This window comes from Burkholderia sp. E168m15 (assembly GCF_016586105.1).
Lineage (GTDB): Bacteria > Pseudomonadota > Gammaproteobacteria > Burkholderiales > Burkholderiaceae > Burkholderia > Burkholderia orbicola.
This window is the reverse complement of record NZ_BCPO01000193.1, coordinates 1-42,227: the sequence shown is the minus strand read 5'-3', so window position 1 is coordinate 42,227 and position 42,227 is coordinate 1. Positions and strand designations below refer to the sequence as shown.

36 protein-coding genes are annotated in these 42,227 nt (G+C 68.6%); 24 read left to right on the top strand and 12 right to left on the bottom strand.

Annotated elements, in window-relative coordinates:
• On the bottom strand, nucleotides 1–2,386 hold a 2,386-nt coding region (locus tag JMF86_RS30795), incomplete at its 3' end, for an ESPR-type extended signal peptide-containing protein (protein ID WP_269189822.1).
• Between the two features lie 149 nt (nucleotides 2,387–2,535).
• Between JMF86_RS30795 and JMF86_RS30790 the strand changes: the two genes are divergently transcribed.
• The 3 genes from JMF86_RS30790 to JMF86_RS30780 all read left to right on the top strand — a co-directional run bounded on the left by JMF86_RS30790 (nucleotide 2,536) and on the right by JMF86_RS30780 (nucleotide 7,023).
• Nucleotides 2,536–2,904, top strand: a complete 369-nt coding sequence (locus JMF86_RS30790) for a hypothetical protein (RefSeq protein ID WP_227745891.1) — start codon at nucleotides 2,536–2,538, stop codon at nucleotides 2,902–2,904.
• A gap of 950 nt (nucleotides 2,905–3,854) precedes the next feature.
• Nucleotides 3,855–4,688 (top strand): response regulator, encoded by an 834-nt coding sequence (locus JMF86_RS30785; RefSeq protein ID WP_054928622.1) that lies wholly within the window; start codon nucleotides 3,855–3,857, stop codon nucleotides 4,686–4,688.
• A complete protein-coding gene (locus JMF86_RS30780) occupies nucleotides 4,681–7,023 on the top strand; it encodes a sensor histidine kinase (protein WP_054928621.1) in 2,343 nt (780 codons plus the stop codon). The genes JMF86_RS30785 and JMF86_RS30780 overlap by 8 nt, the downstream gene beginning before the upstream one ends.
• A 40-nt stretch (nucleotides 7,024–7,063) precedes the next feature.
• On the opposite strand, the gene JMF86_RS30775 is transcribed toward JMF86_RS30780, so the two are convergent.
• The 7 genes from JMF86_RS30775 to JMF86_RS30745 all read right to left on the bottom strand — a co-directional run bounded on the left by JMF86_RS30775 (nucleotide 7,064) and on the right by JMF86_RS30745 (nucleotide 13,820).
• The gene (locus JMF86_RS30775) at nucleotides 7,064–7,351 is read right to left on the bottom strand and encodes a hypothetical protein (RefSeq protein ID WP_054928620.1); all 288 of its coding nucleotides are present in this window, start codon (nucleotides 7,349–7,351) and stop codon (nucleotides 7,064–7,066) included.
• A gap of 33 nt (nucleotides 7,352–7,384) precedes the next feature.
• Nucleotides 7,385–8,473: a galactofuranose ABC transporter, permease protein YjfF gene (yjfF, locus tag JMF86_RS30770; RefSeq protein WP_054928619.1), complete on the bottom strand. Its 1,089-nt coding sequence runs from the start codon at nucleotides 8,471–8,473 to the stop codon at nucleotides 7,385–7,387.
• Complete coding sequence (locus JMF86_RS30765; RefSeq protein WP_054928618.1) at nucleotides 8,470–9,513, bottom strand: ABC transporter permease; 1,044 nt, start codon at nucleotides 9,511–9,513, stop codon at nucleotides 8,470–8,472. Before JMF86_RS30765 ends, yjfF begins: the two co-directional genes overlap by 4 nt.
• Nucleotides 9,510–11,024 carry a sugar ABC transporter ATP-binding protein gene (locus JMF86_RS30760; RefSeq protein WP_054928617.1) on the bottom strand — a complete coding sequence of 505 codons (1,515 nt, stop codon included), beginning with the start codon at nucleotides 11,022–11,024 and terminating at the stop codon, nucleotides 9,510–9,512. The genes JMF86_RS30765 and JMF86_RS30760 overlap by 4 nt, the downstream gene beginning before the upstream one ends.
• A 60-nt stretch (nucleotides 11,025–11,084) precedes the next feature.
• Nucleotides 11,085–12,047 (bottom strand): ABC transporter substrate-binding protein, encoded by a 963-nt coding sequence (locus JMF86_RS30755; RefSeq protein ID WP_006481192.1) that lies wholly within the window; start codon nucleotides 12,045–12,047, stop codon nucleotides 11,085–11,087.
• Nucleotides 12,048–12,328: 281 nt separating this feature from the next.
• Nucleotides 12,329–13,180, bottom strand: a complete 852-nt coding sequence (locus tag JMF86_RS30750; RefSeq protein WP_054928616.1) for a pirin family protein — start codon at nucleotides 13,178–13,180, stop codon at nucleotides 12,329–12,331.
• 34 nt (nucleotides 13,181–13,214) lie between these two features.
• The gene (locus JMF86_RS30745; protein ID WP_054928615.1) at nucleotides 13,215–13,820 is read right to left on the bottom strand and encodes an FMN-dependent NADH-azoreductase; all 606 of its coding nucleotides are present in this window, start codon (nucleotides 13,818–13,820) and stop codon (nucleotides 13,215–13,217) included.
• Nucleotides 13,821–13,938: 118 nt separating this feature from the next.
• Between JMF86_RS30745 and JMF86_RS30740 the strand changes: the two genes are divergently transcribed.
• The 3 genes from JMF86_RS30740 to proP all read left to right on the top strand — a co-directional run bounded on the left by JMF86_RS30740 (nucleotide 13,939) and on the right by proP (nucleotide 17,869).
• Nucleotides 13,939–14,862 (top strand): LysR family transcriptional regulator, encoded by a 924-nt coding sequence (locus JMF86_RS30740; RefSeq protein ID WP_054928614.1) that lies wholly within the window; start codon nucleotides 13,939–13,941, stop codon nucleotides 14,860–14,862.
• A gap of 229 nt (nucleotides 14,863–15,091) precedes the next feature.
• Nucleotides 15,092–16,120 carry a DNA topoisomerase IB gene (locus tag JMF86_RS30735; protein WP_012336997.1) on the top strand — a complete coding sequence of 343 codons (1,029 nt, stop codon included), beginning with the start codon at nucleotides 15,092–15,094 and terminating at the stop codon, nucleotides 16,118–16,120.
• Between the two features lie 279 nt (nucleotides 16,121–16,399).
• On the top strand, nucleotides 16,400–17,869 hold the full coding sequence (proP, locus tag JMF86_RS30730) for a glycine betaine/L-proline transporter ProP (RefSeq protein ID WP_011549182.1): 1,470 nt from the start codon (nucleotides 16,400–16,402) through the stop codon (nucleotides 17,867–17,869).
• 46 nt (nucleotides 17,870–17,915) lie between these two features.
• On the opposite strand, the gene JMF86_RS30725 is transcribed toward proP, so the two are convergent.
• From JMF86_RS30725 to JMF86_RS30710, 4 genes are all read right to left on the bottom strand, one after another.
• Nucleotides 17,916–18,740 carry an alpha/beta fold hydrolase gene (locus JMF86_RS30725; protein WP_054928613.1) on the bottom strand — a complete coding sequence of 275 codons (825 nt, stop codon included), beginning with the start codon at nucleotides 18,738–18,740 and terminating at the stop codon, nucleotides 17,916–17,918.
• A gap of 146 nt (nucleotides 18,741–18,886) precedes the next feature.
• Nucleotides 18,887–19,879 carry a LysR substrate-binding domain-containing protein gene (locus JMF86_RS30720; protein WP_006481185.1) on the bottom strand — a complete coding sequence of 331 codons (993 nt, stop codon included), beginning with the start codon at nucleotides 19,877–19,879 and terminating at the stop codon, nucleotides 18,887–18,889.
• Between the two features lie 619 nt (nucleotides 19,880–20,498).
• Entirely contained in the window at nucleotides 20,499–21,359 is an 861-nt protein-coding gene (locus tag JMF86_RS30715) for a ferritin-like domain-containing protein (protein ID WP_201317260.1), read from the bottom strand.
• A gap of 29 nt (nucleotides 21,360–21,388) precedes the next feature.
• Complete coding sequence (locus JMF86_RS30710; protein WP_054928612.1) at nucleotides 21,389–22,336, bottom strand: fatty acid desaturase; 948 nt, start codon at nucleotides 22,334–22,336, stop codon at nucleotides 21,389–21,391.
• A 420-nt stretch (nucleotides 22,337–22,756) separates the two neighbouring features.
• On the opposite strand from JMF86_RS30710, the gene JMF86_RS30705 reads away from it, so the two are divergent.
• Genes JMF86_RS30705 through JMF86_RS30620 form a run of 18 tightly spaced genes read left to right on the top strand, consistent with a single transcriptional unit; the run spans nucleotide 22,757 to nucleotide 42,114 of the window.
• Nucleotides 22,757–24,520: a fatty acyl-AMP ligase gene (locus JMF86_RS30705; RefSeq protein WP_226292103.1), complete on the top strand. Its 1,764-nt coding sequence runs from the start codon at nucleotides 22,757–22,759 to the stop codon at nucleotides 24,518–24,520.
• Nucleotides 24,517–25,227, top strand: a complete 711-nt coding sequence (locus JMF86_RS30700; RefSeq protein WP_054928611.1) for an ABC transporter ATP-binding protein — start codon at nucleotides 24,517–24,519, stop codon at nucleotides 25,225–25,227. The genes JMF86_RS30705 and JMF86_RS30700 overlap by 4 nt, the downstream gene beginning before the upstream one ends.
• Nucleotides 25,199–26,416 carry an ABC transporter permease gene (locus JMF86_RS30695; RefSeq protein WP_054928610.1) on the top strand — a complete coding sequence of 406 codons (1,218 nt, stop codon included), beginning with the start codon at nucleotides 25,199–25,201 and terminating at the stop codon, nucleotides 26,414–26,416. The genes JMF86_RS30700 and JMF86_RS30695 overlap by 29 nt, the downstream gene beginning before the upstream one ends.
• A complete protein-coding gene (locus JMF86_RS30690; protein ID WP_054928609.1) occupies nucleotides 26,413–27,165 on the top strand; it encodes an outer membrane lipoprotein-sorting protein in 753 nt (250 codons plus the stop codon). Before JMF86_RS30695 ends, JMF86_RS30690 begins: the two co-directional genes overlap by 4 nt.
• Nucleotides 27,155–28,483, top strand: a complete 1,329-nt coding sequence (locus tag JMF86_RS30685) for a hypothetical protein (RefSeq protein ID WP_054928608.1) — start codon at nucleotides 27,155–27,157, stop codon at nucleotides 28,481–28,483. The genes JMF86_RS30690 and JMF86_RS30685 overlap by 11 nt, the downstream gene beginning before the upstream one ends.
• A 13-nt stretch (nucleotides 28,484–28,496) precedes the next feature.
• The gene (locus tag JMF86_RS30680) at nucleotides 28,497–29,582 is read left to right on the top strand and encodes a hypothetical protein (RefSeq protein WP_054928607.1); all 1,086 of its coding nucleotides are present in this window, start codon (nucleotides 28,497–28,499) and stop codon (nucleotides 29,580–29,582) included.
• Between the two features lie 58 nt (nucleotides 29,583–29,640).
• Nucleotides 29,641–29,895 (top strand): acyl carrier protein, encoded by a 255-nt coding sequence (locus JMF86_RS30675; protein WP_006481176.1) that lies wholly within the window; start codon nucleotides 29,641–29,643, stop codon nucleotides 29,893–29,895.
• A gap of 7 nt (nucleotides 29,896–29,902) precedes the next feature.
• Entirely contained in the window at nucleotides 29,903–30,778 is an 876-nt protein-coding gene (locus JMF86_RS30670) for a hypothetical protein (RefSeq protein ID WP_054928606.1), read from the top strand.
• A 1-nt stretch (nucleotide 30,779) separates the two neighbouring features.
• Nucleotides 30,780–31,409: a hypothetical protein gene (locus JMF86_RS30665; RefSeq protein WP_054928605.1), complete on the top strand. Its 630-nt coding sequence runs from the start codon at nucleotides 30,780–30,782 to the stop codon at nucleotides 31,407–31,409.
• Nucleotide 31,410: 1 nt separating this feature from the next.
• Nucleotides 31,411–32,394: a ferritin-like domain-containing protein gene (locus JMF86_RS30660; protein WP_034176080.1), complete on the top strand. Its 984-nt coding sequence runs from the start codon at nucleotides 31,411–31,413 to the stop codon at nucleotides 32,392–32,394.
• Between the two features lie 3 nt (nucleotides 32,395–32,397).
• Nucleotides 32,398–33,381, top strand: coding sequence for a 3-oxoacyl-ACP synthase (locus JMF86_RS30655; protein WP_012337010.1), 984 nt, complete (start codon nucleotides 32,398–32,400; stop codon nucleotides 33,379–33,381).
• Nucleotides 33,371–34,546, top strand: a complete 1,176-nt coding sequence (locus tag JMF86_RS30650; protein WP_054928604.1) for a PLP-dependent decarboxylase — start codon at nucleotides 33,371–33,373, stop codon at nucleotides 34,544–34,546. Before JMF86_RS30655 ends, JMF86_RS30650 begins: the two co-directional genes overlap by 11 nt.
• Before the next feature lie 16 nt (nucleotides 34,547–34,562).
• Entirely contained in the window at nucleotides 34,563–36,152 is a 1,590-nt protein-coding gene (locus JMF86_RS30645; RefSeq protein ID WP_054928603.1) for an acyl-CoA ligase (AMP-forming), exosortase A system-associated, read from the top strand.
• A complete protein-coding gene (locus JMF86_RS30640) occupies nucleotides 36,149–37,243 on the top strand; it encodes a hypothetical protein (protein WP_011549199.1) in 1,095 nt (364 codons plus the stop codon). Before JMF86_RS30645 ends, JMF86_RS30640 begins: the two co-directional genes overlap by 4 nt.
• Nucleotides 37,243–39,093: an acyl-CoA dehydrogenase gene (locus JMF86_RS30635; RefSeq protein WP_054928602.1), complete on the top strand. Its 1,851-nt coding sequence runs from the start codon at nucleotides 37,243–37,245 to the stop codon at nucleotides 39,091–39,093. Before JMF86_RS30640 ends, JMF86_RS30635 begins: the two co-directional genes overlap by 1 nt.
• A 1-nt stretch (nucleotide 39,094) precedes the next feature.
• A complete protein-coding gene (locus tag JMF86_RS30630) occupies nucleotides 39,095–40,345 on the top strand; it encodes a citrate/2-methylcitrate synthase (RefSeq protein ID WP_054928601.1) in 1,251 nt (416 codons plus the stop codon).
• Between the two features lie 29 nt (nucleotides 40,346–40,374).
• On the top strand, nucleotides 40,375–41,037 hold the full coding sequence (locus JMF86_RS30625; protein ID WP_054928600.1) for a class I SAM-dependent methyltransferase: 663 nt from the start codon (nucleotides 40,375–40,377) through the stop codon (nucleotides 41,035–41,037).
• A gap of 3 nt (nucleotides 41,038–41,040) precedes the next feature.
• Entirely contained in the window at nucleotides 41,041–42,114 is a 1,074-nt protein-coding gene (locus JMF86_RS30620) for a TauD/TfdA family dioxygenase (protein ID WP_124548446.1), read from the top strand.
• Nucleotides 42,115–42,227 lie beyond the last annotated feature (113 nt).

Below are 42,227 nucleotides of genomic sequence, written 5' to 3'. Positions count from 1 at the left end.
TGGACAGCGACGTGACCGAGCTGTTGGTCGAACTCAGGCCGGTCGACAGCGAGCTGATGCCCGTCGAGGTCGACGTGGACAACGACGTCACCGAGCTGTTGGTCGAACTCAAGCCCGTGGACAACGAGCCGACGACCGTCGACGTCGACGTGGACAGCGAGGTCACCGCACTGTTGGTCGAGCTCAGGCCGGTGGACAGCGAACCGATACCCGTCGACGTCGAGGTGGACAACGACGTGATCGAACTATTGGCCGACGACAGCCCCGTCGATGTGGACGTCGACAGCGACGTCACCGTGCTGTCGGTCGAACTCAACCCGGTCGACAACGAGCCGATGCCCGTCGAGGTCGAAGTGGACAACGACGCGATCGAACTATTGGCCGACGACAGCCCCGTCGATGTGGACGTCGACAGCGACGTCACCGCACTGTCGGTCGAACTCAGGCCGGTCGACAACGAGCTGATGCCGGTCGACGTCGACGTGGATAGCGATGTCACCGCGCTATTGGTCGAGCTCAGCCCCGTCGACAGCGAACTGATCCCGGTCGACGTCGAAGTCGACAACGACGTCACCGCGCTATTGGTCGAACTCAGCCCGGTCGACAGCGACGAAACCCCGGTCGACAGCGACGTGATGCTCGACGCCGTCGACGTCGACAATGAATCGAGCGCCGTATTCGTCGCGGCGAGTTGCGACCCGTTGATCGCGTCCGTACTCGACGAACTGATCCGCCCGGCCGCGACGTTGGTGATCTGGCGCTCGCTGCCCGCCTTACCGACACTGACGACGCTCGCCGGGTTGATACCGTTGAAGTTGTACGTGACGCCGCCGATGACCGCGCTGGCCGTCGGATTCGGCGCGGCCGTCGTCGATCCCGAGCCGAGCGCGACATCGTTTGCGTTGTTGGCCACGGCCGCCGCGCCGAACGCGACGGCGCCCGCCGCCGCTGCCGTCGACGTATTGCCGAGCGCCAGGGAACCCGTGCCCTGCGCGTTGTTGGTGTTGCCGATCGCTACCGCGCCGTCGCCGTTCGCGGTGTTGTTCGACCCCATCGTGACCGCGCCGGTGCCGATCGCGGTGCTCGGATCGCCGATCGCTACCGCGCCGTTGCCGCTCACCGTCTGGCCATAGCCCAGCGCGACGGCGCCGATACCGCCCAGCACCTTCGAGCCGTAACCGCCCGCGACCGAACCCGCGCCTGCCGCCGCGGCAACCGAGTTGGAATCGCCGATCGCCACGGTCGACGTCGCCGCCGCTACGCTGTTGATACCGACCGCCGTCGCATTCGTGGCCGATGCCGTCGCACCGGGCCCCAGCGCGCTGGAGGACACGCCGGTCGCCAGCGATAGATTGCCGAGCGCGGTCGCGAACTGCTGGGTCGCGGTCGACTGCACGCCCATCGCGATCGAACTGACGCCCGACGCATTGGCGTTCAGGCCGAAGGCCAGCGCCTGATCGGCGCCGGCATTCGTGTTCGAGCCCATCGCGATCGAACTCGTGCCGAGCGACTGCGTGCCCGACCCGGGCACGCCCGCGGTGCCGCCCCAGCCGATCGCGATCGACGCGGTGCCCTTCGCCCCGCTGTTCACCCCCATCGCCACGCCGGAATTCCCGGTCGTCAGCGCACCGCTGCCGACGGCCACGCCGGCCGCGCCCGAACTGGTCGACTGGTTGCCGAGCGCGACGGAACCCGTGTTCGTGGCATGCGACGCATAGCCGAGCGAGACGCTCTGCGCGCCCGCCGCGCTGGCACCGAGCCCCATCGCCGCCGCGTACTGGCCGGACGCCAGCGCGTTGTTGCCCAGCCCGACGGCGGAAACACCGGTCGCCGCCGCGCCGCTGCCCATCGCGACCGCGCCGCTTTGGGTCGCGCTCGACAGGTTGCCGATCGCGACCGAATAGTCGCCGGAACCGATCGCCTGCACACCGAGCGCCGAACTGTTGACGCCGGTCGCCTGCGAGTTGATGCCGACGGACGTCGAACCATCGCCCATCGCATGTGCGCCCGGGCCGAGCGCCGTGGCCGACAAACCCTGCGCCGTCGACAGGTTGCCGACCGCGGTGGAATTCTGCTGCGCGGCAGTCGAACCGAGGCCGATCGAGATCGCCGTCGTGCCGCCCGACGCGGTACCGCCATCCTGCGCGTATTGCGCATGCGCACTCGCATGGAACAACCCGAGACAAGCGGTCGCCGTCAGCACGGCCAGCCTCAACACCGAAGGCGCCGATGGTATGTCCGCGTGCGTCGCGGCTTCTCCGTGCGCTGCGCATTCCGGCGCGCGCGTCGACGACGCAACACGCTTGCCGCGTGCGCGGTCAAGCTCCGAAGCCGCAACCCAGGCCCCCAGTGCTTCGTTCCAGATCGACTTGAACGACTTGTTCATCTTGTGTTCCCTCGGTTCTCAAGTGCTGGATGACGCAACAGCGAACGCGGCGTCAGGCGAAGCGCGGACCCGCTCCGTTTTCGCCTGCCTCGCGCCGCCCGTCTCTCACTTCGCATTACTAATAAACACTACGAACAGCGTTGCCCGGCATGCTCGACCCACATCGCGAGTGCACGACCGACCGCCGCGCATGCCCGTTCGGCACGATGCGCGACGGCGAAAAAGCCGGCTATCGATTCACGGAAGTCGACATCGCCGGCCCGGCGGCGGCATGGCGCACGACGCGTCGCCATGCCGCACGCGCGCACGCCATCATTCCCGCCGAAGGACGACGTCGAATCTCATCGGAAAAGCGTCGCTCGGACGCTGGACGAACGGATGCCGGCCCGCATCGCGGGCGGCCCGTCATGTTTCATTCAGGCGGCGAAAGGCGCCATGTGGTCCCCGGATCTGAAGCATGCGCCGCCGGATCGCTGACGCTGACAGCCGGCGCCGGATCGATCGACCCGACGCCCTGACCTGCCACGCTTGTCGTATTCATATTTTTCGTATCCGCCTGATTCGATAGAGCACCGCGCGCGGCGCCCGGATCGATCAAACCACCCCGGCAGCCCACGCAAAGTCGCTCACCCCTTTCCGTTCGGCGCGCGACCGGTTTTTTCCGGAAATCCGGAAAAAACCGGCCTCTCGCCGCACGGCCCCGGCATCGAATTAATCGATCGAATTGACTTGACGATTTCTTCTCGCTCGATGCCCTGCCCTCAGCCCCATCCCGTCATTTCGCGATTCATCTTGTATATCGAACCTCGCCGCGAATCATGACGATTGCATTACCCTCGTGCCCGTTATCCTTTTGTTACTTCCATCCCATGATCCGGGAATTACATCGCTCAATGTGACATTGAATATCGACTGCCATGAAAGCGACGGCAACAGCAATTTTGGCGGCAACCGGAGCCGGCAAAAGAACCGATTCCAGCCGTGCCGGGGCTAGTTTGCAGGTATTCTCCCAAGCAAACCTTTTCCGCAGCGGAAAAACCCTTTTCCGGAGCGGACGACAGTTACATTCATACACATTTGCAGGAATCCGGATTTTATAGAAATGGAAATAGCCAAGCGGCATCGATGAAAGACTTAATCTTCATGACAATGAATTAGCAGATTCCATTTACGCCGCACCATCTAACGCTCGACACCTCGCGCATGAATTCATCATCCGGGCCATTCAAATTTCAAAAACCCCTCAACCGGAAATAAAGACCGGAATTTTATTAATCGATTCGGCACAATTTTCCGAAGCATCGACACTCCCGCCGCGCATCCGCCATGCCCCTGCGACAAGCCCACACGCGCCGCACGGAATCCTCACAATCGACGCTGTTGTCGACATATAATTTTTCGCAACAATCGTCCAGATTGCGATGCCGCCGACCTGACAGGCCCACTCCCTTCCAACGCGTTCGCAACCATGTCATCCCGCTTGCCCAGTTCGGCGTCGCCACGCACCACGCCGGATCTCGCTGGCGCCCATATCCTGATCGTCGACGACCGCCCGAACGACCTGCGGCTCCTGACCGAAATCCTGCGCACCGCGCGGTGCCGGATCAGCGTCGCGTTCGACGGGCTGCAGGCCTATCACCGCGCGCAGGCCATCGCGCCCGACCTGATCCTGATGGACGTCCGCATGCCGCGCATGGACGGTTTCGCCGCGAGCCGGCTGCTGGCGTCCACACCGTCGACGCAATCCATTCCGGTGATCATCCTGACGGCCGCCGGCGATCTCGAGGATCGCATCGCGGGGCTCGAAACGGGTGCGATCGACTACATCGTCAAGCCGTTCGAACCGGCGGAAGTCATCGCGCGAATCCGCAATCACCTGAAGCGCACGCGGCGCAGCCAGCCGTTCGCACACCTGCCCGATTTGCCCGACAATCCCGACGCCGCCCTCGTGCGCGCGGCGAGCGAGGTACTGCTGCGCGACCTGCGCCATCCGCCGGCGCTCGAGGATCTCGCGAAGCAGGTCGGCACGCACGAAAAGCGGCTGTCGCGCGTGTTCCGCGATCATCTCGGCCAGACCGTATTCGAATACCTGCGCGATACGCGGCTGCGCGCCGCGATGCACTTCCTGTCGGAAACGTCGATGGGCATCGGCGACATCGCCGAGGAAATCGGCTTTTCCACGCCCGGCAATTTCGCGACGGCATTCCGCGAACGCTTCGGCATCACGCCGTCCAACTGGCGGCGCCAGCGCCACGCGGTCGACGCGCCGGCCGCGCCGGGGGGGCACCACGGCGATGCGTAGGCACGACGCGGCATGGACGGCGGGATGTCGCGTGTTGCTCCTGCTGCTGGCGGCGCTGGCGGTCACGTGCGCGGCGGCCCGTGCCGCAACGGCGCCGAATCCCGCGCAACTCGAAGCGGTATCGGTTTTGGAGGACGCCGGCACGACGCTATCGGCCGACGAGGTCGCCGCGCGGTTCGCCGATCCGTCGCGTCACGCAGCCATCCCGGCCCGCACCGCGTTCAACGTGACGTTCTCGCGCTCGGCGTGGTGGGTCCGCGCGACGCTGATCAACCGCGACAGCGAGACGCGCCCGCTGGTGCTCGCGATTCGCGATGCGCGCGTCGACCAGGCCGATTTCTATGTCGGCCGGAACGGCCAGTGGATGCTCGATCGCAGCTTCCCGACCGATCGCGGCGACGCGCTCGATGCGCCGTCGCGCTACCCGACCCTCGACGTCTCGCTGCGCGCGGGCGAACAGCTGCCCGTGCTGATCCGCATCACGTCGCGCAAGGAAATGCGGCTCGCGCCGGTCGCGTTCACCCGCGACGGGTGGATCGCGCAGGAATTGCACGCGTCGATGTGGAACTTCGGGTTCTTCGGCGGGCTGCTCGCCCTCGTCTGGTGCGCGCTGCTGATCGGCTTTTTCTCGCGCAGCGGCGTATTCCACGTGCTGGCCGCGCTGACCCTGAACACCGCGCTGTTCGAAGCCGCGTATCGCGGCTATCTCGCGATGGCCCTGTCGCCCGCCGCGCGCGAGTGGTCGACGCGCGGCGAAACGATCTTCGCGTACCTGTCGGTCGCGTGCTTCATCGTCTTCATCCTGATGGTCGCGCACCGCGAGAAGGCCAGGATGCCGATGCGCGCGGTGTACGTGGTGTTTCTCGTGCTCGAATGCGTGGGGATCGCCGGCGCGGCGTTCGGCGATCTGGCGACCTTCGCGTGGTTCTGCCTGTGGCTGAACACCGTGCTCGCGATCGTCAACATCAGCCTCGCGCTGATGCTCGTGATCCGGCGCACGCCGACGGGCCGCGTGATGCTGATCGCGGTCGCGTTCGCGACGTTCAACATGCTGATCCGCATGCTCGACGGCCGCGATGCGCTGCCGCCCTTGCTGTCATGGATCCGGTCCGACGTCTTTCCGAACCCGGTCATCGCGATCATCGGGCTCGCGACGCACCTGCTGGTGCTGGCCGCGTGGATTCACCACGTGGGCCGGCAGCGCACCGAGGCACGCAAGCGGCTCGAACACTGGCAGCTCACCGAACAGGACCGGCTGCGCGACGAGGTCGCGCGGCGCACGGTGGCGCTCAACGACGCGTTGCAGCAGTCGAAGACGCACATGCAGCAGAAGATCGAGACGCTCGGCTATGTCAGCCACGACCTGCGCGCGCCGCTGTCGACGATCAACGGCTATGCGAAGCTGCTGCTGGAAGGCGCGACGCGCGGCCAAGCGCGGCTGATCCGGTCGATCGACCGCAGCATCCGCTACCAGCTCGCGCTGATCGACGAATTGCTCGCGTTCACGAAGGCCGAACTCCAGCCGCTCGGCGTCGCGCCCGACCGCACCGACCTGCCCGGGCTGCTGGACGACATCGGCCACTACGCGGTCGCGCTGTGCGCGCAGCAGGACAACCGGTTCGTCTACCGGCCGGTCACGGCGCTGCCGCGCACGGTGCTGATCGACGGCATCCGGCTGCAACAGGTATTGCTGAACCTGCTGTCCAACGCATCGAAATTCACGCGCAACGGTACGGTCACACTGTCGATCCACGCGTCGCGCGAAGGCGATGCATGGCGCCTGCTGTTCGAGGTCGCCGATACGGGCATCGGCATCGACATCACCACGACCACCGATATCTTCCGCGCGTACCAGCAGGTGCAGGCTGTGAACGGCGGCACCGGGCTCGGCCTGTTCATCGCGCAGCGCATCGTCACCGCGATGGGCGGCGAGCTGGCCGTCGCGAGCCAGCCGGGCGTCGGCACGACGTTCTCGTTCGCGGTCGTCGCGCCGGCCCTCGGCCATGCGCTCGCACCGGCGTCGGGGCTCGTCCGGCAGTTTCATCCCGCCGACGAAGCGGAGCCGGCACACGCGGCGCCGGCGATGCGCAGCCCGCCCGCCGACGCGCTCGCCGAGCTGATCGCGCTCGCCGGCGAAGGCCGGCTGACCGATATCGAGGAATGGCTCGGCCAGTACGTGGACAAGCCGGGCCATGCGCCGTTCGTGCAGGAAATGCGCGAGCACCTCGATGCGCTGGACCTGCACGCGATCGAAAAACTGGCCGGCTCGCTGAAACGCACGCGGGTCGCGGATACGCCCTTCGACACCGAGGCGGACGCGACCGGGCCGGCCTGACGGCGCGGCCCCACGCGCGGCCGGCAGGCGGCCGCCCGCATCATTCCATCGCGGTTCGCTCGCGCTGCCGATCAGCCAGCTCGACCACGCGGGCCAACCGAATGATGTCGGTCAAGCCGAATTCGCCGGCATCCGGGCGCGGGCGGCCGTGCTCGTCAGCCACGCGCATCGCGAACGCCAGCGCTTCCGAGCGCTCGCGCAGCAGCACCCGCAGCGCATCGGCCACGATCCGGCAGTCGCGCGCGTCGCCGAGATCGAGCAGCGGCCGACGGCCATGCTCGACGGCCAGCGCATCGGCCGCGCCCGCTGTCATGTCATCGCGCTTCATCTCGTTCTCCTCGCGCCAGGGTAGTCGGTCGCACTACGATCGCCGCATCGTCGATACCAGCCCGATGTCCTCCTTGGGCGGCGCCGGCCGCGCGGGCGCGGCAGCCTGAGTCGGCCGCTGCGCGCCGAGCCCGGTGCCGCCGGTGCGGCGCCGCGTCGCGTGCCGCTCGATCACCCGCTGCAGCACGCAGAACACGCACAGCAGCGCGCCGATCACGATCCGCGTCCACCACGAACTCAGCGTGCCGTCGAACGTGATCAGCACCTGGATCGTGCCGAGGATGCCGACCCCGAACACCGAACCGATCACGTACCCCACACCGCCCGTCAGCAGCGTGCCGCCGATCACGGTCGCGGCGATCGCGTCGAGTTCCATCCCCTGCGCCTGCAGCCCGTAGCCCGACAGCACGTACAGCGTGAACACCACGCCGCCGAGCGCCGAACAGAAGCCGCTCAGCGCGTAGACGCCGATCTTCGTGCGCGCGACCGGCAAGCCCATCAGCAGCGCCGAGCGTTCGTTGCCGCCGACCGCATAGACGTTGCGGCCGAAGCGCGTGAAGTGCGCGACGTAGATCGCGACGGCCAGCGTCGTGAGCGCGATCAGCGCACCGGCGCTCAGCATGCCGCCGCCGAGCGGCACGCTGATGCCCGCAATCGCGTGGAACGCCGGCGCGTTGATCGTGATCGACTGTGTCGTGATCAGGAAGCAGGCGCCGCGCGCGAGAAACATTCCGGCGAGCGTGACGATGAACGGCTGCAGCTTGAAGTAGTGGATCAGCGCGCCCATCGCCGCGCCGTACAGCGCGCCGAACGCGAGCACCAGCGGCACGATCACCCACACGGGCCAGTGCAGCCGTTCGGCGCCGACCGCGCAGAATATCGTTGTCAGCGCAACGACCGAGCCGACCGACAGGTCGATGCCGCCCGATACGATCACGAACGTCATCCCGATCGCGACGATCAGCAGGAACGCGTTGTCGACGAGCAGGCCGGTCAGCACCTGCATCGAGAAAAAGCCCGTGTACATCACGGACCCGAAGCCGAACAGCGCGGCGAACAGCACGATCGTCACGACGATCGGCAGCGTGCGCGGATCGGCGAGGCGGCCAAGGAAACGGTTCATCGCGGCGTCGCTCCGGTGGTGGTGGCGCGCGATCGCGCGGAAGGCAGCAGCCGCGACGCGTGCCGCACCAGCAGCGCGCGCGCCGCGTCCGACTGGATCAGCGTCACGACGATCACGACGACCGCCTTGACGACGAGCGTCGCCTCCGGCGGCACGCCGATCGAATAGGTCGTGTAGGTGAGCGTCTGGATGATCAGCGCGCCGAGCACCGAGCCCGCGAGGCTGAAGCGGCCGCCGAGTAGCGACGTGCCGCCGAGCGTCACCGCGAGGATCGCGTCGAGTTCGAGCAGCAGCCCCGCGTTGTTGCCGTCGGCGCTGCGCACGTTCGAGCTCGCGAGGATGCCCGCGAGCGCCGACATCACGCCCGAGCACAGATACACGCCGAACACGACCGCGCCCGAGCGCAGCCCGACGAGCCGCGTCGCGACCGGGTTCACGCCGATCGCGCGAATGAACAGCCCGAGCGCCGTACGGTTCACCAGCAGCGCGGTCGCGCCGATCGTCGCGAGCGCGATCCACACCGCGCACGGCACGGTCGCGAGATAGCCGCCGCCGAGCGCGAGGTAGCCGGGCGCGCCGATCGGGATGATCTGGCCGCCCGTCAGCAATTGCGCGACGCCGCGACCGGCCACCATCAGGATCAGCGTCGCGATGATCGGCTGCATCCCGACGAAGGCGACCAGCAGCCCGTTCCACGCACCGGCCAGCAGCCCGACGCCGAGCGCGGCGGCCAGCGCCGTGCCGACTTGCGACGGGTCCGCCTCGAGCACGGTCGCGGCCGCCGCGCCGGCGATCGCGACGATCGCGCCGACCGAGATGTCGATCCCGCGCGTCGCGATCACGAGCGTCATCCCGAGCGACACGATCACGAGCGGCGCCGCGCGGTTCAGGATGTCGATCGGCGCGCCGAACAGGTGGCCGTCGAGCAGCGCGATCGACAGGAAGCCGGGGCGATACGCGACATCCAGCGCGAACAGCAGCGCGAGCGTCAGCACCGGCCACGCGAGCGAATGACGAAACAGCGTGCGTAGCCACGTCATGACTGGCCTCCCGCGATCAACCGGTAAACCTGCTCCTCGGACGCATCGGCGCCGCTCAGCTCCGCGACCTTGCGCCGGTCGCGCAGCACCGCGATCCGGTGGCTCACGCGCACGACCTCGCTGATCTCCGACGAGATGAACAGGATCGCGAGCCCCTGCGCGCACAGCGCGAGCACGCGCTCCATGATGTCGAACTTCGCGGCGACGTCGATGCCGCGCGTCGGCTCGTCGAGAATCAGCAGCTTCGGGTCCGTCGCGAGCCAGCGCGCGAGCAGCACCTTCTGCTGGTTGCCGCCCGACAGCAGCCCGATCGGCTGCTCCGCGTCGCGCGCCTTGATGCCGAGCCGGGCGATGTACGTGTCGGCGATCTCGCGCTGTCGCGCCCGCCCGATCAGCCGCCACCAGCCGCGCCGCGCCTGCAGCGCGAGCACGATGTTCTCGCGGATCGACAGCGCGGCGACGATGCCCTCCTTCTTGCGATCTTCCGGGCAGTACGCGATGCCGCTGCGCACCGCGTCGTGCGGCGACGCGAGCCGCTTGCGCGCGCCGTCGATCTCGATCGCGCCGGTATCCGGGCGCGCGGCGGCGAACGCCAGTTGCGCGGTCTCGGTGCGGCCCGAGCCGAGCAGCCCGGCCAGCCCGACGATCTCGCCAGGGCGCACGTCGAGATCGAGCGCGCTCATCATCCCGCGCCGGCCGACCTGCTGCATCGACAGGAACGGCGCGGCGGTCGCGGTGTCACGCTCGACCGCCGCGGCGCCCGCCTGCAGCGTCTCGGACATGCGCTCGCGGCCGGTCATCTTCGCGACCAGCACGTCGACCGGCAGGTCGCGCGCGAGGTACTCGCCTTCGCGCTCGCCGTTGCGCATCACGGTGATGCGGTCGGACACCGCATAGGTCTGCTCGAGAAAATGCGTGACGAACAGGATCGCGATGCCCGACGCCTTCAGCCGGTGCAGCACGTCGAACAGGCGCGCGACCTCGCCGTCGTCGAGGCTCGAGGTCGGTTCGTCGAGAATCAGCACGCGCGCGTCGACCGACACCGCACGCGCGATCGCGACCATCTGCTGCACCGCGATCGGATACGAATCGAGCGAACGCGTGACGTCGAGCGCCAGGTCGAGTTCGGCGAGCGCGTCGCGCGAGCGCGCATGGATCGTCTTCCAGTCGATCGCGCCGCGCCGCATCGGCTGCCGGCCCGCGAAGATGTTCTCCGCGACCGACAGGTTCGCGCACAGGTTCACTTCCTGGTAGAGCGTCTGGATGCCGGCCGCCTCGGCCTCGCGCGGCGCGGCGAAATTCACCGGCGCGCCGCCGACGCGAATCTCGCCCGCATCGTGCGCGTGCACGCCGGTGAGCACGTTGATCAGCGTCGACTTGCCCGCGCCGTTCTGGCCCATCAGTGCGTGGATCTCGCCCGGAAACAACCGGAAGTCCACGCGCTGCAGCGCGCTGACGCCCGGAAACGACTTGTCGATGCCGATCATCTCGACCACCGGCGGACTCTGCATGCAGCCTCCCTCGAAGCGTCGCCGGACGGCGGCCGCGAGGCCGCCGTCCGGGCGGACAGGTCAGTACTTGCGGGTCGGCAGCACCTGCGCCGCGACGTTCATCGGGAACACCGTCTCGTTGGTCACGATGCGCTTGGGCAACTGCTTGCCGGCGACGACGTCCTTCACCGCGGTCATCAGCTGCGGGCCGAGCAGCGGGCTGCATTCGACGTCGACGTTGATCTTGCCCGCGACCATCGCCTGGAAGCCGCCCTTGGTCGCGTCGAACGACACGACGCTCACGTCCTTGCCGGGCTTGATGCCGGCTTCTTCCATCGCCTGGATCGCGCCGAGCGCCATGTCGTCGTTGTGCGCATAGACGACGTTGATCTGCTTGCCGTAGGTCTTCGCGAACGCTTCCATCACCTGCTTGCCGCCGGCGAGCGTGAAGTCGCCGCTCTGCGACGCGATCACCTTGAATTTCGGATTGTTCTTGATCACTTCGAGCAGGCCCGCGCGGCGGTCGTTGGCCGGCGCGGAGCCGACCGTGCCCTGCAATTCGACGATGTTGATCGGGCCTGCGTCGTTCTTGTAGCGCTCTTCCAGCCAGTGGCCGGCGCGCCGCCCTTCCTCGAGGAAGTCGGAGCCGATCATCGTCACGTACAGCGACGGGTCCTTCACGTCGACCCCGCGGTCGGTCAGGATCACCGGGATATGCGCGGCCTTCGCTTCGGTCAGCACCGGCTCCCAGCCCGATTCGACGACCGGCGAGAACGCGATCACGTCGACCTTCTGCGCGATGAACGAGCGGATCGCGCGAATCTGGTTCTCCTGCTTCTGCTGGGCGTCGGAAAACTTCAGGTTGATGCCGGCGTCCTTCGCCGCGCCCTTCACCGATACGGTATTCGCGGTGCGCCAGGCGCTTTCCGCGCCGACTTGCGAGAACCCGAGCGTGATCGGCTTTTGCTGCGCGTGCGCGCCGCCTGCCAGCACCGTCGCCGCGGCGACGATCGCGCCGGCCGCCAGCTTCCTGATGAATGTCATGGTCCGTCTCCGATGATGTCGTTGTGTGCCGCGGCGCTGTTGTGTTTCTGCGTGGCGCTGGCGCGGATCGGGCTGCGCCGGCCGGCGTGGGCAGCCGGCGCGGTATACATGCCCCGCATCAGTCTAGAAACAAGTCCGATAACCTTCCAATGAAATATTGGATTGAGCCGATGTCGAAATCGGCATACGTATAAACACCTAAGCGCGAGACCCCGCGGGCGCGGCGTCACGGCGCGCCGGCCGCCTTGAACGGAGGCCGGATATCGACGGAGACGAAAGCATCAGCGCATCACGCCCTTGGCGCGCAGTTCACGGCCGACACGTACGATTTCGCGCTCGCCTTCCGCCAGCGCGGCGGCGCTCGTATGCACCGAGTAGGCGCCCAGATGAAGATCGTGCGGATGCGGAATCGCGGTACCGACCACGAAGCGCGCGTCGGTCACGGCCTCGAATTCGATCGGCGCATCGGACGCGTCGAACACGACCAGCTCGCCCCGTCCGACCGGGTCCGGCGTGCGCAGGCGGCCGTCCATCACGGCGGTCCAGCCGACCCGGTAGCCCTGCGGCGGCCGGCAGGTCCAGCGCTCGCCCGCCGCCAACTGCACGACGACGTAGTTGATGCCCGGCGGCGCATCGACCGGGCTGACCGCGTCGCCGTGGCGGCCGAGCAGCACGCGGGCCGGCCCGTCCGTCGGGATGTCGTCGATCGACAGGTGCTGACTGAACGCCGGCGCCAGCTCGCGCCCCGGCGGCAACGCCACCCACAGCTGGAACGCCTTGACCGGCGGCACCACGGAACCCGTATGCCAGACGCCGCGCCCCGCGCTCATCCATTCGATGTCGCCGGCCCCCATCGGGCCTTCGTGGCCCGTCGATTCCACGTAGGTGCCGTGCCCGTCGATCATGAGCGTCAGCGTGGCGATGCCCGAATGCGGATGCCAGCCGAAGGCCGGCTTGCCGAGCGGCGCCCGCGTATCGATCAGGTCGAGGAACACGAACGGCTTGATCATCTCGCCGACGTCGGACGGGCTGACCATGCGGACGACCGGCCCGTGCGCGTGGCCGCGCGTGCGGAACACGACATGACGGCCGGCGACGGTGGTCGAGGTAACGGAATCGAGGGTATTCAACATGGGTTCTCCGGTGGCCGGTAGCCGGCGTATTGCGTCAGGCGGCGAGGGCCGCCGCGGCTTCCTTCGCCGATGCAATCGCGTCCGTGCGCTTGTCCGGCCCCATCGCGACGCCTTCGGCACGAATGAACGTGATGTCGGTGATGCCGATGAACGCGAACGCATCTTTCAGATAGGTTTCCTGATGATCGAGCGACGCCACCGGCGACCCTGCGCTGTACACGCCGCCGCGCGACGATGCGATGACCAGTTTCTTGCCGCCGCACAGGCCTTCCGGTCCGTTCTCGTCGTAGCGGAAGGTCTTGCCGGCCACCAGGATGCGGTCGATCCACGCCTTCAGTTGCGACGGGATGCCGAAGTTGTACATCGGCGCGCCGACCACCACGATATCCGCGGCGAGGAACGTGTCGAGCGCGTGCTGGCCGGTGTCGACGTCCGCCTTCAGCGCGTCGTCGACCGGCGCGCCTTGCGCGGCGGCAAGGTGTTCGGCGGCCAGATGGCCGAGCGGCGTGGCGGCGAGGTCGAGGTGCGTGACCGTGAGGCCGGGATCGCGGGCGCGGAAGCGGGCGACGATTTCCGCCGACAGTTCGCGGCTGACCGAGCCCTGGCCGAGGATGCTCGAATCGATGTGCAGCAGTTTCATGCAGGTTCTCCTTGAGACGGATGGATTCGCCGGTAGCGTGAGACCAGTATGGAGATCGATTCGGCTTTACACTAGATGGATAAACAGGATTTTATTAATCCATTTTTGGAGTAATCCCATGCTCGATCTGAATGATCTCGCGCTGTTCGTCCAGGTCGTCCGCGCCGGCAGCTTTTCGGAGGCCGCACGACGCCTGCGCATGCCGGCCAATACGCTGAGCCGGCGCATCGACCAGTTCGAAGGGCACATCGGCACGCGCCTGCTGCATCGCTCGACCCGCAAGCTAGCGCCGAGCACCGAGGGCCTGGCGCTGTTCGAGCGCTACGCGCCGGCACTCGACCGGATCTTCGAGATCGAGCGGCAGCATGCCGACGGGCAGGAACCGGCCGGAACCGTGCGCGTGGCGGCGATGGCCGGCCTGTTCGAAGTGATCAAGCTGGAATGGCTGGCCGAGTTCTACGCGCGCTATCCGCGCATCAGCATCGACTTCCTGCTCGACGACACGCCGTCCGACCTGATCGCCGAGCGCATCGACCTCGCACTGCGCATCGGCATCGAGACCGGCGGCAGCTTCCGCGTGCGCCGGATCGCGCCGGGCACGATGATCCTCGCCGCCAGCCCCGCTTATCTCGAACGACGCGGCACGCCGCGCACGCCGCGCGAGCTGGCCGACCACGATTGCCTGACGGTGTCGAGCCGCCAGGGACGCAGCATGTGGCGCCTGCAGGGGCCGCGCGGCACGCAGGAGATTTCGATCGACAGCCGTTTCTCGGTCAACGACATGCGCGTGGTCATGCAGGCCTGTCTCGCTGGCCTCGGCATCGCGCTGGTGCCGCAGGTGCTCGCCGCGGCGGCGATCGACGAAGGCAAGCTGGCGCGCGTGCTGCCGGCCTACCAACGCTCCGGCGCCGGGCTCGGGCTGCAGCTCGTCTATACGAGCCGCCCGCCGCTGCCACCCGCGGTCACGGCCGTGGCCGAGTTTCTGCTGGAGAAGCTCGACCAGGGGATGTCGAAGTGTCCCGAGCCCGCGGCCGGCCGATGACGTTTCGTCGTCGCCGCGAACGGCATTTTCTTGCCGCTCCGCCGTCGCGTCGTACGGCCGGCCGGCCGGCGCACGATTCTTGCTCCCGTTCCGCGACGACCGCTCATGCCGTGCTGCAGGTCGCCGTCCGGGCCCATTACGAACAAGGGAGCAAACACATGACCGCAGCCCAGGAGCACGGGTCGCCATCCGTCGCTATCGCTATCGCCGTCAACCGGCACACGCGCGCATGAAGCAGCCCGCTTCGAGCACGGCCGCGGCGCTGCGCCACGTCGACGACCGCCAACCCGGCTACACGCGCCGCCGCCTGCGCAACGGCTTCGCGTATTACGCGCAGGACGGCACGCGGATTCGCGATGCCGCGGAAATCGCCCGCATCGACGCGCTGGCGATTCCACCTGCCTACACCGACGTATGGATCTGCGCCGACCCGCTCGGCCACTTGCAGGCGACGGGCCGCGACGCGCGCGGCCGCAAGCAGTATCGCTATCACCCGCAGTGGCGGGAAACGCGCGATGCGAACAAGTACGCACGGATGGCCGCGTTCGCGCGGGCGCTGCCGCGCATCCGCGCGCGCGTGACGCGCGATCTGGCGTTGCCGGGCATGCCGCGCGACAAGGTCGTCGCGACGATCGTCCGCTTGCTCGACACGACGCTCGCGCGGATCGGCAACGCGGAATACGCGCGCGAAAACGGCTCGTACGGGCTGACGACGCTGCGCAAGCGCCATTTGAAGATCCAGCCCGGCCAGGTGCGGCTGCGCTTCGCCGGCAAGAGCGGGATCGAACACGACGTGACGGTCGACGACGCGCGGGTCGCGCGGATCGTGCGGCGCTGCGCGGAGCTGCCCGGGCACGAGCTGTTCCAGTATGTGGACGACGACGGCGTGCGCCATCCGGTCGGGTCGTCCGACGTGAACGACTACCTGCGCGAGGCCGGCGGCGCCGATTTCACCGCGAAGGATTACCGGACCTGGGCCGGCAGCGTGCACGCGCTCGGGTTGCTGCGGCGCATCGAGCATCGCGGCGTCACGCATGCCCGCAAGCAGATCGTCGAGACCGTGCGCGCGGTGGCCGAGCTGCTGCGCAACACGCCGGCCGTGTGCCGGCGCTGCTACATCCATCCGGCCGTGCTCGACGCGTTCGAGGCGGGCACGCTCGCCGCGCTGGCGGTCCGGCGTACGCCGCGCGGCCTGCGCGCGGACGAAGCGGCATTCGTCGCGTTGCTGGTATCCGCGCGCCGGCGCACGGCGAGATGACCGCCCACGCCGCGCGTTCGCTTCCCGAGGCCACGCGCGACCGACACCGCTCCCTGCGTGTCGTTTACCACCGGGTTCCGGGCGCATGACCGATAGCCGCTCCCGCCCGTTTCTCTAAACTGGTTCGCACAACACACCTGCCCGGTGTCGTCCGCCGCGCGCGTCACGCCACCGGCATCGAGGCATCCCCGAGACATCCGCCTTCGCTGTCCGTCGGCCCGCGTGCCCCCGGCCGCATTCCCGCCGGCCGCGCCGCCAAGGCAACTCCAGGAGAGAACATTGAGCCCGTCGCAAGCGCGCCCCGCGAAAACCCGGTCTTCGCGCCAGTCCATCAAGCTGGATGACATCACGATCGTCGACCCGGCCGTCCTCAAGCGCGCGGTCGGCGCGATGGCGTTCGGCAACGCGATGGAATGGTTCGACTTCGGCGTCTACAGCTATATCGCCGTCACGCTCGGCAAGGTGTTCTTCCCGTCCAGCAGCCCGTCCGCGCAGTTGCTGGCCACCTTCGGCACGTTCGCGGCCGCGTTCCTCGTGCGCCCGCTCGGCGGCATGGTGTTCGGCCCGCTCGGCGATCGGATCGGCCGCCAGCGCGTGCTCGCCGCGACGATGATCATGATGGCCGTCGGCACCTTCGCGATCGGCCTGATCCCGAGCTATGCGTCGATCGGCATCATGGCCCCGATCCTGCTGCTCGTCGCGCGGCTCGTGCAGGGCTTCTCGACCGGCGGCGAGTACGGCGGCGCGGCCACCTTCATCGCCGAGTTCGCGACCGACAGGCGCCGCGGCTTCATGGGCAGCTTCCTCGAGTTCGGCACGCTGATCGGCTATACGCTCGGCGCGGCCACGGTCGCGCTGCTGACGGCCACGCTGTCGCAGGAAACGCTGCTGTCGTGGGGCTGGCGCGTGCCGTTCTTCATCGCCGGCCCGCTCGGCCTCGTCGGCCTCTACGTGCGGCTCAAGCTGGAGGAAACGCCGGCCTTCAAAAAGGAAGCCGAAGCGCGCGAAGCGGACGAACGCGCGCGGCCGAAGCAGCGCTTCGCGACGCTGCTCGTCGAACAGTGGAAGCCGCTGCTGCAATGCGTCGGTCTCGTGCTGATCTTCAACGTGACCGACTACATGGCGCTGTCGTACCTGCCGAGCTACCTGTCGGCGACGCTGCACGTGCGCGAATCGCACGGGCTCTTCATGGTGCTGCTCGTGATGGTGCTGATGATGCCGATGACGCTGTACGCCGGGCACCTGTCGGACAAGGTCGGCCGCAAGCCGGTGATGATGGCCGGCTGCGTGGGCCTGCTCGCGCTGTCGGTGCCGGCGCTGATGCTGATCCGCACCGGCGGCACGCTGCCGATCTTCGGCGGGATGCTGATCTACGGCGTCCTGCTGTCGACGTTCACGGGCGTGATGCCGTCGGCGCTGCCCGCGCTGTTCCCGACGCGGATTCGCTACGGCGCGCTCGCGATCGGCTTCAACGTGTCGGTGTCGCTGTTCGGCGGCACGACGCCGCTCGTCACCGCGTGGCTGGTCGATCGCACCGGCGACCTGATGATGCCCGCCTACTACCTGATGGGTGCGTCGTTCATCGGCATCGTGTCGGTGCTCGCGCTGCGCGAGACCGCGCGTCAGCCGCTGCCCGGCTCCGGGCCGTGCGTGGCGAGCCGCGCGGAAGCATTGAACCTCGTACGCGGCGGCGCCGACGAAGCGCGTGTGCGCGACCGGAAGTTCACGCCGGTCAGCGAGCGTGCGTGACGCAGGTCGATGCGACGCCGCGCGGGCGTCGCCGTTCGCGTGACCGTCAGTTCGACGGCAGTTGCTGCGCGTCGAACCAGTCGAGCAGCGTGCGCGTGACGAACGCGGGATTCTCCAGGTTCGAAATATGGCCGGCGTCGGGCACCAGCGCATGTGCGCAGCCGATCACGCTCGCCATCTTCACAGTTTCCGACGGCGGCCGCGCCATGTCGCCCGCGCCGCACATCAGCAGCGTGCGCGCGGCATCGAGTTCGCCGACGGTCGCGAGCGTGTCGGACCGGCCGAAGATCAGCCGGCCGAGCGGCGCGATCGATTGCCGCAGCCGGTCGGCGGGCAGGTTCGCGAGCGCTTCGCGAAACGCGGTCGGCACCGGGTCGTCGAGATCGACGTCCGGCCGGAAGAACAGCGGCACGATCGCGTCGAGCAGCGGCGGCGCGATGCGGCCCGCGGCCTCGATCGCATCGAGCATTCCGAAGTAGCGGGCACGCGTCGCATCGGGTTCCGCTTCGAGCGACGCGTCCATGATCACGAGCGAGCGCACGCGCCGCGGCTCGCGCAACGCGAGGCGTGCGCCCCACATGCCGCCCACGCTGAGTCCGACGATCGCGCACTGGTCGATCTCCAGCGCATCGAGCAGCGCGCTCGCCTGCGTGGCGAGATCGTCGAGCGTATGCGTGCCGTCCGGCAGCGCGCCCGATTCGCCATGCCCCCACAGGTCCGGCGCGATCACGCGATACCCGCGCGACAGCGCGTCGATCTGCGGCGCCCACATCGTCGCGTCCCACAGATAGCTGTGCCCGAGCAGCACCGGAAACCCGGCGCCGTGATCGAGGTAATGCAGGGTACTGCCTTGAATGCCGTGTACGGGCATGCTGTCTCCGGGATGTCAGGACTCGGCGGTGGCCCGGAGGCGCGCCGCGGTCGGCGGCGTTCTGCGACGAACGCGAAGCGGCGCATCATCGCACAGGTTGCAGGTGCCGCGCATGACGCCGCGCACGACGCATCCGCCGCGCCGCGCTATCCGACGCGATACATCGGCAGCACGTTGCTGCCGGCCGTGTCCTGCTCCGACGCGAGCGGCTGGCACGCTTGTTCGAGCAGCCAGTTGGTCAGCACCGCGATATCGAATTCGTTGCACGCATCGGGGTTCTGCACGAGCACGTAGCTGCCCGATGCAACGGTGCAATGCGGGAACAGCTCGACGAGCCGCCCCTGCTTCAGCAGCCCGTCGACCAGCGGCCGCCTGCCGATCGCGATGCCGTGCCCGTCGACGGCGGCCTGGACCAGTTGATCGTACTGGCTGAAGTGCAGCGCCCCGGCCGGCCGCAGCCGCGGCACGCCGAGCGCCTTCAGCAGATGGCTCCAGCCGTGCCACGGCCATTCGCCGCGCGGGTCGTCGAGATGCAGCAGCACGTGCTTGTCGAGGTCGGCCGGCTGCATCGACGCGGCGTCACCCGCCGCCGTCATCAGGCTCGGGCTGCACACCGCCACGACACGCTCGCGAAACAGCACGTCGGTATCGTCGGTCGACGTATACGGGCCGGCGTAGCGCACGGCCAGGTGCAAACGTTTGCGTTTAAGATCTTCAATTTCGCTCGTGGCCGACACGCGCACGTCGATGTCCGGATAGCTGGCGCGGAACGAACCGAGGCGCGGAATCAGCCACAGCGCCGCGAACGAGACGGTGGTCGACAACGAGATCGAACGCTGGCCGACACTCGACGACAGCTTGCCGACCACCGATTCCAGATCGGACAACGCGAACGAGATCGCGTCGTACAACTCACGCCCCTTGTCGGTCAGCGTCAGGGAACGAATATGCCGGTGAAAGAGCTCGATCCGGAGCTGCTCTTCGAGCGCCTTGACCTGGCGACTCACGGCCGATTGCGTGACGTTGAGCTCCTGCCCCGCACGCGTGAAACTCAAATGGCGCGCCGCGCATTCGAAGCCTCTCAGGAAATCCAGCGAAGGCAAACTTCTCAATCGCTTTGCCAATCTCACATTAGCCATACCGCCGCCTCAAAGTTGCACCCCTCGACAGATAAGTTGCCGTTCGTCTCCCTGTACCGTTTCTCCTATCTGGATTCGGAAACGATTTTATCTTGAAGCATGGTTACATATCATTCTTATTTTCAATCATGACACTCGTATTTATCTATCGATTTTCATCGCATCAATATGCTTACACCAACATTATCGAGTAGTGATTTTGTAAATTAATATGCGAACGAATCGAGCATACCAAAATGGTTGATAAATTCTCGTAAAAACAGGCGATTTCCGGCAAAGTTCGACGTTATCACGCCGATTTCACCGTCATGACAGAGGCCGCGCCCAATGCCTACAATTCAATTTCAACCAGCCGACTTTTCACCGAATTTCCCGGATTGCGAAAAACAAACAGTCAGCAACAGACATGCAAAATGCCGCTTTAATCCGGGAACGAATGTTTATTAAAAAATACTAAACGGATGAATTTTGATCTCGTCATGCGTTTCAAGAAATGGATGAGTCGATTATTTCCGGAAATGAATAATCCGCCGGCCGGCAACGCCGGTCGGCATGCATCGGGTTCGCCCGTCGGCCGGAATTCGGCCCGCGCCGCGCGACAACGGAACGTGTCGACCCGCTACGCGTGGTCCACCCCACCATTCGCCCGCGCGGTCACTTCGCGGCGATAGCGGTTCAGCTCCTGCGCGGTCGCGAACGTGCGCTCGAACAGGATCGACAGGTTGTGCAGAATCCGCTCGACGACCTTCTTCTCCCATTCGCCGTCGAAACGGATCTGCTCGTCGAGCCAGCGCTCGAGCCATGCCGGGTCCGGCAGGCGCGACTGCACGGTGTCGCGCGGGAACAGCGCCTGGTTCACGTGCAGGTTGGTCGGGTGCAGCGGCTTCTCGGTGCGGCGCGCCGACGCCATCAGCACGCCGATCTTCGCGAAGGCGGCACGCGCGACGTCGCCGCAGTCGTTCAGCGCTTTCTTCATATAGCGCAGGTACGCGCCGCCATGACGCGCTTCATCGCGCGAAATCGTTTCGTAGATCTGCTTGATGACGGGCTCGGTGTGCCAGTCGGCCGCGCAGCGGTACCAGTGGTTCAAACGGATTTCGCCGCAGAAGTGCAGCATCAGCGTCTCGAGCGGCGGCGCCGGATCGAACTGGAAGCGCACCGCGTGCAGTTCCTCTTCGGTCGGCACCATCTCCGGCTTGAAGCGGCGCAGGTATTCCATCAGCACGAGCGAATGCTTCTGCTCCTCGAAGAACCACACGCTCATGAACGCGGAAAAGTCGCTGTCGTGCTGGTTGTCGCGCAGGAACATTTCCGTCGCGGGCAGCGCCGACCATTCGGTGATCGCGTTCATCTTGATCGTCTTCGCCTGCTCGTCGGTGAGCAGCGAAGCGTCGAACTTGTCCCACGGAATGTCCTTCTCCATGTCCCAGCGGACAGCTTCGAGCGACCTGTAAAGTTCCGGATAGAGCATCGTCGTCACCGTCATGGCAAGGCGTTCGGCACCGGCGCTCACGCCGATTGCGTGGACGCCGGCGCAGCCGCTTCGGCATCGGGCTCGCGATCGTCCCGATCGTCTTCCACCGAGCGCGGCGACAGCCGGCCGCGCAGCAACGCGTAGTAGAACTGCCGATACGTGCGGTGGTAATAGCGAATGCGCGGCGCGATCGCACCGTGCAGATCGTGCAACCGCTCGATCGGCAGGCTCGGCATCATGTGATGCTCGACGTGATAGTTGTTGCCGTTCGTGAACCACGTCATGAACGCGTTGCTCTCGATCGTCCGCGTGTTGCGGAACGGATCGGTACTCGTCAGGTCGCAGCGATAGTGCTCCGGCATTTCGACCAGCGCATGCACGGGCGCGGCGACGAACACGAGCGGCACGACCCACACCCAGACGACGCACCACGTGTGCAAGGCGAACGACAGCGCGGCCAGCAGCGCGATCGCCGCGGCCATCAGCAGATAGTCGCGGCGGATCGCGCGCGACACGAGCGCGTTGTCGCCGAAGCGCGCGCCCGGCACGACGAGCTTCGCGACGTTCTTCGCGAACTGGATATAGTGCGCGGCCATCGACAGCCGCCAGGCCCACAGCCCGACATTGACGACGGGGCTCGCGCCGTACTGGTCGCCGTAGTCGAAGAACTCCTTGTTCTCCGGCGTGCCGAGCAGCCGGTGATGACGCAGGTGGCTGTCCTGGTACGCATGGAACGACACGAGCATCGGCATGCCGAGCAGCACGCCGAACACCATGTTCAGGCGCTTGCTGCGAAACCCCTGGTAATGCAGCGCCTGGTGCTGCAGCTCGACGCCGTGCGCATACATCGCACCGATCAGCAGGATGCCGACGATCTTCAGGATCACGAGCGCCGACAGCGCGAACATCATCCCGTGCGCGATGAGCGCTGCGTAGACCACCAGCTTCAGCGAGAAGACCACGCCGCTCGGGCGGCTCTTCATGTCTGCAACCGGTTTCGATCGGGCGACAAGCGATGAGGTGACGGACAAGACGCTCTCCTTGAGCCGGGCCCTGCCCGGCACGATGACGCGGCGACGCTGGCGCGCTGCCGGGATGCAATTCTTCTGTGAGTCGATGTTTCGGACAAACGAATTTTCCGAACGCATTGCATGACGCACGCGCATGAGCGCACCACATCGTGAACTAGACGACCGGTCGAATGAGACCGACCAGTCACCTAGGACTGGCTCACAGAGATAACGAACGTGTGCTGCCCCGAGTGGATGCGCTCCGCTCATGCATAGCGTGCATAGATTCCGTTTGTCGCGGCGAATCGATCCGGCAAGAATCCACCTCACTCGACGAACGGCGCCGCCGGCACCGTGGCGCGAGCGGCCGTGTTCCTCAAGGGGAGAATCCTCGTGACGAAGTACGCATCCACCATTCACCGCCTGATCGAATCGCTCGAGGACGTGGCGGGCGCCATGCATCGCATGACGTTCGTCGACGACGCGGGCCACGAAGCGGGCATCACGTACCGGCACTTCGCGGAAGAGGTTTTTCGTCAGGCCGGCGCGCTGCGCGAGCTCGGGGTACGCGAGAACGATCTGGTGATGCTCGCGCTGCCGGCGTCGGTCGAGCATGCAGCCGCGATGATGGCCTGCGTGATGACCGGTGCACTGCCCTGCACCGTGCCCGTTCCCATGCGGCGTGCGGCGGCCGGGAGACAAGTGGCGGACGTCGCGTGCGAGCTGTACCGGCCGCGCCTCGTGGTTGCCGCGGACGCGCAAGCCGCGGCCTGGCGCGACGATGCGTTTCCCGCGGCCGCCACGCGCGTGGTCGATCTCGCGACGCTATCGAGCGCGGCCGACGCCGGCGCGCGCGCGCTGATCAGTTCCAAGAGCGGCCGCGATCCGCATCATGTTCAGCTCACGTCCGGTTCGACGTCGCATCCGAAGGCCGCGGTGCTCAGCCACGAGAACGTGATCGCGAACGTGCTCGGCATCGGCGGATCGGTGCGCTTCGACATCGCGGCCGGCGACGGCACCGCGTCGTGGCTGCCGCTCTATCACGACATGGGGCTGCTCACGCTGCTGTCGAACCTGCATTACCGCGCGCCGCTGCTGATGATGCAGCCGAACAGCTTCATCCGGAATCCGCTCGGCTGGCTGAAGCGCATCGCGTCGGCGCGCGCAACGACGACGTCGGTGCCGACCTTCGCGCTGCGCTACTGCGTGCGCCGCTTCAACGCCGCCGCGATGGACGGCGTCGATCTGTCCGCGTGCCGCAACATCTTCATCGGCGGCGAACGCGTGGACGACGCGACGCTGCGCGATTTCGCCGCGACATTCGCGCCGTACGGGCTGGCAGCGTCGGCGCTGCAACCGTGCTACGGGATGGCCGAATCGACGCTCGCGGTATCGATGCATCGCGCATGGCACGAAGGCGCGGTCGACGGCGCGCCGTACGTGATCGCCGATACGCTCGACCGGCGCGCGCTGATCGAGCGCCGCGACGCGCAGCCGGCCGCCGCGAACGACGGCCAGGACACAGAGACCGAAACGGTGCTCGCGATGGGCACGCCGATCGACGGGATGGCGTTCCGCATCCTCGACGACGGCGGCCATGCGCTGGCCAACCGCGCGGTCGGCGAAGTCGCGATCCGCGGCACGTCGGTGATGCTCGGCTACCTGAACCCCGACGACGGCACGATCGCCGCGCCGCTGACGGCCGACGGCTGGTTCCGCACCGGCGACATCGGCTACGTCGCGGACGGCCAGCTGCATATCCTCGGCCGCAAGAAGGAAGTCATCATCATCCGCGGCAGCAACTATTTCCCGCACGAGATCGAGGAAGCGCTGGCGTCGCACAGCGCGCTGCGCAAGAGCACCTGCATCGCGTTCGGCCTGCCCGATCCCGAAACCGGCACCGAGCGGCTGGTCGTCGCGATCGAGGCGCGGCCCGTCGACGCGACGCCGCAAACGCGCACCGAGTGCCAGCAGTTGCTCGCGTCGCGCATCGGCTTCGCCGCGCAGGATCTGTGTTTCGTCGAGCCCGGCTCGCTGCCGCGCACGACGAGCGGCAAGCTGCAACGCCTGAAGTGTCGCGATCTCTATGCGAACGGCGCGCTGCCCGTGATTCCCGCGTCGGCCGCCGTCGAAGCAGTCCAGGGAGCGTTCGCATGACGGCCTCGTCCCTCGCCCCGGTGCTCGAACTGCGCGACGTCACGCGCACATACGAAGGCGCGGGCCGCGTCGTCGCGGTGCGCGGCGCGACGATCTCGATCGGGCAGCGCGACGTCGTCGCGCTCGTCGGGCCGTCGGGCAGCGGCAAAAGCACGCTGCTCAACCTCGCCGGCTTTCTCGACGTGCCGACGAGCGGCGAACGCTGGCTCGAAGGCCGCCGCATCGACGACGCGCCGGACACGCTCGAACGAATTCGCCGCGAACGCATCGGCTTCGTATTCCAGCAATTCAACCTGATTCCGGTGATGTCGGCGCTCGAAAACGTCGAGCTCGGCTGCTTCGCATGGGGCACGCCGCGCACGCGGCGCGAACGGGCCCGCGCGATGCTTGATGCGGTGGGGCTCGCCGCGCGCGAGCGGCACCGCCCCGGCGAGCTGTCCGGCGGCGAGCAGCAGCGCGTCGCGCTGGCCCGCGCGCTCGCCAAGGAGCCGGCCATCGTGATCGCGGACGAACCAACCGCGAGCCTCGACAGCACCAACGCGCGCGCGGTCGCCGAGCTGATCCTCGACACCAACCGCACGCTGGGCACCGCCTTTCTGATTGCGTCGCACGACGATCGTCTGTGCGCGCACCTGCCGCGCCGCATCGAGATGCGCGACGGCGTACCGGGAGTGAATCGTGAACTGGTCGACGTTTGCGTGGCGTAACCTCTGGCGCAACCGGCGCCGCACCGTGCTGACGATGGCGATGATCGGCGTCGCCGCGTTCGCGTCGAGCCTCGCGCTCGGCTACGTGATCGCAACCTTCGACGCGGTGCGCGAAGGGTCGATCGACAGCGGCGTCGGCCACGTGCAGGTGCTGCACCACGGCTATCTCGACCTGATCGGCGAACGGCCGCTGCAATACGGACTGACCGCGGACGAGCAGGCCGCCGCCACGCAGGCGATTGCAAAGCTGCCCGGCGTCGCGACGACCGCGCGCGGCATCGACTTCGACGGGCTCGTGTCGAACGGCGATCTCAGCTACGGCTTCGTCGGCGAAGGGATCGAGCCGAATCGCGAGCCGCCCGGCTTCTTCGACTATCACACGGTGCTGTCGGGCCGCTATCTGTCGCCGACGAACGCCGGCACCGAAGTCGTCGTCGGCGCCGAACTCGCGCGCAAGCTCGGCGTGCACGTCGGCTCGGTCGTGCAGTTGATGGCGTCGACCGCGCACGGCGGCATCAACGCGACCGACGCGCAGATCGTCGGCGTGATGAGCACCGGCAACAAGGACGTCGACGAACGGATCGTCAACGTGACGTTCACGGCCGCGCAGGCGCTGCTGCGCACCGACCGCGCGTCGCGCATCGCGGTGTTCCTCGAGGACACCGCCGGCACGCCGGCCGCAGCAGCAGCGCTGCGCGCGGCGCTGCCGACGCTCGACGTGAAGACCTGGGATCAGCTCGTGTCGCTCTATCACCAGGTCGTCGCGCTGTACAAGAACCAGTTCTCGGTGTTCGGCGCGATTCTCTGCGTGACGATCCTGCTGTCGATGAGCAACTGGATCCTGATGAGCATCGTCGAGCGGCGCCGCGAGATCTCGACGCTGCGCGCGCTCGGCGTGCCGGCCGCCACGGTGCGCGGCGTGCTGATCCAGGAAACCGCGCTGCTCGGCCTGCTCGGTGCGGCCGCCGGCATCGCGCTCGCGCTGCTGACGATGGTCGCGCTCAATCACGCGCAGATCCACCTGCCCGCACCACCCGGCCGCGTGAAGCCGATCCTGCTCGAATTCACGGTGTCGCCCGTCGCCGTGGCCGCCGTCGAAGCCGCGTTCGTCGTGCTCGGCGTGGCCGCGGCGCTGCTCGCGACGCTCGGGCTCGCGAAACGCAACATCCTCGAAGGACTCGCCCCATGAATCGCATTCGCCTCACGTTCGCCGCATTCGCCGCGCTCGTCGCGTGCGCGCCGCTCGCCGCGCAAGCGGCCGACGCGCCGGCGGCCCAGACCATGCTCGCCCGCGCCGACGCGTATCGCAGCACGGCCGCCGATACGCAGACGAACATCCAGATCACCAACGAAGTCGGCGGACAGTCCGGCGACGCGACGCGCTATCTCGTCTACACGCGCGGCAACGGCGACACGCTCGCGCTGACGCGCAGCGGCGAGAACGACGGCCAGAAGTACCTCGCGACGACGCGCGGGCACTGGTTCTACGTGCCGAACACGCGCAGCGCGGTACGCATCAACGGGATGCAGCGGCTGCAAGGCGAAGTCGTGATCAGCGACATCACGCGCACGCACTGGGCCGACAGCTATCGCGCGACGGCCGCGCCCGGCACGACGCCGATCGCCGGCAAGCCGGCCACCGAGCTCGACCTGACCGCGACCGATCCCGACAACGTCTACCCGACGATCAAGCTGTGGGTCACGCCCGATACCGACGTGCCGGTGCGCGCGCAGTTCTTCCTGGCGAGCGGCCTGCTGTTTCGCAGCGCCGATTTCTCCGCGCCGGTCGACGCGAACGGCCGCAAGGTGATCCGCAAGATCACGTATCGCAACGAGGTCGAGAAACAGCGCGCAAGCGTCGTCGACATCCTCGACGGCCAGCCGCGCAAGATTCCGTCGGGCTGGTTCAATCCCGACACGCTCGCCGATGGCCAGTGAGTACGACGCCGATGCCGACGCTCATCGTGACCGCCTCCATTCATCGCCCGAACGCGCCCGCCGCGGCTGGCCCGGTGTCGCGCTTGCCATCCCGCTCGCGCTCGGCTGCACGCTCGCGCACGGAGAATCGCTGATGGACCAGCTCGGCACGCTCAACGGCATCGGCTACGCGCGCACCGTCGACAGCATGGACGGCCGCGCGCTGCTCGGCCGCCTGATCGGCGATTCGCCGCGCAATCAGCAGGAAGCCGGCCTGCTCGCGCGCATCGACGGCGAGAACCTGTTCGCGAATGCGCGCGTGGTCGCGAGCAACCACTCGCTCGGCGCGCAGGCGAGCCGCTTCAACGAAGCCGGCGTGCGCTACGCGTTCGACAACGGCATCACGCTCACGGCGGGCAAGCGGATCGATACGCTCGACACGTCGCAGGCGTTCTTCCCGCTCGGCTTCTTCCAGAAGCGGGCCGCGACGGCCGACATCTACGATCGCTACGGCGACGTCGAAGGCACGCCGCTCGTCGAAGCGAAATGGGCCGGCGAGCAGACCACGCTGCAGTTCATCGCCGGCGAGAACCGCACGCTGCGCAACGACGTCGACAACCGCGACGTGCAGGGCGCGACGCAGCTCGTACGCGGCGCCTACAACTGGTCGGGCGGCTCGGCCGCGCTGCTCGCCGGCCGTCACGCGGGCCGCGGCGGCACCGGCGCGACGCTGTCGTTCGACGTCGCGCGCTCGAACACCGTCTATGCGAGCGCGTGGGTCGAGCGCGGCACGACGCGGCCGCTGCCGGCCTTCATCGCGAACGGCACGCCGCTCGATACGGCCGCCGCGTACGACGCCGTCGATCGCCGCAACGATCGCCAGTACATGTGGCGCAGCGCGCTCGGCATGCAGAGCGCGCTGCCCGGCAACCTGTCGCTGATCGTCGAGTGGTCGCACGACGAAGCGCGTTACGACGCGAGCCAGTGGCGCCGAATGGTCGGTGCGGTACAGGCGAACAACGCGCTGCTGCCCGTCGCGCCCGGCGCGGCGCTGGCCGGCCTCGGCGGCACGGCCAATTTCGTGAGCGTCGACGGCAGCCTGCGCGACTACCTGTTCGCGCGGCTCGGCAAGAAAGTCGGCCGCATCGAGTATTCGCTGCGCGGCGTCTATTCGCCGCAGGACAAGGGCCTGCTCGCGATCGCGCAGGTCGTCGCCGACGTGAATCAACGCGTGAGCGTCGATGTCGCGCTCACCCACGCCTTCTCCGACAGCCAGTCCGAGTACCGGATGGTCGGTCTCGGCACCCGCATCGACGCCGCCGTGCGCGTGCGTTTCTGACAGGAACCCTGCCATGTCCACGCTTTCCGCCCCCGGCCCGCTCGCACCGTCGCTGCTCTTGCGCGTGGCCGATCAGGCCGCGTATCCGGTACTGCGCCACCTCGATGCGATCGGCACGCCGCCGCATGCGGCGGCCCGGCTCGTCGAGGCTGCCGCCGTGCGGCTGCTCGACAGCGAGATGGTGATCGCACTGCGCTCCACGGCACCGGACGTGCTGCCCGACGCGTCCGCGTCGACCCCGCTGCGGCATGACGAGGCGCCGCTCACCGAAGCGCTGCTCGAGCAGATCGGCCGCGAAGGGTTTCATCACCTGTTCAAGCCGTTCATGCGCGCGTTCATCCGCATCATGTTCGGGCTGTTCTTCTCGGACGACCAGAATCGCCGCGCCTGCGAGTGCATCGACGCCGGCCACAACTTCGCGTTCCTGATGAGCGACGGCGGCGGACCGACGCTCGCTGCCTGGCGCACGGTCGTGCGCAGCGACGACAACGGCCTCGCACTGACCGTCGACAAGGTGTGGGGCATCGAGGCGCATCGCGACTGCATGGCCGTCGTCGCCGCGCGCTTGCCCGGCGTGATGTTCCCGGCCGCCTACCTCGTGTGGCCCGACGAATACCGAAAGCTGAAACGCTCGACCTGCGGCGCGCCGTTCCTCGCGGGCAACCTGCAGCTCGCGAACGTCGGCGGCCAAGTGCGCGTCGCCGCCGAGGACCGGCTGCGGATCGGCGGCCCGACCGTATTCAACAAATACCTGACCGTCGTGCGGCCGTACTTCGTCCGCGCGCTGATGGCGCACGTCGGCTGGCTCGAGCGGACCGGCCGCGTCGAACTCGACGCCGATGCGCGCGCCGTGCACCGCTTCATCGCGGACGCCGCGCGCAGCCAGACCGACGATGCGCACTACAGCTTCGGCAAGGTGCAGCGCGTGCTCGCGATCAAGCTGCTGTCGAACGAGTTCCTGAGCGCGCTCGTACGCGACGGCAAGGTGCCGCTGTTCGACGACCAGCGCGACCTGCTGGCGTTTTCGAAGATGGAAGGCAGTTCGTACCGTTGTTATCACGAGCTTCGCAAGAGCCTGCGCTGCGAAGCCGGCAGTTGACCCACGCGACAGGCCGATCGATCCCGATCAAATCCACTCAACTTCAGGAGCTCCCCTCATGACGACCCAGAACGTTCCGGCCGACGCGCTCGACATCCTGTCCCGCGAAGTCGCGAAGATCCTCAACGTCGAAACCGTCGACACGGACGCCGGCATCGGCGAACTCGGCATCGATTCGCTGAACATCGTCGAGCTGATCGTGTTCTGCGAACAGCTTTACGGCTCGATCGATCCGGAAGCGCTGAACATCACGCAGTACACGACGCTGCAACAGCTCGACGCGCAACTGCGCAGCCAGCAGCACGCGGCCTGATACGGCGATGCTCGCGCCCCTTGCCCCCGTGGCGGCCGCCGCCGTCCAGCCGGCCCCGGCGACCGCGCTGACCGTGCAGGCGCTCGCGTACCGGCGCGTCGCGCCGTCGCGCGACGGCGCGGCCGTGCCGCTCGACGATACGGCCCGCGCGATCGGCACGCTCGCGTGCGCCGAACGCGAGCGGCTGTGCGGTGCGATCGGCGCGGACGACTACGTGGTCAGCTCGACGATCCTGTCGATGCTGCTGATGAACGATTCGCCGCAGCATCGCGTGTTCGCGCAGGCCCTTGCCGGCGCGAACGACTACACGCCCGACTGGATGACCTGCTCGTACGAATGCGCGGGCTGGGGCTACGTGCTGCGCCGCGCGCTCGCGACCGCGGCGGAAACCGGGCCGCGCACGCTGCTGCTGCAGATCGTCGACGTCGACGTGCACGGCTACACGTACTGGCACGGCAATCCCGCCTGGGGGCGCTCGGGCTTCGGCGTCTGCACGCTGCTCGTCGACGTCGGCCGCGAACCGGCGCAGTCGGTCATCGCGGACGCCGCGCCGCCGGCCAGCGCGGTCGTGCGGCTCGGCCGCGACATCCGCACGTTCTGCGCGGCGCGCCCCGGCCTGCACGCGGCGCTGCCGTTCTTTCCGGCCACGTCGCGCCGCGCGCTGCTCGCGTCGGTCGGCAAGACGCCGCTGCTGCCGGACGGCCACGGCGTGTTCGGTCATGCGTTCGGCAGCGACCCGTGGCTGTCGGTGCTGCTCGCGCACCGCGACGGCGACACGCCGCGCCGCGCGGCCGTCTGCTCGCTCGCGCTGAACGGCTATTACGCGATCGCCGACGTCGCGTTCGCGCCGGACGCGACGTTTTCTCTCGACGGCGAGGCGTGACATGGTGCGACCCGTTCACTTCACCTACCGGATCGAGCGCGACGCGCGACAGCCCGTGGCGGTCGCGGCCAGCGCGTACCGGATGCCGCTCGACACGCCGGCCGACTATGCACGCGCCGCGCTCGCGGAAGCGGCCGGCGATGCGTACGACGCGGGCAATACGTCCGACGTGGCCGGCGGCGAGCGCCGCGTGCTGCTCGACCATGTCCAGTATTTCGCATTCCTCGCGGAAGTCACCGCGCGGATTCGCGACGCCGTGCATCCGGATGCCCGCCTGTTCATCGAGGTGTGCGCACCGTACTTCGGCGCGCTGCCGGCCGAACTGCTTGCCCCGCACGTGCTGCTCGGCGTGCACCTGTACGACGAAGCATTGCGCGACGCATCGCGCGGCGCGCCGGTCGTGTGGATCGGCGACCGCATCCTGCGCGATGCGGAATTCGCCGGCGACAACCGCGTGTGCTGCGCGATCTGGCCCGCGCGGCTCGCCGATGCGTTCGACGCGCAACTGCGCGGCGCGTGGCCGTCGTTCGCGATCCGTCTCGAACCGCACCCGGGCGCGTCGCGCGCCGCCGCCCCGTTTACCGATTCCGCCCATCATTCCGGCGCCGCCGCGCGGCCGGGGAGACCCTGACATGAATGACACGCTTACCGTGATGCAGGACACGGCCGATATCCGCTGGTCGATGCCCGTCGACGCGCTGATGTCGAACGACTACGCACTGCGCGAAGAGGCGCTGAACCGGCTGTACGAGAAGGCGAAGGCCGCGCAGTGGGACGTCGCGACCGACGTCGACTGGAGCCACGACCTCGACCCGGCGAACCCGCTCGGCATGCCCGACCCGACGCTGCTGATCTACGGCACCGAGCTGTGGGGCAAGCTCGCGGACGCCGACAAGCGCGAGGTGCGCCATCACGCGCAGGGCTGGCTGCTGTCGCAGATCCTGCACGGCGAGCAGGCCGCGCTGATCTGCGCGTCGAAGCTCGCGTCGGCCGAGGACGGCCTGAGCGCGCGGCTGTGCGCGGCCGCGCAGATGATGGACGAAGCGCGCCACGTCGAGGCGTACGCGAAGCTCGTCAACGAAAAGCTCGACGTCAGCTACCCGATGAGCCGCTCGCTGAAGGGGCTGCTGCACGACACGATCACGAGCAGCGCGCTCGACATGACGAACCTCGGGATGCAGGTGCTGGTCGAGGGCATCGCGCTGTCGATCTTCCAGAGCGTCGTCGCGTACAGCACCGATCCGTTCATCAAGGACCTGTTCCTGCGAATCCAGCGCGACGAAGCACGCCACTTCGCGGTCGGCCGGATCACGCTGTGCCGCGTGTATGCGGAGATGAGCTCGCACGAACTGCGCGAGCGCGAGGAGTTCATCTGCGAAGGCGCGGCCGTGCTGTACGAGCACCTGTGCGCGGACGACATCTGGGAACCGATGGGGCTGTCCAAGCGCGAATGCAGCGCAATGGTGCGCGAATCGCCGGTGTCGAGCTCGATCCGCCGCTCGATCTTCCGGCGCCTGGTGCCGACGATCCGCGAGATGGGGCTGCTCACGCCGACCGTGCAGGCGACCTTCGAAAAGCTCGACGTCCTCGACTACGCGGCGATGCCGCTCAACTGAACCATGACGACGACCTCCTCCCAAGCGTCACGCGATTTCTGGATCGGCATCGACGCGGTGGCGTACGAGCTGCCGGGCCCGCCCGTCGATATCGAGGCCTGGGCCGCCGAACGCGACTATCCGGCTCAGCGGGCGGCCGCGATCGCGCAGTCGGGCAGCCGCTATTTCCACATGGCGCTCGACACGAGCGAGACCGATCTCGCGATCGCGGCGGTCGGCCGGCTGCTCGACACCGCGCGCGTGCATCCGTCCGACGTCGGCGCGATCGTGCACGTCCACACGCAGCAGTTCAGCGTGCCGCCCGCGCCGCGCAGCCTGCCGCACGAAGTGGCCGCGCAATTCGGCATCGAGCCGCTGTGGCTCGGCTCCGTCGCGCAACTGAACTGCGTGTCGGTCGCGGCCGGCATCGAGACGGTTCGCGCGCTGATGCGCCGCCATCCGCAGCTCGACGCGGCGCTCGTCGTGTCGTCCGACCGCGTGTACGGCGAGGATTACCGGATGCGGCAGATGACCGGCGTGCAGTGCGACGGCGCGGCCGCGATGCTGATCGCGCGCAACAGCACGAAGAACCGGCTCGGCGGCATCGCGATCGAGACGCACGCGAAATGGCATCGCGGGTCGGACACGGTCGCCGCGAACGAGGCCGACCTGATCATGATGGAGTGGCCGTACACGCGCCGCGCGATCGACGCGGCCGTCGCGCTCGAGCCGCATGCGCTCGACGCGTACGACCTCGTGCTGCCGCACAACGCCGACCTGCCCGGCTGGAACGCGCTGTGCCGCGCGATGCGCGTGCCCGCCGAGCGGCTCTACGCGGACAACATCCATGCGCGCGGCCACGCGTGCTGTTCGGATTTTCCGATCAACCTGGCCGACGTCGGGCTCGATGCGCTCGCGCATGGCCGGCGCGTGCTCGGCGTGATGCAGTCGAACTGCGGCGCGTATGCGGCCGCCACGCTCCATCCGGTGGGCCGCCATGACGCCTGAGCGCCCGCTTCCCGCCACCGCCGATCACGCGTGGATCACCGATCTGCGCACGCCGTGCTACGTGTACGAGCCCGAGATCGCGATCGCCCGCTACCGGTCGCTGAAGGCGCGGCTCGGCACGCGGCTGATCGTGTCGCTGAAGGCGAACCCGAACCAGGACATGCTCGCGCGCTGCGCGCATGCGTACGACGACGGCGTCGAACTCGCGAGCCGCGGCGAACTCGACGCGGTGATCGGCCGGATCAAGACGCCGCGCTACCTGAACAATCCGTCGATGGACGAGATGTTCATGCGGGCGGGGCTCGCGTCGCGCTGCCATTTCGTGCTCGACAACCCGGACGCGGTCGCGCGCTTCGTGCCGCTCGCCCGCGAAGCGGCGGCCGGCGGCAGCACGCCGGGCGCGGTGCTGCTGCGCGTGAATGCCGGCGCGCTGGCGGGTGAACAGGCGCGCGCACCGTGGCACGACCACTTCGGGATGACGCCGAACGAGGCGCACGACGCGGTGCGCACGCTCGCGGCTGCCGGCCTGCCGGTGGCCGGGTTGCACGTCTTCTCCGGCCCGCATTCGTTCATCCGCCAGGACCCGACGCAGCCCGACACGCTCGTGTTGCCCGAATTGCTCGCCGCGCTGGCCCGCGATCTCGCACCCGCCAACGGCGCGCCGCTCGGTTCGTTGAGCCTCGGCGGCGGTTTTGCCGACGATCACCCGGGCGATGCCGCGTTCGACCGCTATGCCGCCGCGCTCGCGCCGCTGGCCGGCCCCTATTCGCTCGCGCACGAATCGGGCCGCGCGATCTTCGCCGATGCGGGCGTGTTCGCGACGCGCGTCGTCGCGGTGAAGACATGGCAGGACCGCACGATCGCCGTCTGCGACGGCGGCCTGTCGCATGCGTTCCTGCTCGCGCAGACCGAATCGGTGATGCGCCGTCTGGCCGCGCCGTCGCTCGTGCGCCGCACGCCCGCGCCGCCGCCGCGCGGCGTGCCGACGCTCTACGTCGGCAGCACCTGCAGCCGCGCGGACGTGATCGGCCGCGACGACGCGGGCGCGCCGCCGCAGGTCGGCGACATCGCGGTGTTCGAACGCTGCGGCGCGTATCACCGCACGTACTCGATGGCGCATTTCCTGTCCCACGAAGCCGCGCACGTGTACGTGCGGCCGGCCTAAACCCGAGGAGCCGATCATGAACGCATTGATCAGCATCGCCGACCTGCTCGAACACGGCGCCGAGCGCTGGCCGCATCATCCGGCGTATGCCGACGGCGACGGCACCCTGACTTACGATCAGCTCGCCCGCGCGGTCCGGCGCGCCGCCGCCGTACTCGCGGCGCGCGGCGTGCGGCCCGGCGAACGCGTCGCGATCTACGCGCCGAAGCGCGTCGAAACCGTGGTCGCGATGCTCGCGGCCAACGCACTCGGCGCGATCTTCGTACCGGTCAATCCGCAGTTGAAGGAAGCGCAGATCGAACACATCGTCGCCGACAGCGGCGCCGCGCTGTTCGTGACCGGCGCGCAGCGGCTCAAGCGCCTGCCGGCGCTCGCCGCGCTCGTCGGCGCGCGCACGCTGCTGATCGAGGAACTGGCCGATGCGATCGACTCGCCGGGCACCGATACGCCGGCATCAGCATCGGCAGCGGCCCCCGCCGGCCGCCCGGTCGACGACGATCCGGCTGCGCTGCTCTATACGTCCGGCTCGACCGGCAAGCCGAAGGGCGTCGTCGTGTCGCATCGCAACCTGGTGTCGGGTGCGTTCAGCGTCGCCGCGTATCAGCAGCTCGCCGAAGACGACGTCGTGCTCGGCGTGCTGCCGCTCAGCTTCGACGCGGGCCTGAGCCAGCTCACGACCGCGCTGGCGTCCGGCGCGTGCTACACGCCGCTCGACTTCCTGCAGCCGGCCGAGGTGCCGCGCCATTGCGACGCGTTCGGCGTGACGTCGATCACCGGCGTGCCGCCGCTGTGGATGCAGATCGCGTCGGCCGGCTGGAGCGACACCGCACGCACGCGGCTCCGCCGCTTCGCGAACACCGGCGGCCATCTCGCGACGCCGCTGCTGCACCGCCTGCAGGCGCTGTTCACGCAGGCTTCGCCGTACCTGATGTACGGGCTGACCGAGGCGTTCCGCTCGACCTACCTGGCGCCGGCCGACGCGGCGCTGCGCCCGACGTCGATCGGCAAGGCCGTGCCGAACGCGGAGATCCTCGTGCTGCGCGCCGACGGCAGCGAATGCGCGGCCGACGAACCCGGCGAGCTCGTGCACCGCGGCGCGTTCGTCACGCTCGGCTACTGGAACCGGCCCGAGCTGACCGCGCAGCGCTTTCGTCCGCTGCCGCGCCGGCACGGCGAGATTCCGCGCCCGGACGTCGCCGTGTGGTCGGGCGACATCGTGCGGCGCGACGCGGACGGTTACCTGTACTTCGTCGCGCGCGGCGACGACATGATCAAGACCTCCGGCTATCGCGTGAGCCCGACCGAGGTCGAGGACGTGCTGTTCGCGCTGCCGCACATCCGCGAGGCCGCGGTATTCAGCGTCCCGCACCCGGCGCTCGGTGAAGCGATCGCCGCGTGCGTCGTGTCGACGCTCGACGCCGACGCGTGCCGCGCCGACATCGCCCGCGCATGCCGCGACGCGTTGCCCACCTACATGAACCCGCTCGTCGTCGAGCCGCTGCCGACGTTGCCGCGCAACCCGAACGGCAAGATCGACCGACCCGCATTGAAAGCGCAGTATCGCGACGCGTTCGCGCGCCCGAACCTCGAGGAGACCGCAGCATGAGCCTGTCGACGCTCGATGAAACCTGTGTCGGCGCGCCGCGCGTCGCCGCGCCCGGCACGCTCGCATTGTCCGGCGGTGTCGTGGTGCTGCCGCCCGCCGTCGTGTTCAGCGCAATCCAGGCGCAGGAGCGCCACCCCGGCTACCGGCACCTGCTGCTGCCGCAGGCGCGCTTTGCGCGGCCGCGCGGCATGGGCGCGCTGACGCCCGACGAAGGCACGCGCCTCGCGCCGGGCGGCCGGCCCGCGCTGCGCGTCGCACCGCCCGGGCGCAGCCTCGCCGATCTGGCCGCCGACGCGGCGCTCGACCTGCGCGACCAGCTCGGCTCCGGCGCGCTGGCCCGCACGACGCACGTGATCGTCGCCAGTTGCGCGCTCAACGAAGGGATCGGCGACTCGGTCGTCGGCCGCATGCAGTACGAACTCGGGCTGCAGCGCGTGACGCCGTTCGCGCTCGGCCAGAACGGCACGCTCGGCTGGTATTCGGCGCTGATGCTGCTCGACGGGCTGCTGCTCGACGAAGGCGACCAGGCGCTCGTGATCCTCAGCGACAAGTGGCTCTACCCGTTCTTCCGCCAGTTCGGCGACCTGGTCGGCTACGGCGACGCGGCCGCCGCGCTGCTCGTGTCGCGCGCGGGCCCGGCGCCGGAACCTGCGGCGTGGGGCGGCGTACGGTCCGTCGCGCTCGAATTCGGGCCATCGATCACGGACCCGTGGGCCGATGCGCCAACCGCGCTGCGCGACACGCTCGCGCCGGTCGCCGCCCGCGCGATCCGCCGCGCGCTCGAACAGGCCAACTTGCGCGCGAACCAGATCGACTGGTGCGTGCCGCCCGGATTCGATCCCGGCTTCGCGGCGCGCGTGGCCGACGCCGCGTCGATTCCGGTCGCCGCGCGCATCCAGCACGACGGCTCGGGCCATCTGTCGTCGGCCGAATCGGCCGCCGCGCTGATCCGGCTCGCGGGCGCGCTCGACGAAGGCGAGCGCCGCACGGTGCTCGTGTGGGACGCGGCGCTGCATGGCGCGGCGGCCGCCGCCGTGGTCGACCTGGCCGGCGGCCTCGACGCCGCACTCGATATCGAAGGAGACGCATGATGAGCGCATACAAGGTAAGCCTGCGCGAACTGCGCTTCTTTCTGTGGGAACTGTTCGAGGCCGACAAGCGGTTCCTGGCGGAACACGGCCTGTACGGCACGCACGATCGCGCGTCGATCGATGCACTGCTCGAACGCGCACGCGATTTCGCGCTCGACCTCGGGCGCAGCTACCAGCAGGCCGACGTCGAGGGCTGCACGCTGCTCGACGACGGTCAGGTACGAATTCCTTCGCATTTCCACGCGCTGTGGGCGCGCTTTCGCGACGAATGGTCGAACACGCTGTTCGGCACCGCGCACGGGCTGCCGCCGATCGTCACGCAGATGATCTACGAGATGTTCATGGGCGCGAACCCGTCGTTCATGACCTACGGCGGCTTCACGCGCCCCGCGGTCAAGCTGCTGCAGATGCACGGCACGCCGCACCAGAAGGCGCTGATCGCACCGCTCGAAGCGTACCGCTGGGACGCGTGCTTCTGCGCGACCGAACCGCAGGCCGGCACCGACCTGACCGCCGTGGCGCTGCGCGCGACGCCGCTCGAACGTGATATCTACGCGATCGACGGCGAGAAGGTGTACATCTCGGCCGGCATGCACGAACTGACGGAAAACACGCTGTATTTCGTGCTCGGCCGCATCGATACCGCGTCGCCGGATTCGTTCTCGCTGTCGTGCCTCGTCGTGCCGCGCTTCTGGCCCGACGAGGAAACCGGCGAGCTGCAGCCGAACCACGTCGACTGCATCGGCCTGCCGCGCAAGATGGGGCTCAAGGGCTGCGCGAACACGCATCTCGTGTTCAGTTCGAACGGCACGACGAAAGGCTGGCTGCTCGGCGGCCGGCGCAACGTCGGCCTGCTGCAGCTGATGCCGCTGATGAACCAGGCGCGCATGAGCACCGGGATGTTCGGCGTCGGCGTCGCGTCGAGCGCATACCTGCACGCGGTCGAGTATGCGGGCCGCCGGCTGCAGGGCCGGCCGATCGAGCGCGCATCGAACACCCACGCCGCGCGCGTCGCGATCGTCGAGCACGCGGACGTGCAGCGCATGCTGGTCGACATGAAAAGCCGCGTCGACGGCTGCCGCGGCCTGCTCGGCAAGCTCGCGGCGACCGCGACGCGCGCGGCGATGCTCGAAGCCACGCCCGACGCCGACCCGGCCGAGATCGAGCGCCATCGCAAGCTGCAATTGCTGCTGACGCCGATCTGCAAGGCGTTCATCTCCGACCAGGCGTGGCGCATCTGCGAAACGGCGATCCAGGTGCATGGCGGGCTCGGCTATACCGACGCGAGCCCGGTCGAGCAGAACGCGCGCGACGTGAAGATCCTGTCGATCTGGGAAGGCACGAACTACATCCAGGCGCAGGATCTCGTGCGCGACAAGCTCGGCTTCGGCCGCCATTCGCGGCTGATCCAGTACTACCGCGACGAACTCGACGCGTTCCTCGCGCAGCAGCATCACGCCGGCACGCATGCGGAACTGCGGCCGCTGTTCGATGCGTTGCGCGTGGGCGCCGACCGGATCGCCGCCGCGCTCGACGACATCGCCCGCGACGTGCAGGACGGCCACACGCATCGCAGCAGCCAGTTCTACACGCGCTTTCTGGAGATGTTCGGCGTGGTCACGTCGGCGTGGGTGCTGCTCGAATCGGCGACGATCGCCGCGCGCCGGCTCGATGCGCCGGACACCGCCGACGCGCCGGCCGAGCTGGCGTTCTATCGCGGCAAGCTGAAGAGCGCGCGCTACTACTTCGCGAACGTGCTGCCCGTCGTCGATCAGCACGCGGCCGTGATCGCCGCGATGGCGCACGCGGCGATCAGCGTCAGCAGCGACGAACTCGCCGCGGTGGAATGACATGGACACGACACTCGACTCCAGCATCTCCGCCACCACGACCGCGACCGGCGCTGCGCCGCGCAACCTGCTCGGCCGACCGACGACGCGCCATCGCGGCACCGATATCGACGGCGCGACGCTCGACCCCGAAGCGCTGCGGGTGCGCGATCTCGACCTGAACGCGCTGATCGGCGCGACGACGTTCGAAGGCGCGCTCGCGCATCTGTGGTTCGACGTCGCGCCGGGCAGCACCGACCATCGCGCGCACGAGGCGACGATCGCCGCGCGGCTCGCGGCGTTCGCCGATGCACTGGCGCCGGGCTCGGTCGCCCAGTCGGTCGCCGCCGACCTCGGCGCGGCGGGCGTCGCGCCGGTGTTCGCGGCCGCGTCCGGCCTGCTGCGCGGCCTGGACGACGTGACCGACCGCGCGCGCGGCCCGGCGCCCGACGATGCCGATCTCGACACGATGCTGCTGTGCGCGGCCGCCGCGCCATTCCTGCTGCATGCGGCGATCGAGGGTCGGCCGTTCGCGGCCGGCACACCCGCCCGCGGCGGCACGGCGCTCGATGCAGCGCAGACGCAAGCGCAACGCATGCTCGTGCTGACCGGCGCGACGCGCGGCGATGCGCCGGCGCAAGCGGCGATGGACATGCTGCTCGTCGCGTGGCACGCCGGCTTCGGCTACATCACGCCGACCGTGCTCGCGCCACGCGTCGCGATCGGCACCGGCGTCACGCTGACGCAGGCGATCGCGTCCGGCTTCCTCGCGAGCGGGCCGTCGCACGTCGGCGCGGCACTCGAAGCGATGCAGTGGCTCGCCGCGCTCGCGCGGTCGATACCGGGCGGCACCGACGCGCCGGCCGCCGCGCTCGATGCGGCAGGCCGCGCGGCGATCGATGCGGCGCTCGACGCGAAACGCACGCTGTACGGCTTCGGCCATCCGCTGTTCGTCGCCGATCCGCGTCCGCCGCACATGCGCGGCCGGTTCGCGGCGAGCGGCTTCGACGGCGCGTACGTGACGTTGTTCGACGCGTGCTGCGCGCAGGCCGACGCGCGCCGCGCGCTGCGGCCGAACATCGATTTCCTGACCGCCGCGACGCTGCTCGAACTCGGTGTCGCCGCGCCGTCGTGGGGCGTCGGCATCGGGCTCGGCGCGCGCATCGCGGCGATGGCCGCGCATGCGGTGGAACGGCGCCGCCGCCCGGCGTTCGGCGTCAACAGCGCGACCGCGCGACGGCTGCTGGCCGCCGTGCCGGTCGGCTGGCTGTGAACCCTCACCCTTTTCGCACAAGGAACGTCATGCTGCTCAAGAACCTGCGCCCGGCGAACGACTACGATCGCTTCGCCACCGAAACGCTCGAACCGTGGGACCTGCTGTTCATCAGCCGCATCCGCCAGCTGGCGCGCGGGATGACGGCCGGCACGCTCGCCGACATCGGCACGGCCACCGGCGTCGTGCCGGTGCGGCTCGCGACCGATCCGGCGATGCGCGGCTGGCGCTACGTCGGCATCGACCTCGATCCGGCGATGCTCGACGAAGGCCGCCCGCGCATCCACGAACTCGGGCTCGACGACACGATCGAGATGCGCGTCGGCGACGCGCTCGCGCTGCCGTTCGACGACGGCACGCTGACGATGGCGGTCGGCCGCGCGACGCTGCACCACCTGCCCGACAAGGCGCTCAGCCTGACCGAGATGTACCGCGTGCTGGAGCCGGGCGGCATCGCGCTCGTGCACGACATGCGCCGCGACGCGCCGCAGCACCTGCTCGACCGCTTCACCGAGATGCGCGCCGCTGCCGACTATCCGCCGACCCACGTCGAGGAAAAGATCACGCTCGACGAAGCGCATGCACTCGTCGCCGAGGCCGGTCTGGCCGAAGTCGCGTCGATCTACAGCCCGAGCATGGGGCTCGGCGCGCTCGGCTTCGAAATCCTGCTGAAGAAACCGGCGCTGGCCTGAGCGATGACCGATCTCGCCTTCCTCGCCGCGCATGCGGCCGTGCGGCTCGGCGCCGACGACGTGCACTGCGCGCCGGTCGCGCCCGGCGCGACGCTGCCGCTGTGCGTGACGCCGCGCAGCGCCGAACTCGCGACGTCGCCGGAGATGTTTGTCGCATGGTACCGCTCGCGGCTCGACACGATCGACACGCTGCTCGACGCATGCGGCGCGCTGCTGTGGCGCGGCTTCGCGGTGCCCGACACCGCCGCGTTCGGCCGCCTCGGCGCGCTGTATCCGGCGCACGCGAACGGCTATACGGCCGGCGCCGCGCCACGCAAGCAGATCGACGGCCAGGTCTATGAATCGACCCGCATGCCGCCGCCGTTCAGGATCGGGCTGCATCAGGAGATGGCCTACATGCCCGCGTTTCCGCGCCTCGTCGCGTTCTACTGCCGGCAGCCGGCCGACGCGGGCGGCGAGACGCCGATCTGCGACATGCGGCGCGTGACCGCGCGCGTGCCGGCCGCGCTGCGCGCGCGGTTCGCCGAACGCGGCGTGATGTACCTACGCAATTTCGCGGCGCCGGGCGACCGCGCGGATGGTCTCGCCGCGAACCCGAACCTGCCGTTCGCCGCGTACCACCGGCCGTGGGACGACGCATTCGGCACGACCGAGCGCGACGAAGTCGAGCGGCTGTGCGCCGAGCGCGGCGTCGGCTGCCGCTGGCTCGACGACGGCAGCGTGACCGTATCGCACGTCGGCAGCGCGCTGCGCACGCATCCGCGCACCGGCGAGACGGTGTGGTTCAACCAGGCGAGCGCGCAGCACCCGAACCCGCGCTCGATGGGCGAGCTCAGCTATCGCTACCTGCAGCGCATGTACGGCGCGCGCGCCGCGTTCCCGTACGAGATCCGCTACGGCGACGGCGCACCGATGCCGTTCGACGATCTGGTGGCGATCTACGACGCGCTCGACGACGAGGAATGCGCGTTCCCGTGGCAGGCCGGCGACGTGCTCGTCGTCGACAACATGCTGGTCGCGCACGGCCGCAACCCGTACCGGGGCGCGCGCGACACGCAGGTCATGCTGTTCGACTGAGGATGCCGACGATGAGCGTTTCGTTTCTGGCGTCCGTGCGCGCGATGTTCGCCCCGCCCGCCGCGTTCGACCGGCCGCGGCGCGCGGGCACGCCGCCGCTGCCCGACGCACAT

Excerpts from the sequence above, each read along its gene's own strand:
- JMF86_RS30790 (WP_227745891.1), top strand. The coding sequence starts at position 2,536 with ATGCTCGACCCACATCGCGAGTGCACGACCGACCGCCGCGCATGCCCG.
- JMF86_RS30785 (WP_054928622.1), top strand. The coding sequence starts at position 3,855 with ATGTCATCCCGCTTGCCCAGTTCGGCGTCGCCACGCACCACGCCGGAT.
- JMF86_RS30780 (WP_054928621.1), top strand. The coding sequence starts at position 4,681 with ATGCGTAGGCACGACGCGGCATGGACGGCGGGATGTCGCGTGTTGCTC.
- JMF86_RS30775 (WP_054928620.1), bottom strand. The coding sequence starts at position 7,351 with ATGAAGCGCGATGACATGACAGCGGGCGCGGCCGATGCGCTGGCCGTC.
- yjfF (WP_054928619.1), bottom strand. The coding sequence starts at position 8,473 with ATGAACCGTTTCCTTGGCCGCCTCGCCGATCCGCGCACGCTGCCGATC.
- JMF86_RS30765 (WP_054928618.1), bottom strand. The coding sequence starts at position 9,513 with ATGACGTGGCTACGCACGCTGTTTCGTCATTCGCTCGCGTGGCCGGTG.
- JMF86_RS30760 (WP_054928617.1), bottom strand. The coding sequence starts at position 11,024 with ATGCAGAGTCCGCCGGTGGTCGAGATGATCGGCATCGACAAGTCGTTT.
- JMF86_RS30755 (WP_006481192.1), bottom strand. The coding sequence starts at position 12,047 with ATGACATTCATCAGGAAGCTGGCGGCCGGCGCGATCGTCGCCGCGGCG.
- JMF86_RS30750 (WP_054928616.1), bottom strand. The coding sequence starts at position 13,180 with ATGTTGAATACCCTCGATTCCGTTACCTCGACCACCGTCGCCGGCCGT.
- JMF86_RS30745 (WP_054928615.1), bottom strand. The coding sequence starts at position 13,820 with ATGAAACTGCTGCACATCGATTCGAGCATCCTCGGCCAGGGCTCGGTC.
- JMF86_RS30740 (WP_054928614.1), top strand. The coding sequence starts at position 13,939 with ATGCTCGATCTGAATGATCTCGCGCTGTTCGTCCAGGTCGTCCGCGCC.
- JMF86_RS30735 (WP_012336997.1), top strand. The coding sequence starts at position 15,092 with ATGAAGCAGCCCGCTTCGAGCACGGCCGCGGCGCTGCGCCACGTCGAC.
- JMF86_RS30725 (WP_054928613.1), bottom strand. The coding sequence starts at position 18,740 with ATGCCCGTACACGGCATTCAAGGCAGTACCCTGCATTACCTCGATCAC.
- JMF86_RS30720 (WP_006481185.1), bottom strand. The coding sequence starts at position 19,879 with ATGGCTAATGTGAGATTGGCAAAGCGATTGAGAAGTTTGCCTTCGCTG.
- JMF86_RS30710 (WP_054928612.1), bottom strand. The coding sequence starts at position 22,336 with ATGAAGAGCCGCCCGAGCGGCGTGGTCTTCTCGCTGAAGCTGGTGGTC.
- JMF86_RS30700 (WP_054928611.1), top strand. The coding sequence starts at position 24,517 with ATGACGGCCTCGTCCCTCGCCCCGGTGCTCGAACTGCGCGACGTCACG.
- JMF86_RS30690 (WP_054928609.1), top strand. The coding sequence starts at position 26,413 with ATGAATCGCATTCGCCTCACGTTCGCCGCATTCGCCGCGCTCGTCGCG.
- JMF86_RS30685 (WP_054928608.1), top strand. The coding sequence starts at position 27,155 with ATGGCCAGTGAGTACGACGCCGATGCCGACGCTCATCGTGACCGCCTC.
- JMF86_RS30680 (WP_054928607.1), top strand. The coding sequence starts at position 28,497 with ATGTCCACGCTTTCCGCCCCCGGCCCGCTCGCACCGTCGCTGCTCTTG.
- JMF86_RS30675 (WP_006481176.1), top strand. The coding sequence starts at position 29,641 with ATGACGACCCAGAACGTTCCGGCCGACGCGCTCGACATCCTGTCCCGC.
- JMF86_RS30670 (WP_054928606.1), top strand. The coding sequence starts at position 29,903 with ATGCTCGCGCCCCTTGCCCCCGTGGCGGCCGCCGCCGTCCAGCCGGCC.
- JMF86_RS30665 (WP_054928605.1), top strand. The coding sequence starts at position 30,780 with ATGGTGCGACCCGTTCACTTCACCTACCGGATCGAGCGCGACGCGCGA.
- JMF86_RS30660 (WP_034176080.1), top strand. The coding sequence starts at position 31,411 with ATGAATGACACGCTTACCGTGATGCAGGACACGGCCGATATCCGCTGG.
- JMF86_RS30655 (WP_012337010.1), top strand. The coding sequence starts at position 32,398 with ATGACGACGACCTCCTCCCAAGCGTCACGCGATTTCTGGATCGGCATC.
- JMF86_RS30650 (WP_054928604.1), top strand. The coding sequence starts at position 33,371 with ATGACGCCTGAGCGCCCGCTTCCCGCCACCGCCGATCACGCGTGGATC.
- JMF86_RS30645 (WP_054928603.1), top strand. The coding sequence starts at position 34,563 with ATGAACGCATTGATCAGCATCGCCGACCTGCTCGAACACGGCGCCGAG.
- JMF86_RS30640 (WP_011549199.1), top strand. The coding sequence starts at position 36,149 with ATGAGCCTGTCGACGCTCGATGAAACCTGTGTCGGCGCGCCGCGCGTC.
- JMF86_RS30635 (WP_054928602.1), top strand. The coding sequence starts at position 37,243 with ATGAGCGCATACAAGGTAAGCCTGCGCGAACTGCGCTTCTTTCTGTGG.
- JMF86_RS30630 (WP_054928601.1), top strand. The coding sequence starts at position 39,095 with ATGGACACGACACTCGACTCCAGCATCTCCGCCACCACGACCGCGACC.
- JMF86_RS30625 (WP_054928600.1), top strand. The coding sequence starts at position 40,375 with ATGCTGCTCAAGAACCTGCGCCCGGCGAACGACTACGATCGCTTCGCC.
- JMF86_RS30620 (WP_124548446.1), top strand. The coding sequence starts at position 41,041 with ATGACCGATCTCGCCTTCCTCGCCGCGCATGCGGCCGTGCGGCTCGGC.